This window comes from Pseudomonas sp. PLMAX (assembly GCF_046042685.1).
In the GTDB taxonomy this organism is placed as follows: domain Bacteria; phylum Pseudomonadota; class Gammaproteobacteria; order Pseudomonadales; family Pseudomonadaceae; genus Aquipseudomonas; species Aquipseudomonas putida_AE.
The window spans coordinates 674,215-728,173 of the sequence record NZ_CP064950.1; the positions used below are offsets into that span (position 1 = coordinate 674,215).

66 protein-coding genes and 3 tRNA genes (2 of these 69 running past the window's edge) are annotated in these 53,959 nt (G+C 54.1%); 51 read left to right on the forward strand and 18 right to left on the reverse strand.

Translation table 11 applies throughout. The annotated features are described in order from the left end of the window. From DKB71_RS36090 to DKB71_RS36105, 4 genes are all read right to left on the reverse strand, one after another. On the reverse strand, window positions 1-154 hold the 5' end (the start) of the coding sequence (locus DKB71_RS36090; protein WP_408601395.1) for a hypothetical protein. The gene continues 716 nt to the left of window position 1, outside the view; the window shows 154 of its 870 coding nt (coding positions 1-154); it begins with the start codon at window positions 152-154; the stop codon falls past the left edge of the window. A 299-nt stretch (window positions 155-453) separates the two neighbouring features. Beyond that, entirely contained in the window at window positions 454-585 is a 132-nt protein-coding gene (locus DKB71_RS36095; RefSeq protein ID WP_408601396.1) for a hypothetical protein, read from the reverse strand. Then, a complete protein-coding gene (locus DKB71_RS36100; protein ID WP_408601397.1) occupies window positions 585-851 on the reverse strand; it encodes a hypothetical protein in 267 nt (88 codons plus the stop codon). Before DKB71_RS36100 ends, DKB71_RS36095 begins: the two co-directional genes overlap by 1 nt. A 101-nt stretch (window positions 852-952) precedes the next feature. Beyond that, on the reverse strand, window positions 953-1,300 hold the full coding sequence (locus DKB71_RS36105) for a hypothetical protein (RefSeq protein ID WP_408601398.1): 348 nt from the start codon (window positions 1,298-1,300) through the stop codon (window positions 953-955). 210 nt (window positions 1,301-1,510) lie between these two features. Between DKB71_RS36105 and DKB71_RS36110 the strand changes: the two genes are divergently transcribed. The 8 genes from DKB71_RS36110 (at window position 1,511) to DKB71_RS36145 (ending at window position 3,794) form a co-directional block, all read left to right on the forward strand. Then, on the forward strand, window positions 1,511-1,675 hold the full coding sequence (locus DKB71_RS36110) for a hypothetical protein (RefSeq protein ID WP_408601399.1): 165 nt from the start codon (window positions 1,511-1,513) through the stop codon (window positions 1,673-1,675). 82 nt (window positions 1,676-1,757) lie between these two features. Next, window positions 1,758-1,961 (forward strand): hypothetical protein, encoded by a 204-nt coding sequence (locus DKB71_RS36115; protein WP_408601400.1) that lies wholly within the window; start codon window positions 1,758-1,760, stop codon window positions 1,959-1,961. A 98-nt stretch (window positions 1,962-2,059) separates the two neighbouring features. Further along, window positions 2,060-2,136: transfer RNA gene (locus tag DKB71_RS36120), tRNA-Arg, on the forward strand. A gap of 70 nt (window positions 2,137-2,206) precedes the next feature. Further along, a tRNA-Gly gene (locus DKB71_RS36125) sits at window positions 2,207-2,280 on the forward strand. Window positions 2,281-2,514: 234 nt separating this feature from the next. Next, window positions 2,515-2,591: transfer RNA gene (locus tag DKB71_RS36130), tRNA-Arg, on the forward strand. Window positions 2,592-2,746: 155 nt separating this feature from the next. Further along, a complete protein-coding gene (locus tag DKB71_RS36135) occupies window positions 2,747-2,959 on the forward strand; it encodes a hypothetical protein (protein WP_408601401.1) in 213 nt (70 codons plus the stop codon). A gap of 53 nt (window positions 2,960-3,012) precedes the next feature. Beyond that, window positions 3,013-3,381 (forward strand): hypothetical protein, encoded by a 369-nt coding sequence (locus DKB71_RS36140; protein WP_408601402.1) that lies wholly within the window; start codon window positions 3,013-3,015, stop codon window positions 3,379-3,381. Then, window positions 3,378-3,794: a hypothetical protein gene (locus DKB71_RS36145; protein WP_408601403.1), complete on the forward strand. Its 417-nt coding sequence runs from the start codon at window positions 3,378-3,380 to the stop codon at window positions 3,792-3,794. Before DKB71_RS36140 ends, DKB71_RS36145 begins: the two co-directional genes overlap by 4 nt. A gap of 16 nt (window positions 3,795-3,810) precedes the next feature. Here the strand turns inward: DKB71_RS36145 and DKB71_RS36150 are convergent, their stop codons facing one another. Further along, window positions 3,811-4,224, reverse strand: a complete 414-nt coding sequence (locus tag DKB71_RS36150) for a hypothetical protein (protein ID WP_408601404.1) — start codon at window positions 4,222-4,224, stop codon at window positions 3,811-3,813. A gap of 162 nt (window positions 4,225-4,386) precedes the next feature. On the opposite strand from DKB71_RS36150, the gene DKB71_RS36155 reads away from it, so the two are divergent. The 15 genes from DKB71_RS36155 to DKB71_RS36225 all read left to right on the forward strand — a co-directional run bounded on the left by DKB71_RS36155 (window position 4,387) and on the right by DKB71_RS36225 (window position 12,503). After that, the gene (locus DKB71_RS36155; protein WP_408601405.1) at window positions 4,387-4,755 is read left to right on the forward strand and encodes a hypothetical protein; all 369 of its coding nucleotides are present in this window, start codon (window positions 4,387-4,389) and stop codon (window positions 4,753-4,755) included. A gap of 139 nt (window positions 4,756-4,894) precedes the next feature. After that, window positions 4,895-5,197 (forward strand): hypothetical protein, encoded by a 303-nt coding sequence (locus DKB71_RS36160; protein WP_408601406.1) that lies wholly within the window; start codon window positions 4,895-4,897, stop codon window positions 5,195-5,197. Between the two features lie 5 nt (window positions 5,198-5,202). Then, complete coding sequence (locus tag DKB71_RS36165) at window positions 5,203-5,448, forward strand: hypothetical protein (protein WP_408601407.1); 246 nt, start codon at window positions 5,203-5,205, stop codon at window positions 5,446-5,448. 67 nt (window positions 5,449-5,515) lie between these two features. Continuing rightward, window positions 5,516-6,310, forward strand: coding sequence for a hypothetical protein (locus DKB71_RS36170; RefSeq protein WP_408601408.1), 795 nt, complete (start codon window positions 5,516-5,518; stop codon window positions 6,308-6,310). A gap of 13 nt (window positions 6,311-6,323) precedes the next feature. Beyond that, a complete protein-coding gene (locus DKB71_RS36175; RefSeq protein WP_408601409.1) occupies window positions 6,324-6,545 on the forward strand; it encodes a hypothetical protein in 222 nt (73 codons plus the stop codon). 153 nt (window positions 6,546-6,698) lie between these two features. Continuing rightward, window positions 6,699-6,920, forward strand: a complete 222-nt coding sequence (locus tag DKB71_RS36180; protein ID WP_408601410.1) for a hypothetical protein — start codon at window positions 6,699-6,701, stop codon at window positions 6,918-6,920. A gap of 92 nt (window positions 6,921-7,012) precedes the next feature. Then, a complete protein-coding gene (locus DKB71_RS36185; RefSeq protein WP_408601411.1) occupies window positions 7,013-7,240 on the forward strand; it encodes a hypothetical protein in 228 nt (75 codons plus the stop codon). 310 nt (window positions 7,241-7,550) lie between these two features. Then, window positions 7,551-7,805: a hypothetical protein gene (locus DKB71_RS36190; RefSeq protein WP_408601412.1), complete on the forward strand. Its 255-nt coding sequence runs from the start codon at window positions 7,551-7,553 to the stop codon at window positions 7,803-7,805. A 70-nt stretch (window positions 7,806-7,875) separates the two neighbouring features. Then, window positions 7,876-8,655: a phosphoadenosine phosphosulfate reductase family protein gene (locus DKB71_RS36195; RefSeq protein WP_408601413.1), complete on the forward strand. Its 780-nt coding sequence runs from the start codon at window positions 7,876-7,878 to the stop codon at window positions 8,653-8,655. A gap of 143 nt (window positions 8,656-8,798) precedes the next feature. Next, the gene (locus DKB71_RS36200; protein ID WP_408601414.1) at window positions 8,799-9,200 is read left to right on the forward strand and encodes a hypothetical protein; all 402 of its coding nucleotides are present in this window, start codon (window positions 8,799-8,801) and stop codon (window positions 9,198-9,200) included. A 65-nt stretch (window positions 9,201-9,265) separates the two neighbouring features. Next, window positions 9,266-10,033 (forward strand): hypothetical protein, encoded by a 768-nt coding sequence (locus DKB71_RS36205; RefSeq protein WP_408601415.1) that lies wholly within the window; start codon window positions 9,266-9,268, stop codon window positions 10,031-10,033. Between the two features lie 187 nt (window positions 10,034-10,220). Next, window positions 10,221-10,817 (forward strand): hypothetical protein, encoded by a 597-nt coding sequence (locus tag DKB71_RS36210; RefSeq protein WP_408601416.1) that lies wholly within the window; start codon window positions 10,221-10,223, stop codon window positions 10,815-10,817. Window positions 10,818-10,876: 59 nt separating this feature from the next. Then, window positions 10,877-11,347 (forward strand): hypothetical protein, encoded by a 471-nt coding sequence (locus DKB71_RS36215; RefSeq protein ID WP_408601417.1) that lies wholly within the window; start codon window positions 10,877-10,879, stop codon window positions 11,345-11,347. 65 nt (window positions 11,348-11,412) lie between these two features. Beyond that, window positions 11,413-12,195 carry a hypothetical protein gene (locus DKB71_RS36220; RefSeq protein WP_408601418.1) on the forward strand — a complete coding sequence of 261 codons (783 nt, stop codon included), beginning with the start codon at window positions 11,413-11,415 and terminating at the stop codon, window positions 12,193-12,195. Window positions 12,196-12,248: 53 nt separating this feature from the next. Then, window positions 12,249-12,503 (forward strand): hypothetical protein, encoded by a 255-nt coding sequence (locus DKB71_RS36225; protein WP_408601419.1) that lies wholly within the window; start codon window positions 12,249-12,251, stop codon window positions 12,501-12,503. 84 nt (window positions 12,504-12,587) lie between these two features. Here DKB71_RS36225 and DKB71_RS36230 read toward each other — a convergent pair whose 3' ends face one another. Then, window positions 12,588-12,968 (reverse strand): hypothetical protein, encoded by a 381-nt coding sequence (locus DKB71_RS36230; RefSeq protein ID WP_408601420.1) that lies wholly within the window; start codon window positions 12,966-12,968, stop codon window positions 12,588-12,590. 136 nt (window positions 12,969-13,104) lie between these two features. Here DKB71_RS36230 and DKB71_RS36235 point away from each other — a divergent pair, with 136 nt between their 5' ends. The 6 genes from DKB71_RS36235 (at window position 13,105) to DKB71_RS36260 (ending at window position 20,071) form a co-directional block, all read left to right on the forward strand. Next, complete coding sequence (locus DKB71_RS36235) at window positions 13,105-13,539, forward strand: hypothetical protein (protein WP_408601421.1); 435 nt, start codon at window positions 13,105-13,107, stop codon at window positions 13,537-13,539. Between the two features lie 242 nt (window positions 13,540-13,781). Next, the gene (locus tag DKB71_RS36240; protein WP_408601423.1) at window positions 13,782-15,062 is read left to right on the forward strand and encodes an ATP-binding protein; all 1,281 of its coding nucleotides are present in this window, start codon (window positions 13,782-13,784) and stop codon (window positions 15,060-15,062) included. Window positions 15,063-15,698: 636 nt separating this feature from the next. Beyond that, window positions 15,699-18,317, forward strand: coding sequence for a DUF2201 family putative metallopeptidase (locus DKB71_RS36245; RefSeq protein ID WP_408601425.1), 2,619 nt, complete (start codon window positions 15,699-15,701; stop codon window positions 18,315-18,317). A gap of 118 nt (window positions 18,318-18,435) precedes the next feature. Next, a complete protein-coding gene (locus DKB71_RS36250) occupies window positions 18,436-18,612 on the forward strand; it encodes a hypothetical protein (protein WP_408601426.1) in 177 nt (58 codons plus the stop codon). Between the two features lie 22 nt (window positions 18,613-18,634). Then, window positions 18,635-19,474, forward strand: coding sequence for a hypothetical protein (locus DKB71_RS36255; protein WP_408601428.1), 840 nt, complete (start codon window positions 18,635-18,637; stop codon window positions 19,472-19,474). A gap of 33 nt (window positions 19,475-19,507) precedes the next feature. Continuing rightward, window positions 19,508-20,071, forward strand: coding sequence for a hypothetical protein (locus tag DKB71_RS36260; RefSeq protein ID WP_408601429.1), 564 nt, complete (start codon window positions 19,508-19,510; stop codon window positions 20,069-20,071). Between the two features lie 53 nt (window positions 20,072-20,124). On the opposite strand, the gene DKB71_RS36265 is transcribed toward DKB71_RS36260, so the two are convergent. After that, window positions 20,125-21,396, reverse strand: coding sequence for a hypothetical protein (locus tag DKB71_RS36265; protein WP_408601430.1), 1,272 nt, complete (start codon window positions 21,394-21,396; stop codon window positions 20,125-20,127). A 170-nt stretch (window positions 21,397-21,566) separates the two neighbouring features. Between DKB71_RS36265 and DKB71_RS36270 the strand changes: the two genes are divergently transcribed. Both DKB71_RS36270 and DKB71_RS36275 read left to right on the forward strand, forming a co-directional pair. Next, window positions 21,567-22,115 carry a hypothetical protein gene (locus DKB71_RS36270; protein ID WP_408601431.1) on the forward strand — a complete coding sequence of 183 codons (549 nt, stop codon included), beginning with the start codon at window positions 21,567-21,569 and terminating at the stop codon, window positions 22,113-22,115. Between the two features lie 512 nt (window positions 22,116-22,627). Next, on the forward strand, window positions 22,628-22,924 hold the full coding sequence (locus tag DKB71_RS36275) for a hypothetical protein (protein WP_408601432.1): 297 nt from the start codon (window positions 22,628-22,630) through the stop codon (window positions 22,922-22,924). A 48-nt stretch (window positions 22,925-22,972) separates the two neighbouring features. Here DKB71_RS36275 and DKB71_RS36280 read toward each other — a convergent pair whose 3' ends face one another. From DKB71_RS36280 to DKB71_RS36290, 3 genes are all read right to left on the reverse strand, one after another. Next, complete coding sequence (locus tag DKB71_RS36280) at window positions 22,973-23,842, reverse strand: hypothetical protein (protein ID WP_408601433.1); 870 nt, start codon at window positions 23,840-23,842, stop codon at window positions 22,973-22,975. A gap of 123 nt (window positions 23,843-23,965) precedes the next feature. After that, window positions 23,966-24,364, reverse strand: a complete 399-nt coding sequence (locus DKB71_RS36285; protein ID WP_408601434.1) for a ProQ/FINO family protein — start codon at window positions 24,362-24,364, stop codon at window positions 23,966-23,968. 72 nt (window positions 24,365-24,436) lie between these two features. Beyond that, on the reverse strand, window positions 24,437-25,633 hold the full coding sequence (locus DKB71_RS36290; RefSeq protein WP_408601435.1) for a hypothetical protein: 1,197 nt from the start codon (window positions 25,631-25,633) through the stop codon (window positions 24,437-24,439). Window positions 25,634-25,769: 136 nt separating this feature from the next. Between DKB71_RS36290 and DKB71_RS36295 the strand changes: the two genes are divergently transcribed. From DKB71_RS36295 to DKB71_RS36330, 8 genes are all read left to right on the forward strand, one after another. Beyond that, window positions 25,770-26,132 (forward strand): hypothetical protein, encoded by a 363-nt coding sequence (locus DKB71_RS36295; RefSeq protein ID WP_408601436.1) that lies wholly within the window; start codon window positions 25,770-25,772, stop codon window positions 26,130-26,132. Window position 26,133: 1 nt separating this feature from the next. Beyond that, the gene (locus DKB71_RS36300) at window positions 26,134-26,952 is read left to right on the forward strand and encodes a hypothetical protein (RefSeq protein WP_408601437.1); all 819 of its coding nucleotides are present in this window, start codon (window positions 26,134-26,136) and stop codon (window positions 26,950-26,952) included. 116 nt (window positions 26,953-27,068) lie between these two features. After that, entirely contained in the window at window positions 27,069-27,986 is a 918-nt protein-coding gene (locus DKB71_RS36305) for a radical SAM enzyme, Cfr family protein (protein WP_408601438.1), read from the forward strand. Window positions 27,987-27,996: 10 nt separating this feature from the next. After that, the gene (locus tag DKB71_RS36310) at window positions 27,997-28,575 is read left to right on the forward strand and encodes a hypothetical protein (protein ID WP_408601439.1); all 579 of its coding nucleotides are present in this window, start codon (window positions 27,997-27,999) and stop codon (window positions 28,573-28,575) included. Window positions 28,576-30,196: 1,621 nt separating this feature from the next. After that, window positions 30,197-31,087, forward strand: coding sequence for a replication initiation protein (locus DKB71_RS36315; RefSeq protein WP_408601441.1), 891 nt, complete (start codon window positions 30,197-30,199; stop codon window positions 31,085-31,087). 419 nt (window positions 31,088-31,506) lie between these two features. Next, window positions 31,507-32,490, forward strand: a complete 984-nt coding sequence (locus DKB71_RS36320) for a CNNM domain-containing protein (protein ID WP_408601442.1) — start codon at window positions 31,507-31,509, stop codon at window positions 32,488-32,490. 17 nt (window positions 32,491-32,507) lie between these two features. Then, entirely contained in the window at window positions 32,508-33,701 is a 1,194-nt protein-coding gene (locus tag DKB71_RS36325) for a hypothetical protein (protein WP_408601443.1), read from the forward strand. Window positions 33,702-33,722: 21 nt separating this feature from the next. Continuing rightward, complete coding sequence (locus DKB71_RS36330) at window positions 33,723-35,105, forward strand: hypothetical protein (RefSeq protein WP_408601444.1); 1,383 nt, start codon at window positions 33,723-33,725, stop codon at window positions 35,103-35,105. Window positions 35,106-35,154: 49 nt separating this feature from the next. Here DKB71_RS36330 and DKB71_RS36335 read toward each other — a convergent pair whose 3' ends face one another. The 3 genes from DKB71_RS36335 to DKB71_RS36345 form a co-directional block, all read right to left on the reverse strand. Further along, complete coding sequence (locus DKB71_RS36335) at window positions 35,155-35,445, reverse strand: hypothetical protein (protein ID WP_408601445.1); 291 nt, start codon at window positions 35,443-35,445, stop codon at window positions 35,155-35,157. Between the two features lies 1 nt (window position 35,446). Continuing rightward, entirely contained in the window at window positions 35,447-37,435 is a 1,989-nt protein-coding gene (locus DKB71_RS36340; RefSeq protein WP_408601446.1) for a VacB/RNase II family 3'-5' exoribonuclease, read from the reverse strand. A gap of 577 nt (window positions 37,436-38,012) precedes the next feature. Then, window positions 38,013-38,351, reverse strand: coding sequence for a hypothetical protein (locus tag DKB71_RS36345; protein WP_408601447.1), 339 nt, complete (start codon window positions 38,349-38,351; stop codon window positions 38,013-38,015). 132 nt (window positions 38,352-38,483) lie between these two features. On the opposite strand from DKB71_RS36345, the gene DKB71_RS36350 reads away from it, so the two are divergent. Then, window positions 38,484-40,049 (forward strand): hypothetical protein, encoded by a 1,566-nt coding sequence (locus DKB71_RS36350; RefSeq protein WP_408601448.1) that lies wholly within the window; start codon window positions 38,484-38,486, stop codon window positions 40,047-40,049. A 2-nt stretch (window positions 40,050-40,051) separates the two neighbouring features. Continuing rightward, the gene (locus DKB71_RS36355; protein ID WP_408601449.1) at window positions 40,052-41,617 is read left to right on the forward strand and encodes a hypothetical protein; all 1,566 of its coding nucleotides are present in this window, start codon (window positions 40,052-40,054) and stop codon (window positions 41,615-41,617) included. Window positions 41,618-41,717: 100 nt separating this feature from the next. Here the strand turns inward: DKB71_RS36355 and DKB71_RS36360 are convergent, their stop codons facing one another. Continuing rightward, window positions 41,718-43,118, reverse strand: a complete 1,401-nt coding sequence (locus DKB71_RS36360) for a hemolysin activation/secretion-like protein (RefSeq protein WP_408601450.1) — start codon at window positions 43,116-43,118, stop codon at window positions 41,718-41,720. Window positions 43,119-43,325: 207 nt separating this feature from the next. Between DKB71_RS36360 and DKB71_RS36365 the strand changes: the two genes are divergently transcribed. The 7 genes from DKB71_RS36365 (at window position 43,326) to DKB71_RS36395 (ending at window position 47,377) form a co-directional block, all read left to right on the forward strand. Beyond that, window positions 43,326-44,270 (forward strand): DUF808 domain-containing protein, encoded by a 945-nt coding sequence (locus DKB71_RS36365; protein ID WP_408601451.1) that lies wholly within the window; start codon window positions 43,326-43,328, stop codon window positions 44,268-44,270. Window positions 44,271-44,282: 12 nt separating this feature from the next. Then, entirely contained in the window at window positions 44,283-44,618 is a 336-nt protein-coding gene (locus tag DKB71_RS36370; protein WP_408601452.1) for a hypothetical protein, read from the forward strand. Between the two features lie 189 nt (window positions 44,619-44,807). Then, complete coding sequence (locus DKB71_RS36375) at window positions 44,808-45,071, forward strand: hypothetical protein (protein ID WP_408601453.1); 264 nt, start codon at window positions 44,808-44,810, stop codon at window positions 45,069-45,071. A 61-nt stretch (window positions 45,072-45,132) separates the two neighbouring features. Continuing rightward, a complete protein-coding gene (locus DKB71_RS36380; protein ID WP_408601454.1) occupies window positions 45,133-45,624 on the forward strand; it encodes a DUF4262 domain-containing protein in 492 nt (163 codons plus the stop codon). Window positions 45,625-45,731: 107 nt separating this feature from the next. Then, the gene (locus DKB71_RS36385) at window positions 45,732-46,349 is read left to right on the forward strand and encodes a hypothetical protein (protein ID WP_408601455.1); all 618 of its coding nucleotides are present in this window, start codon (window positions 45,732-45,734) and stop codon (window positions 46,347-46,349) included. Between the two features lie 225 nt (window positions 46,350-46,574). Further along, window positions 46,575-46,826, forward strand: coding sequence for a CFI-box-CTERM domain-containing protein (locus DKB71_RS36390; RefSeq protein WP_408602309.1), 252 nt, complete (start codon window positions 46,575-46,577; stop codon window positions 46,824-46,826). Next, window positions 46,823-47,377, forward strand: coding sequence for a PD-(D/E)XK nuclease family protein (locus DKB71_RS36395; protein WP_408601456.1), 555 nt, complete (start codon window positions 46,823-46,825; stop codon window positions 47,375-47,377). Before DKB71_RS36390 ends, DKB71_RS36395 begins: the two co-directional genes overlap by 4 nt. A 130-nt stretch (window positions 47,378-47,507) precedes the next feature. On the opposite strand, the gene DKB71_RS36400 is transcribed toward DKB71_RS36395, so the two are convergent. The 4 genes from DKB71_RS36400 to DKB71_RS36415 all read right to left on the reverse strand — a co-directional run bounded on the left by DKB71_RS36400 (window position 47,508) and on the right by DKB71_RS36415 (window position 49,222). Continuing rightward, entirely contained in the window at window positions 47,508-47,693 is a 186-nt protein-coding gene (locus DKB71_RS36400; protein ID WP_408601457.1) for a DUF1289 domain-containing protein, read from the reverse strand. 95 nt (window positions 47,694-47,788) lie between these two features. Next, window positions 47,789-48,178: a hypothetical protein gene (locus DKB71_RS36405; protein WP_408601459.1), complete on the reverse strand. Its 390-nt coding sequence runs from the start codon at window positions 48,176-48,178 to the stop codon at window positions 47,789-47,791. A 99-nt stretch (window positions 48,179-48,277) separates the two neighbouring features. Next, entirely contained in the window at window positions 48,278-48,646 is a 369-nt protein-coding gene (locus DKB71_RS36410) for a hypothetical protein (RefSeq protein WP_408601460.1), read from the reverse strand. Between the two features lie 99 nt (window positions 48,647-48,745). Beyond that, window positions 48,746-49,222: a hypothetical protein gene (locus DKB71_RS36415; RefSeq protein ID WP_408601461.1), complete on the reverse strand. Its 477-nt coding sequence runs from the start codon at window positions 49,220-49,222 to the stop codon at window positions 48,746-48,748. 563 nt (window positions 49,223-49,785) lie between these two features. On the opposite strand from DKB71_RS36415, the gene DKB71_RS36420 reads away from it, so the two are divergent. The 3 genes in view from DKB71_RS36420 to DKB71_RS36430 are tightly spaced (at most 20 nt apart) and all read left to right on the forward strand, a layout consistent with a single transcriptional unit that may run on beyond the window. Continuing rightward, a complete protein-coding gene (locus DKB71_RS36420; RefSeq protein WP_408601462.1) occupies window positions 49,786-51,669 on the forward strand; it encodes a type II secretion system protein in 1,884 nt (627 codons plus the stop codon). Between the two features lie 20 nt (window positions 51,670-51,689). Next, window positions 51,690-53,549: a hypothetical protein gene (locus DKB71_RS36425; protein WP_408601463.1), complete on the forward strand. Its 1,860-nt coding sequence runs from the start codon at window positions 51,690-51,692 to the stop codon at window positions 53,547-53,549. Window positions 53,550-53,562: 13 nt separating this feature from the next. Next, on the forward strand, window positions 53,563-53,959 hold the start of the coding sequence (locus DKB71_RS36430; RefSeq protein ID WP_408601464.1) for a prepilin-type N-terminal cleavage/methylation domain-containing protein. It continues 1,484 nt past the right edge of the window; 397 of the gene's 1,881 nt are visible here — the first part of the coding sequence; its start codon is at window positions 53,563-53,565; the stop codon falls past the right edge of the window.

Genomic DNA, 53,959 nt, shown 5'->3' on the forward strand with positions numbered 1-53,959 from the left:
GGGCGCCGGTGCCGGGCACGACTTCAGCATTGGTCTGGCGCAGCTCAGTCGAGAAGTCAGCGGCGGAAGACTTCGGCGGCTGAGGATCATGGGAGTTATCACAACCGGTGAGCAGGGGGGAGGAAATGGCGGCGAACAGGATCGAGCGTTTCATGGGGTGCGGACACCTTGAGTGATTGGAAGTGTTGATGTTACACATCTGGCAATACTAGAGGAACGTTTTCAGGTCATTAAAAAAGGCCACCTGGGTGGCCTTTCTTCAGAGATCTACAAGCGTCCCATCGGAGGTTATTCGCCAGCTATACGTGTTGCCGTGATGGGTGTGATCGGGCGGACAGCTATACGTGACACTGCCGTCCTTGTTGACACTGCGTGGCGCTCGGGTTGTCCCGCAAATGGGGCATTCTAGCGACGGATAGTCGGAAAGCTTGTCGTGACCAATCGCCGGAGTGCTCATTGGGCGGTAACACCGAGGCACTCGGACTTCAGGAATCCGTGCTGACCGAAGATCTCCCAGGCATGGTCGATGTCATCGGCACGGATCAGCAATTGCTGACCCACAGTCACGAAATGGAACCGGCTCATCAGCAGGATGCCCCAGTACGATTTGCGAATGGAATGCGACGAGGAGGGCGGCTGCCGTAGATCCCGGAGTGAAAAGCCAGAAAGTCTTCGTTCGTGAGGTGCTCTTCAGCGCGAAGAGTATGAACAGCGTGCGCTAGGGAGCCGGTGCTCAGCATCTGGGTCAAGGAGCCCTCACCGCGCATTGCGATGGTTTGACGGGGTGCCTTGTTGGCAGTACTGCTGACCTGGGTGTTGTTCACGACGACTTTCAAAGCTGGCTTGTTCATGGGATCTGTCTCCAAACAGTATGGCGTCAGTATACTCATAAAAAATCATCGCGCAATCAGTAAAAACAGGGTTTTTAGCAATTTAATGCCATTAATTCTGCTTATGCTTTCTGCTTGTCCATCCGGGCAACGTAACGACGGGCCTTGATGATTTGATTGCGGATAATTGTCAGGATCTTGCCGTGATTGCGCTTCGTGTCCTCTTCGACGTCCAGGGAGAAGAAAATGTTGTTTCCGAAGTGGCCGTTGTATTCAACCTCGGCGGCGCGAAGTAGTTTGGTGAGCTGGTCGCAAATGCTGTTGTTTGCCAACGGGGCTCCACCCAGGATGTCCTCGGCACGCTCGACAGCTGTGAAATCATCCATGGGGATCTCGACACAGTAAGAGCGGCGGGTGATCTCGGCCTTGAGTTTCAACAGGTCTGGGGTTTTTGGGGATTTCTTGGCCATTTCGATCTCCAGCAGAATACGGGTAAACAGTATGCTGAGAGTATACTTATTAAATAGCGGCATGCAATCAGCAAACACAGGCCTTTCGCTATAAAGTGAACATTGACGAAAAATCCGCGCTCGTCGTTTTGATTGGCCAATATTGTTGATTGAGGGTCGGCGCAGGGTCTATTATTGATCTCTCAACGTTCAATTACTGGAGATACACCAATGAGCGAAGCTCAAGAGAAACCAGCTGAAGTCCAGGCTGCCCCAGCCTTTTCGTGGGATGCCGCTGACGACGCTGAGGGTGGCGACTTCCTGAAAGACGTTACCGGGCAAGCTGCCCCGAAGGCCTGTTCCATCGACGAGCCGGATTGCGACGCTTGTCAATGACAGCCTAAGTCTTTGATTTGTAAGGCTTTTTAGATTTCTTAAACCCGCCATGTGCGGGTTTTTGTTGCCTTAAGGAGGCGCAATGAACGTAATGACTCAGTCGGATTCCGATCTGATCAGCAACTCCCTGGAGCAGTGGGCGAATCGCATCGAAACTGGTGATCCAAACCTGAGTACTGGCGACTGCAAGGCCATGGGTAAACAGGTAAAGGCACTGGGGGAGGATCAAAAGGCCTTTGTTGCTCGCCTCCGGGCGCTGGCCAGCTGCAAATTCGTCAAGCAATGATGTTTTTTATTGTCATGTATTGACAGGTTGGCAACACCTGCGTAGATTGGAACACATCGAGCGGGGTTAACCACCTTCGCTGAAGAATTTAGATTCCAGTGCCCATAGCTCAGCTGGATAGAGCATCCGCCTTCTAAGCGGATGGTCGCAGGTTCGAGTCCTGCTGGGTGCGCCAGCTTTAGTCAGCGCTTCTGTGGTGGGGGTTGGTGACGAAGTTCCTGGGTTAGCTGTTAGAGCCCAGGTCTGCGGGTGTAGTTTAGTGGTAAAACCTCAGCCTTCCAAGCTGATGTTGAGGGTTCGATTCCCTCTACCCGCTCCATATTTTGAAGCATCATGGGCTGGCCAAGCTGCAAATGGCCAGCCGGTGATGGTGGTTTGAGCGATTCACTACCCGTAAGTAGTGTGTATTCGAGAACCTCAACACGTGACGACGTGAAAGGCTAGAACGCGATTGGTATAGCGGGCAGGTTAAGCGGCAGAAATGCTGGCTGGCTGGGCCGAGGCCCTGGTTCGATTCCAGGCTACCCCTTGAGGTTCTCGAATACAGTTTCTTGTTGGGATAGCTCAGCTGGATAGAGCGGTTGCCTCCTAAGCGACAGGCCGCGAGTTCGAATCTCGCTCCTAACACCAGTTTTATCAATGACTTACGTCGTTGAATGCTTCATGAAATTTGTTGTGCCTGCTGTCCCTGCTGTGCTGTTTTTCCCTGCTCTGTTGCTGTATCTCTCTGGTTATTTTTACGCCCCTTCAGGAAACTGGCGGGGCGTTTTTTTTGTGAGCAAACAATGTCGCCTCTTGCCCCTCAAATCAAAACCCTCCTTTCGGTCAACCTCAGCGTCAACATCCACCAACAGCCTCTCGCCGTAGCCCAGGTAGAGAACTCGAAAGTGCCGATCTACTTCAACACCCATGATCCGAAGAAGATCCGCCAGGGTCTGCGGGCGAGGGCAGTGAAGATCGATGAAAAAATACTTCGCGGTATAGTGGCAATTCATTGATATTGCTATTGAATTGACATATATTGACACCCTGATTTTAAGGAGATGACGCCGTGGCGATGAACAAAACTGAGCTTGCCCAAATGGAGCATCTCAAGGCGATGCTGGCGTTGCGGCACACAGCTCCGGTTGAATATGACTTGCCAGCCCCGGCAATTGGAGATTCAGGCGAAATTCGAGGCTACCTGCCGGGCAGTGTCAGCCTTACCTACGCATGGCCAAGAAGTGCTGTCAGTGATGGATCCCGACACGGAACCTCCTTCTCAGAGTCTCAGCCACGCCTCAGTTCCCATGGCTCAAAAGCCATGCACTCTACGCGTCTCGATGCGTTGAGGGCTACACGTCACAACTTAGAACAACGGGCTGCGGAAGCCCTACGACAAATCGATATCTGGATTGCAGAAGAGGAAGCAAAGCAATGAACCCGATGAGCCTGATTACCCTGTTAAAAAACGTCATTGATGTGGCCTGGAGCACTCTGGTCTTTCGTTTCGACGCCAGTCAGCCGGGCCGCTTCTCCCGCAACGATATGGTCTTGCTGACCGGGATTCTGTTTTTGCTGGATGTCTTTACTGCCGGCAAGGGCTATTACATGGGAGTCGGCCTGCTGTTCGGCATTATCGACGTGGCCATCGTTTGGAGCCTGTGGCGTAAACACAGCGCACCGCATGCCGGTGGATTCGTCTGTCTGTTCCTGATCGCCGGCATCCTGCGGGTTGTCCTGAACTTTATGGGCATGTCCTGGGTGAGTTTCTTCCTGGGCGCGTGGACGATCTATGCCGCTTACCGCATGTACGTCGTGCCGGTAGAAGCCCCTCAGCCTGCGAAGGGCTAAAACCCAGGTTAGCTTGTCAGTTGCACGGAGAAGGCCAAGAGATTGGCCTTTTCTGCGTCTGGAGGTCTAACAGGAAGCCGGATCGTTCTTGCTCGGTGCCATGCTCCATCAACTCACCAGGACTGACGTAGCCGCCCTCTCTCGCGAGGGCGAAGGGCCGATCCACTGCTTCAGTCAAGCTGGTCAAGGCGCCAGCGTCATCGCTTCGTAGTTCCTGACACTCCGCAAAGAAGACCTCCCCAGATGAGCTGCGTACCCGTAGGTATGGCAGAGCCTCGTCATCAAAGTCATCGTCCCTCTCGATCTGGGCTCCCAGGATCTCGATAGCGCCATCAAACCGTCTGTAGTCATCCATTCGTGCGGAAAAGGTGAATGCAGTGCTCTGAGCGGCTTCCAGGGCCTTGGTGATGTTGTGCTTCCAGTCAGTCATTTTGGCTCTCCAGTCGAAGTGAGCAGGCAGTCTGCCAGATCCGAAAACATCTCCACAAGCATCTCATTTCACGGTATACGATGAATATAAATTGTCATATGGGTATAGCATCGCTATACTCACTGCAATCGCACCGTTAGCGCACATATCTAAGGAGTTTCCATGTCGAACCCACCAGCAGTATTCGATCACATCACCGCTGGTTTCATCATGAGCGAGCTGGTCGCTTGGGAGCTGCCGCTGGATGAAGATCATCCGTCCCAATCCGATGGCATCGCACGGGATTGGTTGATGGGTGGCTTGTGGCTGCTGGCTGAAGCGATCACCAACGCAATCTCGGCCTCCGGGATGGAGTGGGATGACGGTGTCTTTACTTACGAGCACTGTGAGAACAATGACGCCTCGGTCTGGCTGCCAGTCGTTGAGCGCATGTCCATTGAGGAATGGAATGATTTGGGTGGTAACAACAACCTGCCGGAGTGGCTGGTTGAGCAGGTTACCCAGACCATGAAAACGCTGGGCATCCTGTAAGAGGTATGCCCCGGCCATCGCCCCTAACTGGGGGCTTTGCATGATCCTCTGAAAGTGACTTTATTCATGGTATACAATGAATAAATATTGTCATACCGGTATAGGATCGCTATACTCTCAGAAACAACAGGGGATTCACATGCCGACCGCACTCAAGCTGAGGAACACTGATAACGGCAACAGCCGCGTCTACTACACTTCCGACGACAAGCGTCTCTACTGCTTTCAAGAGTCGTTTCGTGGCCGTTTCGAGTTGTTGGTGTGCTCCCGTGATGGTGAACCTTCGCACACGGTCTGCCATATCAGCGTTCCTCTGGACAAGCTGCCTGCAGAAGAGTGCTCGACCTCCAAGGCTTTCGTCGCCTGGTACGTCGGGCTTCAGCAACAAGCCATCGCAGATGGTGAAGCAATGAAGAATGCCCCTGAGCCCAATGGAGAGTAAGCGAAATGCACCCAACTATCGGTAAGATCAAGGCCTATCTCGAAGTCTGGTACACCAGCAACGCCGGCCTGCCAGTCCACGTTGCATCGTTTCAGATCTACCTGGGCGACAGCGAAGAGGATGCCAGGGAGCGGATCAAGCGCTTCGAAGAGCAGGGCGCAGCGTCCTGCACCGAGCCAGTCCAACATTACATCGAGTCGCTGGAGAAAAACGACTACCAGCTGAACTTCAAGACCCAACTCGCGGCGTAATCAGCGCCAGCTCGCCTAAGCCCCTTTATTGGGGCTTTCGCGGTAACGGACATCAGGGATCAACAGCATGCACACCTACGAATCGGCCATGAAAAGCTATCTCCAGATCTTGGAGCCAAACCCAGGTAAGGCTTTGCTTCTCTTCGGCAAGCTGGAGCACCGTGTGGATCGCGAGGTTCTTTTGCTGGTCAATGGCAAGGTGTGCTGGTCGATGATCAAGGTTGATGGCTCCGTCTCCATGCACGCTGATGATGTGGCCGAGTTGACCAACGATGTTTGGTACGATGGTGGCTGGTTTGGTGAGGCGAGGGCAACCAGTGCAGCCATTGAAGACCCGGTACTGATCGACATTCCACCCGTGGATTCCACAAAGGCAGCCTCTGAGTTAAGGGTTGGTGATCTGGTCGTGCGTCAGTTCGGGATACTGCGCAGGATAGAGCGAATCATTCCTTATCCTGATCGGATTTGCGTCATGTTCACCTGCAACTCGGACGCCGTCTTCTCGCCGACTGACCGCGTGAAAGTAAAGGCCCAGGCTGCTTTGAAGCGCCAGCTGTCGACCCAGGCGCCAGCAACGGCTGTCACTGAGCCGGTAACGAATGTAATCGAGGTGCGCACCAGCTCCTCCTGTAGCTGTGACGACGATTGCGAATGCCCAGGCTATGACAGCCTCACATTCACGATCAACGGCACCAGTGGGCATGGTGGAGGCGAGCTGGTTGCATCTGGCCCGCAGGGTGATGAGTTCTACGCTTGCACCTTCCTGGGCTGGACATTCAAAGCAACCGCCGCCTGTGATGCCCAAAAGCAGATTCAGGCTTACCTCAGGGCCTTCAATGGCATTCAGGTTCAAACCTTTTAACGGAGCAAGAGACATGGCCTACGTCATCAAGCGCAGCTACGGCAAAAGCAACTTCGACTATCTACACGCGTGGTGCGAAGAATGGGGCACCTCCTGCATGTTGTCGATCAAGAAGGCTCTGGTCTTTGAGACCAAACCAGAGGCTGATGCGGCAGCCGACAAGGCCCAGCGTGAGTGCAAGGGCGCTGATGGCCTACCAGCCAAAGGGGTCACCTTCTCCGCCGTCCCTGCGTAAACAGCAATAGCTCACCATAAGCCCCTTCGTTGGGGCTTTTTGGTTCGTCCGCAGGAAAGTATTTCACGGTATACAATGAATAAATATTGTCATACCAGTATAGGAACGCTATACTCACTGCAAGCAAACAAAGCCCCGCAGAGGACACAGAGCATGGCCACAACCAACCGCAACAAAGAGTTTCTTGCCGCGATCAAGCCTGAAGCCAAGGCTGAGATCATCAACAGCATCGCTGAGCATTACGGTAGAACTCCAGAGGTCATGCTTGAAGAGGTCACTGGTGCTGATGCGTATCACCTGCTGGAGTACATGGTGGAACCACAGCGCTCGAAGGCCTCTCTTCTGATGCAGCTTCACGGAATGCGCGGCTACTAGGGCTGCGACGGTTCGCCAGGTGATGACCGGAATGACGGCGTCACCTACGAATCTACGATGTCTTTATCGAATACAGAATGAAGGGGCGCCTCATGAGCCAAACACCGATCAACGTTGGCCATATGTGGTGGCGAGCACACGACCAAGCAGAAGCAGACACCATGAAGGCTGATTTGCTGGCAAAAGGCGTGATTGAGGTCAAGTTGAGCGAGCCCGACGTGACCGGCATGCTCGATGTGTTCTTCTCGCTAGATCGTGACCATGCCAATGAAATCCTTGGCTATGACGTCGGGGAAGAAGAGTGGCTAGATCCTGAATAAGCCCAAGCTGGCATTGTCAGCAACGGAGATTCGTCATTCGCGCCTGCTGGCCGTTGATGAAAGTCCAATGATCACTTTCATTTCCAAGAGGTGCTTATGCTGAATTCTCTACCGTCACTAGAACTCCCCGGTATCGTGTTGGTTGGTTGTATCTGCTTTGTGGTGGGGTTTCTTATTGGCGGTGCCGCCATGTACGCGACCTTTAAAAAGGAACAGCGCAGTCAATTCTAAGCCCTTACCGGCAATTATCCTCTGGCCCCTTCACTGGGGCATTGTCGGTAAAAGACCCAGCGACACGGAGAGCAAGAAGATGGTTAAAAGCGTTGAACAAGCCAAGGAGCAGGTCAAGGAAGCTCAGCGAGTACTGATCGCCGCCGTGCGTTGGGCGTACCCTGAGGGCACCAAAGTGCTGGTGAAACGTGGCGAATCCAAGCTACGCATCAAAGTCACTGGGCACCATTCACAGACCGGAGAGAATGCCGGCGTGATCAACGGTGTCGACATGGATTCGGGTAAAAGTCGAACGTTCCATGACTCGAACGTTATTGAATTATTGCCCGAATAACCCAGGCATCAACCTCAAGCCCCTTCAATGGGGCTGAGTCAGTACAGAACACCGCCAGAGAGCTACCGATATGAGCGCCAGCCAGACCGTTTCAGACCAGATCGATCAACAGATCGACCAACTAGTTGCAGAGAATGCTCTGTTTGTAGGAAATCATTCTGGCGGGAAGGATTCGCACGCGATGTTGATTCGCCTGATCAAGCGAGTGCCAGCAAAGCAGCTGATTATTGTGCATGCTTCGCTGGGTGAAATGGAATGGCCTGGGGCGATGGAGCTGGCTCGGGATCAAGCAGCGGCAGCCGGTCTGCCGTTCATCGTGGCCACAGCAACCAAAACGTTGCTGGAAATGGTTGAACGTCGCTTTGAAAGTCGTCCAGAAGTCCCGAGCTGGCCATCGGCATCGACTCGTCAATGCACCAGCGACCTGAAGCGTGGCCCGATCCAGCGCGAAGTGCGCCGCTACGCCAAGGCCAACGGTTTTAAGGTGATCGTGAACTGCCTAGGCCTGCGGGCCCAGGAATCCCCAGGTCGTGCCAAGCGTGTGCCGTTCCGCCTCAATGAGCGCGACTCCAACAGCGTCAACACGTGGTATGAGTGGCTGCCGATTCACAACCTTTCGACGCCTGAGGTATTCGGCATCATCGAGGACGCCGGGCAAAAGCCGCACTGGGCTTATGCTGAGGGCAATGACCGCCTGAGCTGCCTGTTCTGCATCATGGCCAACAAGCACGACCTGAAGAACGGACGTAAGCAAAACCCGGAGCTGTTCGACAAGTACGTGGCCCTTGAGCAGCGCACCGGGTACACCATGCACATGAGTCGTATCTCGCTCTTAGAGCTGACGGCTTAAAGCCCAGCCCCTTCATTGGGGCTCTGGTACTAATTCATGGTATACAATGAATATATATTGCCGATAGGGTATAGCATTGCTATACTCTTTAAAACGGCAGCCACTTCTAGGCTTGCCCAGGTAAGCGTCAAGGAGTGGTACACATGAAAGCAGCCATCCGCATCGAAAGCCGTCTGACCACTCGCTACGTCCTGGGCTATGCCCACTTGGACGACTGGGCCCAGGTGTGCGATGCGCGTAAAACCGCACCACGCGTGGTTGCTGCCCCTGCTGAGGAAGAGGCATCGGATGGCGGCTCGTCAGCACACCTTGTCGTGTTGAGCCCTGCTGGACTGGTTGCCGCTCGCAAGAGCTATCGTCGCGTAACTGGTCGTAACGGTGTGAGCTTCACCAACTGGATGAATCGTGCCATCGCCAACAGCTTCTCCGGTGGCGGCTGCGGTCATGAGTACGATTGCTGCGGATGCGCCAGCTACTACGCTGAAGCCCATCGAACCAAACGCCGGGAGTTCTCCGTGGTCGTGCGTCAATCGTTCAACTACTGATCGATCTCAAGCCCCTATACTGGGGGCTTTCCCGCTATCAAAACCCAGTAAGCAAGGAGTGCCCGATGACTACTTCGAACAAGCAGGAATTGTTGATAAGGCCCGCGCCAGCAGGATCCCCAGCAGGCCTAATGCGTGTTGACGGTGACTGGTCTGGCGAAATGCTGCGTGGAATGCGCGTAGCTGAGTGGCGCTGGCGTGATCAGAATAACCATTGGGATCATGCCACCCACTGGAGCACCGGCCCGCAGGATCGCCAGGAGCGTCTTTACACCGAGGCTGACATGCTGGCCGTACTCGCTAGCCGGGACTCTGCATTTGCTGCTCTGGTCAGCCTGGAGGCCGAAAGCGTTTTCGAGGAGAGCGGTTGTGAGGTGGAGTCCTTTTTGGAGGCAAAAAACAACGCTCTCGCTGTGCTCAAGGCTGCACGGGAATCCAGTTTGGGCGCCCCGGATGCTGATGATGAGCTGCCCCAGGTAGTCCAGGCACCGAAAGCGCCAGCACCTGCCCCGACCAAAGCAGCGCGTCGAGGCCAGTCCGTAGGCTACGAATGGGACGTTGAAATCGTCGCTGACGGTGACACCGCAGAGCACGAGGATGGCGAGGTGCTGGAGCATGATCACTGCGGCTCCTACGCCGAAGCCAAGCGCAAGGCTGCCGAAACCCCACCTGAAGGGTGTCGCTACGTGATCGTCCTTGTGCGCGATGACGAAAACCGCAGGGCCTGGGCCTACCTTGAAGGTGGAAAGCTGCCTGAGACCTTCACGGACGGGCTGGGCCGTGATTACAAGCAAGTGCCTAAGCGGTTTGTCGACGAGGTCGCCAAGGGATAAGCGGTGCCATTCGACCCAGTCTCCGGGCTGGGTCAATTCATGAAATTAAATTCGCGGTATAGTGTGAAAATACATTGCCCATGTATTGTCTAATGAGTACATCAACAGTATACTCATAGCACGACTCGGGATTCACCCGAGCACCTGTACCAACGCGGATTCGACCATGACTATGAAGCACCGAGACATGATGTTCACCCTGGGCCAGCTGTCCTCCAGCACAATCCTGGGTGAGGCACAAACCAAGGCTCTGAAAGAGGCTGAATTCATCCTGGCCGACCTGAGCAAGCGTTTCGAAATGGTTGGCCTGGACGCCCACGTCCTCCTGCACTCCGTCGTGAAAGAACTCGAAGCTCCGCGTCTGACTACCCGTATCGTCGAACAGCTCAGCGCTTTCCGCCACTTCGCCGAAGAAGTCCCTGCGTTGCTGGACACTGCGCTGGCGTGCGATATCCACGACGCTGAACGGATCAAATCTCTGTACCGCACTCTGGATTTGTCTGACATCGCAGAGGCTCGGCACGCTGAATCTGGCAAGAACGTATTTCTTGTGAGTGGCCGTGAGAGCGGGGACGACGATGATGCAGTGGCCATTATCTTCGCCAAGGACGAGGAAGAGGCAAAAAACATCTTCCTGCGGGATGAACTCCATCTTGATCTGGACTCCCACGCCGATGATGAGGAAGAGGAGGAGGAAGAGGAGAGCGAGGATCCTAAGTACTTCATCATCACCAATGATCACATCGGCATTGTCGATCATCGTGGCCGCATCGCCCTCATCTGACTACCATGGCCCGGTACGCCGGGCCAGACTCCCCAGAATTCAGGAAGGAAAGTAACTTTATGGGCACTCGCATTAGCTTTCAGATCGGCCAGCCAGCGGCAATCGTCCTGTACGGTGTGGACGATCATCCAAATCAGCTCAAAAACCCTGTCGAACTGTTCGAGTGGTTTGCTCAAACCGTGGATGGGACTGAACTCCTGCTTGATCACCTGCTGACCACCAAGTATCGCTGCGATGGTGGCTCCCACAAAAAGGGTGACCCGATTTTCCGCCTGGATTTCGATCAAAGCCAAAGTGAATACAAGTTGATCCTCGACCCGGTCACCCGCGAGATCGTGAAGGTCGACACCAACACCCCAGCGAGCAAGGTTGAACAGGTCGTAGCAGATGTTACCAAGCTGCTGGCTGAAGTCGATGACGCCGACACAGCCTTGAACGAGGCTGAAGAGTGTCCAACCGGCGACACCTACAATGACCTCCACAGCACCGTGAAACATGGCCTGGGGCAGATCCTCGCCACGTTGCGGTAAGTCGACAGGAAGCCTCTGGTGGTTTGGGAAACCGAGCCACCCCATTCAATTACAAGGATGTCTGAATGTCTTTTTCTTGGGATCTCGCTTTCCACTCTGGCATGTCAGCCAAGTCGGATATTCGCGCCGCTGTTGATGAAGGCGTGCCGGTCGGTGTCGTCGCCACCCTGCTAGATCTGTCGAAGACGTATCTGGTGCTGCCTCGCCACCTCGATAACGGTGGCTCCGCCTTTGTAGACTCTGGGGCCTTCGCGGCATTCCAGAAGGGCGAAACCGTCGTGTGGGAGCGTGTGTTCCGCGTCTACGAGAGCATCCTACTGATGACCTCTCGCCCTGAGGGCTTGAGTATCGTCGCACCGGATGTCATCGGGAATCAGGCCGCAACCCTCGAACTCTGGACTGAGCACCGTGACCGCGTGAGCCAGTGGATTGCCGCTGGTGCTCGCGTCATCGTTCCTCTTCAGTGCGGTGAATTGAGCGCTGGCCAGCTTCTTGATAAAGCCAAAGCCATTTTCGGCACGGAACGCCTGTGCGCAGGCATACCCTCAAATCTGGCAGCCATGGGGGCTGAGGATGCTGCCACCCTCAACCACACGGATTTCCACATCCTTGGGCGTGTCATCCTGACGGCAGATCTGATGAAGAAGCTGTCGGTACTGCTGGCCAACAACCCAGGCGCCACCTACACCGCCGACGCCAACTGGATGCGCAGCCGCATTCGTGAGATCAGCCAAGCTCGCACCGTGGCCACTCCAGACCCGCTGGGTAGGCCGGTTGATTCATCGCGCACCCGTGCTGTTCGAGAAGTCCTACGACAGGACGCCTACCAGTACAAAAAACGAGCCTGAGGGGCCGGCAAACCATTTGAGAGGGCCTAGCTGGGCCCTACTGGAGCAGTATCGTGAGCACGACGTTTGTTATCGCAGTGGTGAACATGGGGTCGCGTGAGCACGTCTTGACGACGTTCTGCACAAGCCTGGAGGAGACCCGTACACGGGTGGCCGAAATGGAAGCGGCTTACCCCGGCAGCGGCTACCGCCTACTGGTGAGCCCGACCATCGCTGAGGCTGAAGCGCAAAAGGATCAGGCCTTGGATGCCATCCTCAGGGAGTCATGGGTACAGAGTCTGTTCATGAGCGGTAATCGCCCGGCGTGAGTGACCATGCCCACCGCCCGAGTGGTTGTCCTCATGCATGGGGTAATCGTCTATTCCGTAAGGCCTATAGAACCTACCGGCAACTCAGTGTCGGGTTCTCTTCACCAGTTTCTCATCCTGCTCAGCCAGGGCCGTTGCCAGGCTGATCATCATGGTCAGTCTGTTCTCGTCGATAACCTTTCCGGTTTTGAGTGCCAGGTCGTTTACGAACGCCTGAGCGTCCTCCTGGTCAACCTGGGAGGGTTTTTCCCCATCTTCTGCATCTGGGAGGTAGGCTTCCATTGTGAGGCCCTTGCCGGCGCTCATGAAGGCCTTCCGGAGGAGGGGAAGAACTCGCTTGATCCCATCCTGGTCGAGCGTGCATTCCGTGTACAGGTGGTCAATGAGCTTAGGGGCGATACGCTCTTCGAAAGCGTCAGCGACAAAGCCAGGATGAACATCCACAAGTGACAGATTGATCTGCATGAGAGCCCGCTCTGATGTTTGTCAATTGATGTCGAAAATAGTCGATTGGTCAGATACGTTCAACCTCTCTTAATTTGACCAAAAGAAGGCTTTTTGCCACAATCCCCGTGTGCAATATTTCAATCAGGGATTTCTTTTGAACAAGCGGCTGCCATCAGCACACCTTTACGCAAAGGATGAATTCTCGCCAAGCTGGGGAGAACACCAGGTGTGGCGTCTTCAAAAGCTGATGGAGTTAGAGTCATCCCGCACCGGGGTTCCGGTGGCAAAGTTGAGGCTCGCGTACCAGGACAAGACTCGTATCGAGCTGATGGGACGTCTGGGCGAGCGGGTTATCTACCGGCCCCAGGGCTTGATCAACGGCATGAACGTCCCAGAGAGTGATGCGGAGACCATGAGCTTTGAAGTGAGCTGGATCGACCCCTGGGGTTTCTTCCACCAGCGCACCGCTCAGTTCACTGAGATTCGCTTCGAGGTGCTCGATGAGTTCAGTTTCATGAGGCGTCAAAAACTGGTGAATGACGCCCGTGCAGCCATGATGGCTAAGTCCAAGGACACCCCACCAGAGTAAGCCCCCACACAAATCCACTTCGGCGCTTTGCGCGGCTGCCTTTGCCTTTGATTTTTTTCGGCGCAGAGCGCGGCTTGCTGTGCTTTTGACGTGCATTTCGACACCGACCAGCTTAAGCTCGCGCAGATTTTTGCGGAAATACGTGCACGAGGTATTTCTCCATTGATATGTTAAGTGAAAGAGTGCTTATCCGCTGCAAAGAAGTGACAGCAAGCACGGCATGCAATTGGTGAGGTAGTTTCATGGAATTGGACATTCAGTACGACATGCTGGCGAGGCAGGAAGACACTGGCCGCTATTTTGGCCTGATTCTTACCGGTGGCCCCGGCATCGGGAAAACCTACGCCGCAATGGGCATGAAGCGTCCTGGCGACCCGTTCCTGCGATTTGCTGTTCCTGGCAGGTCGAAAGAAGACATGGTGACCTACCCGGTTCCAGAGCTGATCAAGGCGGGTGAGAATGGTCAAAGAAGCAAGTGGACTATCAACCAGGTAATCACCGAGCCTGGCTTTGAGCAGCTGCTCGAAGAGAACTGCGGCGATAAGCCTGGCCTGCTGCTGATCGATGACGTGACGGGTGCCGACCAAAGCGTACAAAACGCCATGCTTGAGCTGGTGCAGTTCGGTCGCGTTGGCGAACACCAACTCGGCCCGAACATCGTGATCGCGATGACGGGTAACAACACCACTGACGGCGCCTACGCCATCGAGTGGAGCAACGCGTTGATGGGCCGAAGCCACTTCATCCAGTACAAGGCTAACTTCGAGCGCTGGATGGAGCTGCCGGTTAACAAGAACCTCGACCCAATCGTCGCTGGTTTCTTAAGCCAGAACTCCGATTTCTTCGCTCCAGACCGCGCCAACCAGGAAATGGACAATAAGTGCTTCGACGAGAACGGAGCAGGCGGTTGCCCTCGACTCTGGACGACCCTTGGTACCAGCACCATGAAGAAATGGGGCGGTCTGAAGCACTTCCAGGGCAACATCCTGTTCCCAACGCAAACCGACTACGTCAATTCCCTGGTCGGTACGAAAACTGGCTCGGCTTTTGAAACTTTCGCCAAGACCATGTACGACTACCCGACTGCGAAAGAGCTGTTCAACGATCCCGACATGTGGACAAGGCTGTCGCTCGAGAAGAAAAACGACAAGGCCTGTGTTTACGCGACTGCTCACTCAGTGCGCCAATACTGCCTGGCGTTGAACGAGAAGATCAACGAGACCAGCGGCAATAAGTACGGCAAGAAAGAAATCGCCGAAAAAGAAGCGCTCGTTATGAAGTTCTGTAACGTGGTTGCTCGCCTGATGCAGCAAGACCACGAAATGGGCGCATTCTGCATCCGTTATCTGGCGATGAAGCTGGCGCACGATCCAAAAGAAACGCTGGTCGGCCAGCTGGCCGGTTACGGCTGGGGTCTGCCAGGTGTTGACCCTGTCCTTGTCAGCGCGAACTTCCCAGGTGTGATGAAAAACATCAAGGAAGTAAGCGAACTGATGGACAAAGGCGATTCACCTTCCAGGTAAGAATCGAAGCCCCCGAAAGGGGGCTTTTCTTTTGGCCGAAAGTATTGGCTTTTGATCTTCTCACTACAAGGCTTTGCCTCGGCTTTTGATCTTGACCTTGGTCATAACTCTTTGCTCTTGCTTTTGACGTTAAGCCATCATGTTTTTGCTTTGGCTTTTGATGTCAAATCATCTGGCTTTTGCTTTTAATCAACTTCGCTTTGCTCTAATAGCCTGGAAAGGCATTAAGGCTTTTGTTTGAGGCCAAACAGCTGGGCAGATCAAAAGCGGACGAGCATTGAATGGTTTCTATATTTTAGGGTTGGAATAGGGATTGTATGTTTTTGATCTTAAGATTAAGACATCATCTGTTTTTAAAGGCTGTCTTCAGGGCAAAAGCGAAATCAAAAGCTGTCTGGTGGGGTGCGGGGGACGGCGAAGGAGGAACACGTCAAACCCATGAATGCGGTTAAATCATAGATTGATGTCGAACAACATCTAGAGGGCGTAAGCCAGGTCTCCAAGGGCTCTAGGGCAGGGGTCAAGCGATTTGAAATCGATGGGCAAAAATTGCCGGGATCGTGACGGCTTTTGTGGTGCCGCTCTGTGCTCCCATGCCAGAATTGATCTATTAGAGTTTTAGGTTGGAGTCTTGGGATGGGCGCGCAGGCGACTGAGCTACTGAAATACAAACCGAAAATGGACGAGGAGTTCGACCAGGCGCTGTTCCAACGGATCAAGTTCCTTGCGATGGAGCTGAGAACGCACAACCCGTTCTTTGGTGTTCTGGCCACTGAGCTGTGGATCGCCGGCCCCTCCAAGAGCGTCCCTACCATCGGCGTGTCGGAGAAGGGGTCTATCGTTTACAACGAAGACTTCATGCGTTCCCTTGAGCCAGGCGAGATCATCGCCGTACTGGTTCATGAGGCGCTCCACATGGCCTTGGACTTCTGGAAGCGCTTCAAGGGGCTTAAGCTCCAGGTCGCAAACTGGGCGCACGACTTCGTCATCAACGACATCATCGTCAAGTCGTTGGCCGAAATCTCGTTCACGAAATCCAATGGTAAGCACGTGAAGCTGAACATCAAGCTTCCGCCGAACGTTCTTCACGACTTGAAATACCGCGACAAATCGGGTGAAGAGGTTTACCTCATCCTGAACAAAGGCATCCAGGAAAAAGCAGAAGCTGCCAAAGCTCGCTTCAAAGAGATGATGACCGATCCAGCTCAAAAGGCTGAATGGGAACGCAAAGAGGCAATCAATAAAGCGCTTCGCGAGTCTCTAGTGAAGGGCTTCGAAAAACTGGGTAACGCGCAGAGTCTGGCAAACGCCAAGACTCGTACCGCCAATCCAGAACTGGAAAAGCGAATCGCCGAGTTCGACGATATCCTCTCTGACTTGGAGAGCATCTCCTGGGTCAATACGGGCGTCGAGGTAGATCAAGCGACGAACAACCCTCACGAGAAGGAAGACAAGCCGGAGGAACCATCTCAGCCATCACCAGAGCCAGGTGAAGGTAATGAGCCAGGTGAGCCTGGTCAGGAACCGCAGGACTCTCAGAAGCCTGAGGAGCCGAGTCAGCCACAAGATCAGACCAATCCTCAGCCTGGCCAACCTCAAGATCAAAACAGCCCTGAGGCTGGTGACCAAGGCCAACAGCCAGAAGCTGATCAGTCTGCTCGTCCTCAGGATCCTAAGGACAAGCTGAAAGAGGACATGAACCAGTCCATTCTCGACTACGCCGAGAAGGAACAGCAGCGGATCAGCGACGAGTACGACGACATTACTCCGGAGACCTCCCAGGAGCAGAACCTTGAAGACCTCCAGAAGGATCTCGATAAGGCTGCCGATGAGTACGTCGACAAGGTGACCAAGCATCCTGAGGATCGTCCAGCTGAAAATAAGCAGGCGCCAGAGCCTGGTGAGCCAGAGCAGGGTAACGAGAAAGGTGATGACCAAGGCCCGTCCCAAGAAGGTGGGGAGCCTGGTCAGGAAGGTGATCAATCTGAAAACGGCAATGAGCCGGGTAATTCAGGCGAGCCAGGTGAAAGCGGCCCAGGCCAGGAAGCTGGTAAGCAAGGTCAGCCTCAACCGGGCGGTGAGGGTGGCGAACCTTCTGCAGAAGACGGTTCGGGCGATATGACTAATGGTGGTGGCAGCCCAGGTCAGCCAGGCGGATCCCAGGGCGGGAGCCCGTCTCAGGGTGCTGGCTCTCCGAGTGGCTCAGGATCTCAGGGTGCTCAAAGCGGTCAGTCACCACAAGGTCAGTCTCAGCCGGGCAATGAAGGCGGTTACAACGGCCCTCAGAAGTCTGAGGCAAACGCCCGTAAAGACGTCGAGGATGTTCTCTCTGACGTCAAGCAGGAGCTCGCCAACTCGTTGAGCGGGCAAAAGGGCGGAACAAATGGTCTTGACCAAAGGATGGCCTCCGGCGAGGACATGATGGATCAGGGTGCCTATGATGAAGCCATGAAGGAGATGGCCAAGGAACTGGGCGTCAATCACCTGGAAAATGACATTGCTATCGATTGCGATGACATCCCCGGTAATCCTTACAAAAACGAAACGCCTGAGCAGACGGATGCCCGTAAGCGCCAGTCGTTCAACCGGGCTATTCAGGAAGATATGCTGGCCCCAAACAAGATGATGGGTACGCTCCCTTCATGGCTGCAAAAGGACATCAACGACATTCTGTATCCGCCGTTGGGGTTCACCAGGAAGATGAAGAAGTACTTCGGTAACTACGGTCGTGAGACCAAGAAGACCTTCTCAAAGCCGAACAATCGCAACACCTTTATGCCTGGCCACATGATGCGTAAGGGGCTCGTCAGAAACGAAGCGAAGATGTTCGTGATCCAGGACACCAGCTATTCGATGATGCAAGGCAAGGATCTGGATAACCTCAAGAAGTCCATGGGCTTGATCGAGCGTCTGGCTAACAACCAGGGTATGGAGATCGTGGTCATCCAGTGCGACGTTGGTGTAACGGCAAGGATGAACACCAGAGAAGCCATGGAAATGATCAACAAGAAGCAGTTCAAGCTCAATGGCTTGGGCGGATCGGACTTTACTCCGGCCTTCGAAATGATCTGGCAGGAGATGGCTAAAGAGAACACCGGCAAGGGTCATATGATCTGCGCGTTCACTGACGGTGCGATCAGAGTGCCTGAGAAGCCGCCTCGTGGCCTGCGCCAGCATGTTCTCTGGTTGACGAACCCAGGCCAGACGGCTCCAACCAAGGAATGGGGTGAGCACGTCATCATGGATGACATCTAGCCAAGGTTGGCTTTGGGGGATGATGCCGCTATATTCCCCAGAGCTTTACTGAGTCCCTTAAGGGGCATTCAAAGACCCCGGCAATGCCGGGGTTTTTAACTTTTGGATGGTTCTGGTAATGAAGTTTGATATTGAAAAGCAATCATCTGAGAGACCAGTGCCTGCCGTCTTAAATGACATGCAACAGCAACTTAAGAAGACAACACGTCGTTTGCAGTGGGTCTCCTTTAGCTGTCTGGCGCTGATTACTTTCGCTCCGTTTGCCGGAGTTTGGTTGGCCAATAGTGGCCACTGAAAACAACAACTAGAGGTCAACAATGAATCCCTCCACGCCAGCAAAACCTACCACCGAATCACTCCACGAGGATTACCGCTCTGCCATGAAGGCCGGTGATCATCAGGCAGCGATGGCCAGCCTCAGTGAGCTGCTCACCAGCAAAGACATCAAGCGCTTCCCGAGCTTCTCGCACCAGTATTTTGTAAGGCCGGTGCTCGATGACGGGCTGATGGAAATCAAAGCCTGCGCCGACGTCGTCAAAGGTCTGGAGCTTCACGCTCTCAAGCACATGGCGCAAAGCTACGGCACCGGGATCGCTTACTCACAGAAGGAAGCCAAAGCGCTCGGTGTTCTGGACTTAAGAACCATTGGGCAATTTATGTTCATTCATTCGCCAGAAGCGGGCTCTTCGGACGAAGACCTGGTCGAAGCTGAGCAGCTCTTCAAGAAAGGCTTCTCGCTGGGCCAACTGGTGACGCTGCATGCCAAGCAAGCAGTCCCGCGCCCCATTGCGGCCTTCTGCAATGTCTACCTGGCCAGACACGACGCGTGCCTCCCTCTCAACTGTCCCACAACAGTGAAGGTCGACCGCGATTTGCTTTATTTTGGTGACAAACTAACGTCGCTTTCGAGCTTTGATGGCGTTGCCGAGGTCTTGGTACGACACCAGGATGCTCCACAGGAACGCAAGGTGGCCATGGCTGTCGACCTGATCCAGAGCGTTGATGAGAATTCCAGTCCTACGCTGCTCAGGGAGCTGAAGCGCCAGCTTGGCACTTCGCTTGTGGCTGAAGCAGAGGCTGCCATTGGGCAGGTAACGCTTGGAAGTGCAGTAAAAACAGGGCAAAATCGTTTAATTATTGATGGCCCGAGTCTGTAACGAAGCGGGAATATTGACCTCAGGATGGAAACGATGATCACAATTGGCTCTTACACCAGTCGCAATGCTGTATCCAGGGCATTCAGGATCAAACTGATTGACCCACGGCTGCCACGACAAGAGCTGAGGCTGATGTTTCAGTATGACGCTGAAGGTCTGCTGCTGATCGTTAGCCAGAGTCATGGGGTTCGTCAGGTGTTCTTCCCGGCGCATGAGGTTGGCCAGGATATCGTGAGCTTCCTCGCCAGCAAGTGCTCAGACTCGATTGCGGCCCGCTGCCAGTCGAGCATCGACAACCAGGAGATCGATCTGCCTATCTTCTTCTGGAACGTCGAAGACAATCTGTGCCGGCTCCGGAGCAGGGGTGTCTTGAGCAATGATGCGTGCGCGGATGCTTTCGAAACCCTGGAGCATTACCGGGCGGAACTGAACGCTGAAGCCCTTCAATCATTCCTCCACCTGGAAAACCTCTCTGATGTCGTCGAGGCAAGCCTTGCCTACAAGGCTACAGATGAGGAGCTGGTGTTCTGGAAGGTGGTCTGGAAGGCAGTTGTGGCGAAGGCCAGGGTGCTGGATCAGGAACTGACCACCGCTTAAGGAACACACCAAAAGAAAAGGCCGCTTTCGCGGCCTTCTTTGTTACTCGACGATCAGAAGTTCTTCGTCGGGGCCACGGTTGGCGCTGCAACCGGTGCCGGCTCTGCCGCTGGATCTGCAGCTTCATCAGGTGCCTGGATCTTACCGAACTCAGGCGCGGAGTCATCAGTCTTGACCTCTTCCTGCGCTGGCGCTGACGCCAACTCGGCTTTGGTAGCCGCTTTGACTTCAGTCTCAGGCAGAAGCACTGGAGCAGGCTCTACAGCAGCCGGTGCCGCTTCCAGGGCCTCAACCTCTTCAATGGTTGCTACCGGCTCATCAGCTGCCGTTTCAGGCGCTTGATCGCCTACAGCAGCCTCAGGGGCCGCTTCAGCTTCGGCTTGTTCAGTTACGGATACTGGAGCCGCTTCAGTCTTTGCGGCTTCCACAGCAGACAGAACGACGCCAGCGGCGTTCACAGGGACGGACTTGATCGAATCAACCTGAGCTTTGAAGCCATCTGGATCCAGCGCCATCAGTTGCTGCATCAGTTCCTTGAACTGCAGGCCATCCTCTTCGGTGAAGGACAGACCATTGACCAGGCTTTCACCGGTCTTGTCTTTGATGTCCTTGACCTTGAGGGTCAATACAGAGCCTTCAGGGGCGGTAACCGAGCGCCATTCGCTGATCAGGGTAGGCTTGATCTGCAGATTCTGGCTTTCACCAGCCTTCAGGCCTTCCTCAACTTCCAGCTCCAGCGGGCCGGCGTAGACCGGGGTCGCTACGTTCGGGGCAACCAGGGAACCGTCCAGCGTGACGGAGTAGAGCACGCGGTCGCCGTTGTTGGTCACGGCCAGGGAGATGATCGGATCGAATTCGCCGGTGACTTCGTTCTTCACGGTGGTGAACTTGGCGTTGTCGACCTTGATCAGCTTCTTGTAGTTCTCGGCATTCAGCTTTTCGCCCAGCTCTTTCAGCTCGGACTGGATGCTGGCGATGGCGCTGGCCTTGGCTTGTTCAGCGATCAGAGCCTGCTGGGCAGCTTCTGCGTCAGCCTTCTGCTGTTGCTCGGCCTCGAGCTTGCTGCGCAGATCTGCAGCCACCTGCATGATCTGTTCGGCATTTTTGCCATTCAGGTCGGTCTGCAGCTGATCCATCGTGAAGTTTTTCTGAAGCAGCGAAACATCATCAGCGAATTGTGTTTGTTTCTCTTGGATAGGGATCTTGGTGGTCATCTTGCCGAGCGACTCGGTCAAGGCCGCTTGGCTGGTGCCGTCAGCGGTACCGTCATTACAGCCGGAGAGGGCTGCAACAATGAACAGGGGGAGGAGTGCTTTTTTGAACATGAGTGCCTCGAAAGTGGAGCAATCGTTTGTGGGAGAAAATACCCGCGCATCTTACTGGTGATTCATCGCCGCTGACAATTGATGCATATCGTTTGACCAGCCTTTCTTTGCCCAGTGCGGCATTGATATCCTGTAGGAATAGGTGAAACGGAACAGCCGGGGATTCTGACATGGCCAAAGCAAGGGAAATCGACCACAAACTTGATGGGACGGAGCACCTGAACATCTACAGCAGGGCACAGACGGATCTTGGGAAAGCCCTTTCCCATTTCGCCCATACGCCTTTCTGCCACAAGGAGTTCGGGAACTTCGCGTCCATGGAGGGTTTCTGGTACTGGCTGACCCGCCAAGACGAATCCTTACGCCACCTGCATGGCTGGGAAGCCAAAGAGCGTGGCCGTGATTTGCCAGAAGTGAAGAAATGGCACCCGGAGCGTTTCCGCCAGGTGATCATGGAAGGGAATGACGCCAAGTTCCAGCGCCACCCAGAAATCCTCCAAGCCCTGGGCAAGACCTCAATGCGCCTTGAGCACTACTACGTGCAGCGCTACGGTAAGGACACGAAGGTTCAGCATGCTAAAGACTCTGAATGGCTGCTGGCGTACTTTGAGGGCGTTCGCAAGAAGCTGAACCCTGAAGCAGACATGTTCCATTCCGAGAAAATCGAGCGCCGCCTCAAGGCAGCCCAGGTAGAGCCTGATCAGCTCTCGATGTTCTAACAACACAGGGCGCCCACCGGGCGCTCTTTTCATTCCTGGCATCACCAAGTAACCACGCCTGGCCGCAGCCGAAAGAGCAAAGGCGGACAAGCTTTGTTTGGGCACAAAAATCCGCTGTCGCGTTCCTCCAGGTAGCCCTGGTCGTCTGGCCGATCCGAGATCGGAAAGGCGCAGAAGCTTTTCCCCCGAAAGCTTTTAAAGAAAAAGGCTTTGCTGTTGCTCTTCAGCATTCTCGCTTTTGACCTTCAACGCTCAGGCTTTTGATCTTAAGCGCAGCAAGGCTGTTGCTGTTGCTGTTTGCTTCTAGCCGAAAGTCTTTTGCTTTTGCTTTTATCCACCAAGCTTTTGACTTTGCTTGAAACTATCTTGCGCATTTGATGCTGGCGCCAGCACAAGCGTGAAGCGGGGCGGACGACGCCAGGCAATGACAAGGTGAACACGGATGAGGCGTTGAGGTAAGGGCAGGGTGGTTGTGCAGTACAAGGATGCCGGCAAGGGCGGATTGGTCAGTAATGAGAAAAGCAAAGGCTGGCGGAAAATCAAGATCAAAACCTGTCTGGTGGGGTGCGGGGGCCGGCGCCAGCGGAGCAGGCGACTCCCCTATGAATGCGGTTAAATCATGGATTGATGTCGAACAACACCTGGATGACTGCGTCTGGAAGGCAACAAAGCCGGTTAAATCATGGATTGATGTCGAACAACACCTGGATGACTGCGTCTGGAAGGCAACAAAGCCGGTTAAATCATGGATTGATGTCGAACAACACCTGGATGACTGCGTCTGGAAGGCAACAAAGCCGGTCAATTGACGGATCGATTTCGAACAACGGGGTTGGCGGGCATTGACCCGCCTTTGATCAGCCTTGCTCGGCGTTACGCTTCTTCAGCTCAGCGTGCCGGGAGAGGATGAGATCGACTTCGTACTTGCGCAGGATGATCTCAAGGGTAAGGCCTCGAAGGCGCCAGCGTAGAGCTCGCTGAAGGTCAGGGACTGACTTGATGACTCTCTGGATGTGCGGCACCTCAGGATCGCCCTCAAGGGCATCCAGAAGGGCAGGTAGCTTCATCGTCGAGTAGGAGTCTCGTCCGCTTCGCAGCTTTACCAGGTCATCGAACGTGGTTTCCTGGGAGCCCTTGCGGTTGAGGCGCTGGGCCTTCTTACCAACCTTACGCTGGTGCTCTTGAAGCTCCTGGTCGTTGACCGGGGGAAACTCAGGAATCGGCGGTACCGGAGATCGGGTGAGGGCATAGCGCCGGCCACTCTCATCAAGGTCATTGTTCAACCAGTCATCCAGGATGAGGAAGAACATCTGAGAGAAGGCCTCCGTGTGGCCACGGATTGGCAGGGGCGTAACCGTCCTATCCAAGTTCACCCAGCCCAAGGCCATCCAGACGCGCTCAAGGGCCTCCGGCATCGCATCCACGAATCTGATGTAGGGCGCACGCCCCATGGGGTGCCTATCACCCTCACAGCTCTTCAGCGTTGGGAAGCCCTGGTCATTGAGCGCTTGGACAAAGGGCTTGAGCCTCACGTCGACACAGCCAACCTTACCAGTCTTGTAAACCAGCTCAGTGGCGGCGTGCTCATGCGTGAACAGCCTGAAGTTCTCGCGCCAGGGCGGATTGAAGCGAAAGGCGCTGAGTACTTTGTCGACAAAACCAGGGCTGTAAAGCTCAGGGGCGATATGCGCTTCGAACCGATCCCCGTTATCACACTCGATACGCATGACATTCGAGGCCTTTCTATACGATGTCTTGTCGGCCCTTTGAAGGGTCGCAATCGCACTCAGACCGTTGGTGCCTTTGATTTTACGAGGATGATCGGGAGTCACGGAAAAGGCCCAGGTTGGTCAGGACAAAGGTGGTGTGAAGGGCGGATCCATCATGGCCCGCTGGAGATCAATCGCATCCCGGCGCTTCTGGGCGTATTCACGGTCGGTATCGGTCACCAGCTCGAAAGGCTCGCCGGCGAGATCAATGCGGTGGGAGGAAGTCTTAAACGCTTTCAGGTAGAAACGCCTGGAGCACCAGAACTGCAGGACTTTGTGCACCTGGTTGAGCGAGAGCTCCAGTTCGCTGCCTTTCAGGGCGTCGACCATGTCTTGCGCAATGTTGATTTTGAGTGGGGAGACCACCAGCTCAGAGTCTTTCACCGGAAAAGCTTTCGGGAAGCGCTGTTGCAGCTCATGGAGATTGCCGAGCATCTGCTCGAACTGACGTTGTCTGCGAATAGCAGTGATCGTGGCCATTGGGAACTCAGGGGTGTGTGAAATCAGGCTCGCAGAATACCACGCCACACCCCCAAAATCATGCTGGAAGGCTCAAACGCCGAGGTCTTGGGTGAAGTACTTGGTAGCGTGCTGGTACTTACCAAGCTGCTTGTCCACCTGGAGAATCAGGGAGACAAGATCCTCATTCTTGATGAAGAAATCACACGCTCTGATGGCTTCTTTGTTGCTCTTGATCCGAGCGGAAAGCGTCTGATCGAAGGTGTCACCACGAACGTTTTCGCTCCAGCGATGCTGATCCTTTTCGATCTCAGCCTCCAGATGAGGGATCTTCTCCCTATCGATCCGCCGTTCCCAGGTGTTGGTGGTCATGAGCATTTTGTGGTGCAGATGGTCAGGGGATCGCTCATCGGCATCAACGAAGTCTTCTTTCAATTTTCCCTGCACGATCACGTCTTTATTGACGAGAATCTGGATGGATACAGGCGTTGGGTCGCTAGCATCATCAAGAATGGAGTGCCTGTAATCCATCGATGACTTGAAGTACTTCCTCAGGTTGTCGATGTACAGGCTGCTCAAGAGCAATGCGTCCTCCATCGAACCAGCTCGAGCAATTTCCTTGGATCTCGTGGAGTAGGCGGCGGTTTCCAGATTCCAGAACTGCTCATCCATGAGGATGGTGAGCTTTGAGGCAAGGATGTCCTCGCGAGTCCAGGTCTGTTTCACCGGATCGAGGACGAAAACGCTGCCTGAAAATTCTTGCTTGTGCAGGCTATCGCCTTTTGGCTCAGGCAGATCAAATCCCAGCTGGCCGGCAGCAAGCACTGCATCGAAATCAATATCCAGGAACTGGAACAGGCCACGAACGTCATCCACGTCCTTTGCATCAAGACCGTTTAAGACGCTGGCGAAGCTTCCCCAGTTGATATCAAGATGGCGCGAGGAATGGTACAACGCATGAACGCGGGCCATCTCAGGGGAGAGGTAGTAGGTGGGTTCGCTTTTAGCGTCTTCACCGGAATGCTCTTTGGCGATGAGCTTATCCAGGTTCGTAAGGTTTTTGATCTCCTCACCTGCATACCAAAGCCTGAGGTTGGCCAAAACGTCGGAAAGGAGGTCGGGCCTGAGCGCGTAGATCAGATGCGCTTTTTTACCAATGCTCTCGAATACCTGGGTCTCGTTACCGTAGTAGCCATCGTCAACATCATCGGGCTTTTTGCGAAACAGCGCAGACATCACACCGTAGCGATGAGGGCTTGGATGTGGGAAATGAGGAGTCGTGGTCATCATGGTTTTCCATGTTTTTTCTCATTATCCAGGGTGCGGTCGAAGAGGCACAATCAAACAGCCAGAACATTGTCCAAGAATTGGATGAAGGCTATGATGTTTGCCTCTTAAAAGCGCAGCATTAGAGCAAAATTGCCAAATGAATATCGATGACTTTCAGCGCTTGGGTCAGTGGATGGCAAAAGCGCCGAGATCGGCCAGCAGCATGACGATGGTTTCCATCGCAATGGGTGCCAGGTCAGGCAGTTTTGTCGGCCCGAGCGGCAGCAAAGGCTTTGCCGGCTGCGCAGATCTGATCGACGCGTTCCCGGACATGGCCAAAGAGCTTCCAACGATAGCAACGCTTGTCCCAGGATTTGCGGCTTTGCTCCCTCACTGGGAGGAGCTGATGGAAATTCACAGAGAGTCGCGCACTGAAAACAGCGGGCTTATCGGCGGGCATGCGTCCCGGCTTAACCGGCGTATTCAAGAGCTGCTGCGCCCGTTGCGCCGAGGGGAATGACATGCGGCGCCGGGGATTGTTCGAGGCGTTGTGCTTCACCGACCTCGACGGATCGCTTTTCCAGCAGAAATGGGCAAACGCTGCGGGCATTTACCCCATGGTCGAGACGCCTACCGGCGACGTTATTGGCTGGGCCACAGCAGAACAAGCAGAGCTCTGGGATGAAATCCGGTACCAGGCCTTCTGTGTGGGCGTGACATCTCGATCAGCAGGGCAGGTGGCCCAGGTCTCAGGTTGGGATCCTCTCCACGACCACCAACTCATCCTGGCCGACCATGGCCTTACGCTCCTGTACCGCAACTATCGGAAGAGCAGGGCGTGGGACGTCATCAAACCCTGGTCGACCCCTTACCTAGAAATGGCCAGGGCAAATGCCAAGCAGCTGCAGGCGGATGGCGCAGCGCTCTGTTTCTCGGCGATGCAGGCGCTTCCTGATCTGGTCAGGTTTAATGCCAGGATGGTCTTCCCGAAGAGTGCCGCAGGCTCTGTCGAACCTATCTACGCCGCCATGGAGGCGCCAGCACTCCTCAGACATGCGTTAGAGCGAAAGGAGCCTGAGCTTTTCCTCAAGCTCAGGGCATTCGTTCAAGACTTTGTTGCTGGGCACGGTGGCCGGTACCACTACCACGAAACAGAGTCATCGCTGGCGCTTATCCCTGCACAGTGGTCGAGGACGGCGGTAGTGGAACGCTTTACGGCAATGATCATGCAAGGTGATGCATTGGGAGATGAGCGGCTTGGCTTGGCGCTGGCAGATATTGGCCGGCCAAAGGCACTTCTGGCTGCCCGTCAGCCATCAATCGCGGGCGTAATCCTCTAGGAACAATAGCGAGAAATTGTCAGCAGGTAAGCATAGAATGGCCCCTCTCAACTGCATCTTGGGGCTTTTCCGTTCCGCTGACCTGATTCCGCTGATTTCTTAAAGGATTTACCTGCATGACTGACCCTATCGTCCTGACGAGCGCCCTGGATGCGTCCGTCAATTTTATCGAAAAAACCGACATCGGATTCCTGGAACACCGCTATGTAAGGCGGGATCTGGACAAGGTTCTGGTGTATCTCTCCTCGCAAACTGGCTGTGCCCAGGCGTGCCGGTTTTGCCATTTGACTGCAAATGGAGAGGTGGCGCTTACCAATGCGACTCTCGCAGACTTTCTACGGCAGGCGTCGACGGTGTTGGCGCACTATGACAACCAGGCGCCCGGTAAAACCGTGCATTTCAACTTCATGGCCCGAGGTGAGCCGCTGGCCAACCATGTGATCATGGGAAACAGTGGCCTATTATTGTCAGAGCTTGGAAAGCTGGCCGAGCAGCGGGGGTTGGTGAGCAAATACCTCATCTCAACCATCATGCCGTCAGAGATGGGCGGGGCGGAGTTGCGCGACATTTTCTCTGAGGTTCATCCAGAGATTTATTATTCGCTATATAGCATGAATTCATCTTTCCGTAGGCGCTGGTTAAATAAGGCTCATTCGGCAGAAGTTGGTCTTGATAAGTTAAAGGCATGGGCTGATTACAGCGGAAAAGTGCCAAAGATCCACTTCGCGTTTATTGAAGGACAAAACGACTCGGAAGCCGACATAGTTGATATCGTTAATGCCCTGAAAACACGGGAGTTAACGGCTAATTTCAACATCGTCAGATACAATCCAGCATCTGAAAAATATGGGAGAGAATCCAGCGAAGATGTAATTCAAAGGAACGTCGACATACTGAAAGAGTTGCTGAGACCACCCAAGGTTAGGGTCGTTCCTAAAGTCGGTTTTGATGTTAAAGCATCTTGTGGAATGTTCATAAATTCCAAAGACCACGCATCCCTGATTAACTCGCCTTTGATCTTAACTGCCAACTAAGGAGCCATTGATGAGCACTTTCTTTTCGCATTCTCCTGTCGTCAAAAGGACGCTTGAATTGATTGCGAATCCGTCCTTGAACGGTGCGAACGCTCATATCGGAGTCGAAGTGCTCTGGTTGCAGTCGGTTGTGCTTCACCTGGAGCTGATGCACGAAGACGTCCTGGTGCAGAGGATCGACAGCGTGAGTGATTCGGCGGGATATCTGTCTTGCCTGGAGAGTATGCGGCCCCAGATGCATGCCGATCACTACAAAATCTGGGAGGGGAGTACGTTGCGGCTTGAGGTTCGTGCTGTGGTATCCCTGTTTCCCTGCATGTCAGAGGTGCCTGACGAGGTGATTCTTGCCAGCAATGGCCTGAAAAATCAGATGTACCAGTTCAACGTCCTTGATTTTGTGTCCGGTTCAGCGGATCCCGAGGTCATTTCTGACTCTGTGATATGGGTGAGCAATGTCGGGAAGACTGTAAACGCGTTGACGGTACGGGCTTTCCGGGAGAAGTGGGATCTGGATCTGCCGTATCAAGCCGACCTGAAGGCGCGTACTCGAGCCATCGAAGCGTCAGATCTGGAAGAGTGCGTACTTTAGATCTATTTCTAACTTACCCTTTCCGCTTTAAGTGCCCTGGAGCCCGCGTAATTCAAGGGCTCCTGCATTCTAATGTGGACGGCTGTCTTGAGTCTTGTGGACAGCCGGCTTGAGTTCTGTGGACGCCTACCTTGTGTCATGTGGACGGGTGCCTTGTATTGATGTGGACGCCTTCCTTGTGGATAACCCGACTTGTGTGGACGGATGCCTTGTAAACCCTTGTAAATGTGGACAAATGCCTTGTTTCATTGGGGTTAAGCATTACTCAGCGAGATCATTCGACGCGTCCTGGAGAGAAAAATCAAGCACGAAACAGGATCAACTGGCTGAAAAGGGGTATCCGGCTCGTCTGGTGGCGATTCCGGCCAGGGAGACACTGCAAGGGCAGGGCAAAAGCGGGCCAAAAGCTGTTTTGGTGTCAAAAACAAGCGCTCTTGCTGTGGCTTCTAGCTTTATATGGACGGATGCCTTGTGTCGGCAGTGGGAAAAGAGCCTTTGTCTGTCGAGAATAACCCCGTAAGCCATTCAAATATGGACAGATTCCTTGTTTAAAGGGGCAAATGTGGACGGATGCCGTGTAATAGGGGGCGATTAAGCTGTCCCGGCCATTCTGGAGGGTGTTTTAACCCCTCAAAACCCGTCCTGGGCATCAAATGTGGACGGATTCCTTGTGTTTCTGGGGCCAGTCCCTTCCTTAATATGGACAGATGCCGTGTTCAAGACCCCCGTAATCACTGGGTTCAGCCTCAATTGTGGACGGATGCCTTGTATCCGGAGGGGTGCCAGGCCCAAATGTGGACGGATTCCGTGAGTTGACCCCCTTAGTTCCTCTTTAATATGGACGGATGGCTTGAGAAATAGCCTCTCGGTGCGCCAAATGTGGACGGATAGCATGTTTTTCTTCTCCAACTACTTCACTAAGATGCTCTAAGTAACTGATTTATGGAGTTAAAGACGCTTAATGTGGACGGATGCCTTAACCGTTCATCCTTAATGTGGTCGGATGGCATGTGTTTTAAGTAGTGGGCGGGCGATCCGAACCCTCAAATGTGGACGGATGCCGTGACTCTCGAGCTGCCTAGGAGGCCAAATGTGGACGGATACCGTGCTCCAGGGCTCTGCAGCGGGCCTTTATATGGACAGATGGCTTGTATCGAGCGGGTGGTTGCAGTGCCAGGTGTCGAATAATGTGGACGGATGCCTTGTATCAGTCCGACAAAAGGCAGAAATCCTTAATGTGGACGGATGCCTTGTATAAAAGAGGCCTTTTGCGCATCAAATGTGGACGGATGGCATGTATTTTTCCGGAGGGATTTGCCGAATCTGGATCGTTTATATGGACAAATGGCTTGTATGCTTAAGGTAGGCTGAGTTTGTGTAAGTCATTGAGACAAAAGGACTTTATTGCCTGTTTGATTTGGCGGAAGGTCAGTCAGATTGGCTGATTGGTGGGTTTTGACAAGATGTCACTTGTGGTTTTGGTTGGCTTATATCTTAATGTGGACAAATGGCTAGCCCGTTCGTCGGATCACAAAGCCAGATCTTAAAAAAGGGTGGCAATGAGCATTTCAGTCCCTAACCTACACGCCAAAGCGCAATGCAAATCAAGGACTGGCATGCCATGACTGCCCAAAATCTCCAGGTCTACAAGTCGAACGACTTGATGGCTGCCAACTACAAGCTCTCGGTGGCTGAAACCAGGATTATCTTGACCTGTATCGCCAAGATCAGCCGCGATCCGACTATGGTCGTGACTGACAGCGAGATGTATGGATTCACCGCAAAGGAATACGCGGAGCTGTGCGAAATCAGCCTTATGGCAGCGTATTCTGACCTCAAGGAAGCCGTGGATCAGTTGTTTGACCGCCATATCCTGTTCAGTATGAGCGACCGTGAGCGCAAGACGCGCTGGATTCAAACGGCGGACTACATCGTGGGAGAGGGGCGTGTGATGATTCGCTTCTCGAAAGACGTGCTCCCCTACCTGGTCAACCTCAAAGCGAACTTCACCAAGTACAGCCTCCGCGCTGTGGTCAGGCTCTCGAGCCCGCACGCGTTCCGTATGTATGACCTCATCATCAAGCACCGGTTTAAGCTTTCGCCGACCGTTCTGATCAAGATCGAAGACATCCGCTTTGGCCTGGCATTGGATAACGCTTACCCACTGTATGCAGACCTTCGAAAGCGAGTGATTGAGCCAGCTCTGGAGATGATCAGTGATGAGACTGACATCGAAATCCTCGGATTCGAGCCCAAGCGTGAGGGTCGAAAGATCGTTGCCATCGAGATCTCCTACCGAGAGCGCAAGGACTTCAACCCTAACCCTGTTCAAGAGGACATCTTTGAGAGGGATGTAACGCCCAAGGTGGAAGAACCAAAGGCTGCGAAAAGGAAGGTTCGCTCAAAGACCATCACCCAGGAAGAGATCCGAAAGGCAGCTCGACCAGGTGAGACGACGGAGCAGGTTGTGGCCAGACTCAAGATGGAGCAACGGAAAGCAGATTACGCCTGACGCGAAATGTGGACAGATGCCGTGTTTAAAGGGGCCCGCCAGAAATGGAGGGCCTTTTTTATTGGGGCGAGAAAAGCACAAATGTGGACGGATGCCTTGTTCACTCGGCAAGCCCAAGGACTCAGGGGGTTGCTGGCCTTTTAATGTGGACGGATGCCTTGATGCCCTTGAAACAGCGCTGCAGGCCCCGGTTTCCGGGGCTTTCATCATGGCCTTAATGTGGTCAGATGTGTTTCAGGCCTCTTTTTGGTGCTCGCTGCCCGGCGCTGGCGCCCCAAATGTGGACAGATTCCGTGTATTGATGGCCAATTAGTTGCTTATGAAGTTGGCGCCACAAGCAATTTAATATGTATCTTCTCTTTGCCGATTCTAATACAATCTCAGGTTGTTTAAGACCTTTCTGAGTTACCCGAAAAGACATGATTATTGAACTTGCCATGCTCGTCATGGCATCGCTGCTTGTTATCATTTTGTCAGCACTCTTCAGCAGCGTTGATACTGCATTGCTCATCGCCGATGATATCAAAATGAGCATGATTATTGAGCAACCAAATCTCAAGGCACGGACTAAGAGGTGGCTGACGAAGATCGCTGCGAAGCGCGATAAGCACATGGCCGCTTCAATGGTGTTCATGACCTTCCAAGGCGTTGCAACTAACTCACTGCTCGGCGTGATGGCTTATAAGGCACTCACCGGAAGCCAGGTGGTTATTTTCATGTTCGTGCTCACCTACGCGAACCTGGTATTTGCCCGGACACTTCCAAAGACCATCGCCAGCAATCATTACGAAGCAATCCTGACTCGCTTTGCCTGGCTGGCGCGGATCATCTACTACGTCAGCATGCCGATGGTTCTGCTGACCATGGTGTGGGTGAAGCTCTTCAGGTTGTCCAAGAGGAAGATGAACCTCAACGAGCTCAAGAGCACGATCAACTACTACCACAGCCAGGGCCTGATCGAGAACGTGGAGCGGCGCATGCTGCAGAACGTGTTCCGCATCAAGCAGCACAGCATCCAAGAGGTTCTGGAGCCTGCGACATTGCCCACGGTTCAGTATGACAGCACGCTAGATGACTGCCGTGAGCTGGCGCAGCACTTCTTCGGCAAGCGGATGATCGTGAAGCGCGGTGACGACATCGTCGGGATCATGTACTACCACGACCTCGCGACCAAGCTGATCTCGGAGCAGGGCGGGAACGTTGCTGACATTTGTAGGCAAATCATTTTAGTACAGGCAGACGAGAAGCTCATCGACGTCATGGTGAAAATGAAGGCTAGCAAGGTCTCCCTCGTCGTTGTGCTGGACGGCGACGGCCAGGTGGCCGGCGTGAGCTCTGCCCGTAAAATTTATAGCTATGTATTGACCGCGAACGAAGGGAACCCTGGCGGGATCCTCGACTGACTACAGGAAAAGCCTCGATGACCCATCAAGATTTCAGCAATATTGTCATGTCAGCTACGAAAGCTTCCCTTGCTGACTTTTTTTGCGGCAGCTTTCATATGCTCGGCAGCTTCGCCTACACAGATGATTTTCCCGTCATCTTGGCCATGCACAAGCTTGATTACAGCTTTGATGACATTGCCAGAATCATGAGCACCTCGTATCACATAGAGGTCGCGGCTGGGATGATAAAAAATCTGGCTTGTGAGGAGTGGAGAAAGCCCAAAGAGCCGTATTCGCTGGCTGATATTCAGGAAAGCCTGCATTACAAGCTGAACAGAATGCTGCATGAGGATAGTCAGCACGCTGATTGTGTGTTCTCCCTCATTCGTCAGGGTGGCAGTGCCATTAATCTGAAGCGGATTCTGGATGGGTTTGCCCTACGAGGGTATTTCAGGCATCACCATGACGTTAACCTTTGTAGAGATCAGCACGGCGCACTCAGGCCCGTGTCTGACCTTTTGCTGCTTCCCAAAACAGCGACAATAGCAAAGGTTCTCTGCGAGTCGGCAATGGTGGCGGAGGATGCCGAAGCTGTTCGATACATAGCAGCGATCCCAGAGTACAAGAAGCTTCTTGGTGAAAGATTCGTTCCCGATAATATCAAGGTAGTTAACAACTACCTGCGGTCTAAGCAGAAAAGAGATACTGATCTTTCGATTATCAACGAACTGTCTGGGTATAACCTCCAGGACTACGCAAACCTTCTCATAAGCTACGAAAACTACAAGCAACAAAAAGATTCTGTGACCGTCGATGCAATTTATGATGCGGAAATTCTGCGTCAGGCACCGGATCACTTTATTGAGCTGATCATGAACCACAAAGAAGTGTCGGTCGGTACTGCCAACATCTTCATTGCCAGGATGGCGCGTGACGGCATGCCAACGAAAGGCGGTTTTTTGATGGCAAACAAAGGTCGCTTCTTCGTTATCCAATACCCCACAGCCGAAATGTCTGAAACGGAAATCGTGGAACTGTGTTTTGAGAACAAAGCGAAGCGCGGTTACCTCGGCATTCTGATTGGGATGTCCCCGGAGGTTGTTGCCGCCCACAAGGCAGGTCAGAAGCTGCTCAACCTCATGTATGAGTTGAGCCCATCCAATGAAATCGCCCAGTGCCTGGATACCAAAGGTCGGGCCAAGCAATTCAAAAATGATTTGGGTGTCTGAGCTGGCGTTTAAGGATAGGAAATGACCGCAAACACGTCGTTCAAGAGCGTTATCGCAAACGCCTCCACGGAAGGCTACGCCATCACCCTGGAGGAGAGCGCAAAGGCGCTCGTCTACGATCCAGAGAGCTTCATGCCGGCTGCCATTGAGGATCTGGCGCTGGCGCCTGGTCACGCTAAATTCCAGTTTGCTCAAGCCATTGAGGTTGTTAGGCACGCCCTGACGTTTCCAACGATTGATGCGTACATCGATAGAAGCCTCAGCATTATGGAAAAAGAGGGGGCATCATATGAGACCTCTCTGTTTAGCAAGTTTGAACCAAGGCTACGCCATATTTATATGTTTCAAAGGCATCTGGGCTTGGCCCTGGCTTTAGAGCATGAATGGATTGATGACATCTTAAGTGGACTTGAGTGTGCTCTAACCCGTAAGGATCAAGCACTTGAGATCAATGTGCGTACACTCCAGGATTCGAGAACGTCATTCCAGATTGATTATTTGGCATGGATGTTTCAATCGGCAAGTAGTCAGTGGGATCGTCTAAAGTTGAACTCTAGCATGGTCGGGATGTACCGCCCTGATGGTTCAATGAGATCTTTGCCATTGATGGGGTTGCTATTCTGGCCTCACCTTTCCGGCATGCTTGAGAATGAGATTGCTGCAGGAAACCATGTGGTTGTTCGAGCAATCTATGACCTATCCTCAGGGGGAAGTCATTATCACGAGTGGGCCATTCAAAAAATTAAGAGTTTCTTGTCCTTGAAGTTTGTTTACATGCAACTTCAGGATGTCAAATCAGTTAGGTCGAGGGCCGGCGTTGATCCAGCACCTGATGCTTTTGAGATCCGCGCCAGGCTGGAACGGTACCTTCAACTTTTTGTGCGGGGTGAAGAGTCCGCAGCAGATCTCATTGGCTACATCCTTTCTGGCAACCACGACGTTCATGAGATCCTTCATGAGGTGCTGCAATTCAATCATATGAAGCTGTGGCAGCCTCAGATTGAGACTCAGATCGCAACGGCCACGTTAGATTTTGCCCGTGGATTGCGGCCCATACTGCTCCAGGAAGAAAGCGCCCCTCTTAAGCTTGGCCAGGTTGCATTGGGCTGCTTCTTTGACAAAGGAGGGGAGGAGTATCAAGAGCTGCTGCGCACGGCAGACGACAAGCTTCTTGACGCTTTAGCGCAACGCTTTACGCCTGCCCAGTGCGTTGCAAGCCCGGCTTTGCTGGCGCTCTGTGGATCTCGACCTTTTGCTGAGTATGAAGACTGGTGCCAGGGCTTTGATGAGCTCGGCCTGGTTGCCGAGGCTTTGTACAAGATCACTGATGATCAGGCGTACAGGCTCACCGTAAACAACCTCAACACCAGGGCGAGGATGTTTTATGGGGATCTGGGGGTTTAAGCGGGAGGAGAGTCCCCTCAAGCACCGGGCAGTGCTTGAGGGTAGAGCATCACTTGCCGAGCAGGGAACGAGCAGACACCAGCTTACGCCGGCGAGCCAGCTTGCGGATGGTGTAGAGCTTCATCAACGGCAGGGTGAGAACAACGCCCACCACTGGCCAGAACACAAAGCCCAGCACCAGGAAGGCTGCCATGCTTTGATCCGCGTCGAGCATTACGGAAGGGTGCAGGATGTTCGGGAACTTCAGATCCAGTCCATAAGTCGCGTAAGCAGCAGCGCCGGCCACCACCGGCAGGCTGCCAAAGACAAGCGGTACAATTTTCATCATTCGTTTGAGCATATCAACCTTCCTGTTGTTGAACTTCAGTGCTGGCAACCGACCCACTGAGTGAACGGCCCGGTATGTCGACGAAACCAATGACCACATTCACGTCCTGGCCAACCTGGAAGAGTCCGCGACCGTTCTTGAGCAGGGTCAGGCCATCCTGACTAACCTCGAAGAGGTCGGACTTCTTACCCAGCGAACGGGTGGCCATGAAGACAGAAGCGCCTGTGTCGAGGATCTCTGCACGAGCGCCAGCAGCCATTACGCCGGTGATCTTGGCAGCGTGAGTGCTACCGATCATTGTCGAGTACATCTGGGCGTAGAGGTCGTTCTGGACGTCTCTGGAGGCTCGCTCAGTGGTCACCGCCTTCTCATCCATCAGCGCCAGCAGATCCTCAGAGATCGGCTGTACCGTAGATGCTTCTCCACGCAGCAGCGCTTTTAAGAATCTGTGGTTGATCAGGTCGCAGTACTTGCGGATAGGGGAGGTGAAGGTCGCATAACCCTCCAGACCCATCGCAAAGTGATCACCGTACTCTGTCGAGTGCCAGCTCTTGTCGTGGTAGCCGATCAGGATCTGCTCCAGTGGCTGGTTGTCACGACCCAGGATCAGGCGCATGACGCGAGCGTATCCTTTGGCGGTGGCCAGCTCCACGGCGCTGGTGTCGATCCCGTGGTGAGACAGCAGGGCAACAACCTGGTCGAGCTTTTCCGCTTTAAAGCCCGAGTGCCGGCGATAGATGCACGGAACACCTTGGCTGTGCATGTACTGGCCGAAGCTCAGGTTGGCGGAAATCATGCACTCTTCGATGATTCGCTGTGCCTGGTTGTTCTCCGTGCGCTCGATGGACTTAAGTTCAAAGCCTTCGACCACAAAGGTCTTGTCCGTGTACCGGCGAGATACCAGAGCGTTGGAGACGCGCCACAGGTTACGCCTTCTCCGGGCCTCATCGAGGGCGGCTAGCACTTCCTTCACAGGTTCCGAGTACTCGGTAGGCTTACCGTCCAGAAACGCCTGTACGCCGTCGTAGGAGAGCTTGGCCTTAGAGTTGATCACTGCCCTGAAGAAGAACGAGTCGGTGATCTCGCCCATCTTGTTGATGTTCATGCTGCAGCACAGGCTCATGCGATCTTCACCCTCGACCAGGGAGGCGCCTTGTTCCGAGATGACTTTCGACAGCATCGGAATGGTGAGCCCAGGGAAGTAGGTGGTGAAGCAGCGCGAACGCGCTTCCATGTCCATGTTGCCGCCCTCGGTGATGAACCGATCCGGGTCAGCGATGGCCACAACCAGCACGATGTCGGTACCGGACTCCGTTTGCACGTACTTGGCGCCCACGGCGTCATCCATATCCCGGCAGTTGTCGCCGTCGATGGTGACAAGGCACTCGTTGCGCCAGTCGAAGCCCTGGGTGTCATCGGCTTCAGCAAGGTTCAGCGCCGCAACCTCATCATGGTCGAAGGCTGGAGCCTCATGCTTGAGGTTGTGTCGTGCGCTGGCGACTTTCCAGAAGGCTTGTCGGTCACGGGCACCGCAGATCGTTTCCTGGATCTCGGCGTGGCAGCCGCCATCCTCGAAAGGGTGCTTCAGGATCTTGGCGATGACGTAGTCACCCTCGCGCTCTTTGTCACGCTTGAGGCGAGGAATCAGGAAGTCATTGTTGAAGGACAGGCTTTCTGGGGTGATGTACGGGTTGTGACCCTTCTTGCGGACGACGCCGATGAAGGTGGTGCAGGAGGATTCGATGATCTTTTCGATCACGCATTCCGTCTTGCCGTCACCTTTCTGGTTCGAAACAACCTGCGCCTCGACGATATCGCCTGGCAGGCAGCGATTCATTTGGGGTGGTGGGATGAAATGCGACGAGCCATCCTCACACGCCAGGAAGCCGAAACCATTGCGAGCGCCCCGCACGGTGCCGGTTACGCGATTCTGTGAAACTGTGGTGACTTGAGCGGTAAGCCCGCCCTTGAGCTGCATCAGCACAGCATTATTCTTGAACATGTTGACCCTTTGGCTGGGGTAAGACGCCAGCATCAATAACTAGACGGTCATGATCCCGTCAAATGGGCCAAAAATCAATTAATGACGATAAATTGACACGCCATCAGTCGGGCCAATCAGTGCCAGCATGTGATCCTTGGCGAGTAATAGCTGACGTTTGCGCGAAGGCTTAGGATGGAGCGCTCGATGTCATGTGGAAGCTGTGATTCACCCCGCTGCGCTGCGAGCGTGAAACTTTCTATCAAGCATTGCTGGTGCCGGGGGAGATGACTCTGGTCGTAGAGTAGGGCCCAGTCCTTGATGAGCTGCCCCACCGCCAGCACGGTAGAGGCGTCCCCGCCGCCAAGCGCAATGACCATGGCCACGTCGTCAACGAGGCTCTTGATTGAGGAAAGGCTGGCAGGGAGGTGCAAGGTAAGCGCTCAACATCAAGATGAGAATCTGCTATTGCCAATATACCGCTAACGTTTCGTGCCGAGAATACGGGTCTCAGGGATTATTTTGCGCCGGGCCTGCGTGCGCGGATGGGAGCAATAGCGAAGATCAAAAGCCATTTGGTTTGGGGACAAAAAAGCTTTTAAAAGCGGGGGGAGCTTTGCTCTTGGGCTTCTTTCTCTGCTCTGGCTTTTAAGATTGCGGTTTTGAACACGACCAGGGACATGCGCAGCTCGGCCAAGGCGTTTTCAGCATCCATCACCTTTCCTGTCAGACCTTTGCTGGCGATGGTCATCATTCTGCTCAGCATTGAACGGCCCGAGTCGGGTAGACGCTCCAAATCAACTTTGTCGGTGCCGCCAACGATCTGCCTGGATACCAGGGACAGATGGGCGGTTGGTGAGAAGCTCTGAGTGGATAGGGTTTTTTCAACGGTGTTGATCAGTGGAAGTAGCGCTGTCGCCGAGCCTCTGGTGCCCATCTTTACCGCCCTCTGCAAAAGGATCGATGGTACTCAGGAGAGGTGGCGCTGTCACGCCTCTGGAGCCGGCGTTTGCGTTGTGGCAGCCAGGCCGCAGGGAATACACTGTTTGAAAATGGGGGCGGGGTACCAATGATCGATTTTCACAACAAAAACCTGGAGCAACACGAGCAATTCTCCAAGTTCTCGAAAGCCTGTAGAGCATTGCGCACCTCAAATGGTGATCCGCTGCTGGTCGATATGCTCATTGAGTCGTTCCCGCCTGAGCTTCGCGGCCCGGCGCTTCTGCACGCTCACTGGCTCGCCGCCAACTTCAATAGCAAGAAGCTGCTCGCGTACACTGAGGGGCATGGCATTCACCAGAAGCACCCAGCTCTCCAGCAAAGCGTTGAAATCGCGAACCTGATTCTGAGGAACTTTTTCCGGCAGGGCGCCATTCCCCACCCTGAATTCCTTGAGATTCTGCAAAACACCACTCAGCGCCTGGGCGCCGGGTTTGCCATGGATATCATCGACCAGGCGTTTTCAACGGATAATGACAAAGTTGCCGAAAGGCTTGAGCTGGCCAAGACCATTATCTCAAGTGAGGTGTTCCGCTCTTTGGAGGTCGGTAACCACACTGCCTGCCGATTGGCCGTCTGCTGTGAAGAGCAAGACCTGAAAGATCACAACAAGCAGGTTCTTAAGATCCTCGACGTAGTGCGTGATTGCGCCTTTGATGACATCGGCAGCATCAACATCATCCTGGTAGAGGACACGGTCGCCAGGACAGACAAAATCTTCCCTCAGATTGAAGCCAGCTACTTGCCGGCGTTGAGGAACGGCTTGAATTACGAAAGACTGTCTATGCTCCCGACTGCCTTGAAGATCATGCCAAAGGCATTGCTGAGTGAAGTCATGTCCTTTGATGATGCCGACTTCAAACGACTCGTCAGAGGTCAGTTCCTGGACACTTACCTCTCCAGCGGCTGGATGGAACCCATCGGTTCCCTTGACCGCAGGTACAAGGAACAGGAGTTTTCTGAGATCGTGCGCGGCTTCAATGCTCGCTTGATGCTGGATGAAAGCATCCGGGCAAAAGTGGAGCACCACCCAAGTGTGATGGAGGGTGAGTTCGAAGGCATGGAGCTGCTGTACCTTCTCCCTGAACTGCAGAAAATTGGCATTCACCCGGCTATCGAAGACCAAGACACCACCTTCGCCCAGTTGGTCGACTTCGCCAAGCCCTATGAGCACATGCAGGACTTGTATGAGGCCGGGATCGAGGTGATCAGGTGCACTTATCAGCGTAAGGCTGAAAAGCTCTACGAAGACGTTTTCAATAGCCCTGAACTGAAGGTGAAGCTGAAGAATCCTGACTCGGTCACGGGCGAGTACAAGCTGGGCCAGATGGCAGTCATCCTGATGTGCGAGCTGCATCTCAGAGACAGAGCGGCATCCGATGACAAGCAGCTTAAGCTCGCCCCGATTGACTACATGATCTCCAAGAGCCAGCGCAGAGATTTGGACTGGGTCACCAGCGATGTTTTGCATACCTACGCCAGGAGCATGCCAGAGGAGGAGGTGGTGCAAGCGGCGGGCAAGCGCAAAGCCTGCATCAAGCTCCTGGTTGACCAAGAGGTTCTGGGCAAAGAGCACTACGCCAAGCTGTCACTCAAAGACCGTAGCGCCGCGTTCATCAAAGAAATGGGGGTTTAAGCGTGAATTTTTCTGAGATGAACCTGTTTGAGCTTGAGGCTGTGATGATTCACGAAATCAAGCACAGCTTCATTGGCGGCGAGCCCTGCCTGGACTGGATCTTTTCCCAGATCCCGGACAGCTTTCGTGAGCAAGCGCTGAGGCTGACGTTTGAGTTCTCAGTCGAGAAAATGTCTGATCAGATCCTGAGCGAGGCAATCAATGCCGGCCTGCTCAATGTGCCTGGGTTCATGGATGACGTCGAAGCCGCGTTGCTGATACGGGATAAGCTGTTCAGCTCCGCCAGCCCTGATCTGGGCACAGGCCATACTGACCTTCTGAGAAGCTTCGCCACCAAGCTTGGCCGAGATTTCCAGCTGAGCTCTGTACGCGCTGCTTTCAGCCCATTCCATGCAGATAAAATCGGCGCGTATCTGCATAACGACCTGGACGAAACCCGCCGCCTGGAAATCGCAACGGTAAACCTGAAAAGCTGTCTGGCTTTCTGCCCGAAAGAGTTCACGGCAGACCCAGCCATTGGCAACGCCGTAGCCGGTGCTTTCATTCATCACGGGTATCACTCTGTTGCGGGCTTTGAAATCTCCGACGAAGCTATGGATGGCAGTATCGAGGTCATGTCCAAATTCAATATCACCGACTTCTCGGCTCTGGAATTAATAATCAGGGGGGATCAGCTGGCGACGATGCATGCGCTTTTTGATCAATTTCTCGGGGTGCTGGATGATCGTATCAAGGCAGGATTCGGTGCCACAGAGCAATGCGCCATAAATTGGGGGTTCAAATATGCCGCGAAACCCTTCATTGAGAAAATGGGGGAGCTTTCAGATTCGCAGCTACGTACCCTGGTGACAGCAGATTTCCTTGAGGAGTACCTTAAGACCGACTGGATATCTGATACCAACATGCACCTCATCAAGGATCCGGATTTCTACAGCCAGCTCCTGGCACTCAACGAAAGGTTCATGGCCGATCCGTACATCAAGGTAGCGCTGAGGGACTGTGGAGACGGAGAAATTCTGCTTCCCCAACTGATTTCAGCTGATGACTTTGAGCAAAGAGTGGGCGTGAAGTACAAGCCCAAATACAATCACTCCGCGCTTGTGGTTTTTTGCGACATGCTGGAAAAGATCGCCGAGATCCCGCACCTCTCTGGAGTGCACCAGAGCGCCTGCACCATGGCCATGCGGTCATTTGAGACAGCTCCTGCCTTTTACAAGGCGTTCCACGCCGAAGGCAAAGACCTCAAAGACCCTGAAACGATGAGCGAGGCTGAGCTGGTTAGAGCCTCAGTCTGCTTGATTGGCGCAGTGTTCAACTACCCTAAGATCGGCCAGCTCTACAAGCTGGTTGGCCTGCAGAGGGAGTTTCAGTTCAAGCAGCCTGGCCGAGAGGTACCTCTCAACTACCTGATCAAGCAGATCCCATCGGCAGAGGTTATTGATTACCTCCAGGAAGTGGACGGACTGATCGAAGCACTCATGGCGGCCAATGTACTGGGTAGAGAGTGCATTCCAGAGCTGGGCTTCAACCGCAGGGGTAAAATCTTCCGGGACGAGCTCAACATCTGAGGCAAAAGCGCTTTGAAGCGTTTGGTTTGTGGTCAAAAACAAGCTTAAAAGCAAAAGCCCGAGGTTGTTCAGGCCTCGGGCTTTGTGGTTCTTGCGACAATCAGAACGTGTAATTTACGTCCACATTCAGGCGTGAGTCATGGTCAAGGTTCACGTCCTTCACCGACTTGGCGTAGCTGATGGTGCTGCTTACGTCGCTCCACCGGCCAATGATCCCAACCTCGGATGACACAACCTCATACTCACCGCCAGTAGGGTGGGTGGTACGTGAGCCGTTCACCGACACATAAGGCTTCAGGGAGAAGTCAGAAAGCCCAGGGACTTTCATGCCATACAGCCGGGCCTCAGCAAACCCGCCCTTGTAGCCAGAGACAACTCCCGGCTCATGGGAGGAGCCGCGCCCGCTGCCACCAATGGTCATGCGCTCTGCTGAAGGCATGTCATCAGAGCCCCTGAAGTAGGAGCCCGAGACGCCATAACCAAGCTGATCGCCTAGAGCGAGCCCTTGGATGCCGTAACCCAGCTGGGCTGCGTAGAAGTGCGGGTTGAAGCTGCCCATCAGCGGTACGTAATCGAATGATCTGCTACCTGACAAACCTTTGGTCACCGATGCGCTGATCTGGCTGGCGCCGAACTGGCCTTTGTAGGTGGTATTCCAGGTCTGGTAGTCCTGATTTTCAGAAATGCCGTACTTGTCGTAGGTCTGCTCGCGATGAGTCCAGCCAAAGGTGTTCGCCAGGGTGCCAATGCCTTCGAAGCTATAACGGTGCCCGATGGCAGCCCTATGCGTTTCACCGGACAGCTCTTCCTGGTACCGGGAAACCTTCTTGCTTCTACCGACATCAGCCCCGGACATCTCGCCGGCGAGGGAGAACTCACCGTATTGGGTGTTTTGAGCCAGGCGAACACGGCCAGCGTCGTAACGGCCTTCCTTCGACAGCGTGCGCAAGCCTTCGAGGCCGTGAAGGTATTGCCCCTCGGCGCTGAACCCATTGCTGGCGTGGATGGAGCCGTTGATGCCCACAACGTCACGTCCGTTGGCATCCTGGCCTTGCGAGCTGTAGGAGATGCCCAGGTTCGCAATGTCTTTCTTGCTCGACAGGCCCCGCCCGGATTGGCTGGTGCCCTGCAGGTTGCCCAGGAGGTTGTCGATCACCTGGAAGCGCGGGGTGACGTCTGCCATCCGCATGGAGCTTTGGATGTCCTCGACCACTGCAAAGCCGTCGTCTTTGGGAAACCATGCGCCGCCCCTGGCGCCAGCGTACTCGTCGATGACGATGGTGTTGTCTTGCACCGTGATCTTGGCATCCGGCAGCCCGTATTGGGCATATACGCCGGCGATGATCCTGGCGGCATCTTCGATGGATTGCGGATTGCCGTATCCCAGGTGCCGGTCGATGACGTGGTTGGAAATGCTGTTATTGCCTTCGATGATAGGTGCAGCAAGGGTATTGACTGAATAGGCCAGCGCAACGCCGGCAAACAACAGGTGAAGTTTCAAGGGTATGGCTCTCGAGTGGCGAGGGGCTGCTGCCCCTCTTAAATGACACAGACAATACATGCATTATGATTTTCATAGTAATGATGTTTCGTCATCTCAAAAGGACAATTCCTCCAAAAAACATATCGCAACAATTGACAGGCTGATAGTTTTTGGCCATGATTCACTTCCCGTGGCGATATGCCACTTTCTAGAAGGATTGTTTTAATGGCCGGCAGTAGCCTGCTTACTCTGTTCGATGACATCGCGACCATCCTGGATGACGTTGCTGTGATGAGCAAAACGGCAGCCACGAAAACCGCTGGTGTCCTGGGCGACGACTTGGCTTTGAGCGCTGAGCAAGTGAATGGCGTAAAAGCTGACCGTGAACTCCCAGTCGTATGGGCTGTAGCTAAAGGCTCCATGGTCAACAAAATGATTCTGGTGCCCGGTGCGTTGCTGGTCAGCGCCTTTGCCCCTTGGGTTATCACCCCCATGCTGATGGTCGGCGGTGCCTACCTGTGCTTTGAGGGCTTTGAGAAGATCGCCCACAAGCTGTTCCACGGTAAAGATGATGCTGCTGATGCAGCTGCTGAGTTGAAGAGGGCGGTTGCCAATCCGGTCATCGACCTGGTCGCTTTCGAGAAGCAGAAGATCAAGGGGGCTATCCGGACTGACGCAATTTTGGGACTCGAAATCACTGTGATAGCGCTGGGCACCGTTGCTGGCGCTTCGCTGCTGAACCAGTTCTTGGTACTGAGTTTGATCGCGGTGGGTGTCACGGTGGTTACGTACGGAGCCGTGGGTGCAATAGTCCGCATGGATGACGTTGGCTTCTACCTGAAAAAGCAGAAATCGACCTTCAAGCAGGCCTTCGGTGGCTGGTTGATCAGCTTTGCACCGAAGCTTATGAAAACGTTGTCTGTTGTTGGTCTAATAGCCATGTTTTTAGTAGGGGGATCGATCCTACTCCATTCCGTACCGGTCATTGGTCATGCGTTTGAATTGCCTTCGGCTGTGGTTGAGATTCCGGTGGCAGGCAAGGTGATTGACGCGGTGGCGCCGACCCTGATCAACGGCCTGTTCGGTGTTGTGGCGGGTGGTGTAGTGCTTGGCGTTGTTTCCCTCGCCAGCAAGTTCAAATCCATTTTCTTCAAGCCCAAAGCGGCCTAAAGGAGTACGCAGATGCGTGAAGTTGAAGCCCATAAAGGCGTTGTTGCTGAGGCCGTCGTCGAGTGGCGCCGGTTGAGCGCAGGCCAGAAGAAATACGTCATGGTGATGTCTCTGCCTGTGTCAATGATGGTCATGGTGGTGGCAACCCTGGGCTTCATCTTGTCCTTTTGTGCCGCAGAGATGGCCTTTGATTCCATGTGGGGCAACCCATCGGATGGCTTTCTGACGCTGGCTTACTGGGGTCTCCGTGGCGCACTGAATTACTGGTGGATGCTTTTTGTCCCTCTGGTGACCACGCCATCGGTTCTTGGATACCTCGAGTACAAGTCGCGCTCTCAGGTGCTGTAACCATCCAAAATGTTACGCCTGCATAACATTCCGTGTCTGGTGTTATGTATACGTGACACGAAACACCTAAGCCCAGCTCTCCGGCGCGAGTCAGAAGCTGGGCTTTTCTTATGCTGGAAAAGGTCTGTCGGGTTGGGTCAGACTGGGTAGAGGGCGCATAGCGCCAAGCCTAATCAATCTGGTGGTGTCATGAGCACGTACGAATCCAAATTCCCTGATCTGTCATCTAAGGTCGAGCGCTACGTTGGCGCACGAGTAGAGGCGGACATTTCGTTGAGCCTGAGCATCGAGCAGGAAATCAACACGTACCTGGCGTCGGACACTTCGCCCGAAGCCCATCACGAGCAGCAGCACATGCGAGGTCTGTTTGCTGGCGTTGTGGAGAATTGCGATGCTCAGCTTGGCCCGCTGGGCGCCCTGGATCTGTACGTGCTGGATCCAGTTCAGTCGTAGTTGGTTTGCTCGGAAGGCTTGATTTTGCTATACAATTTGCAGGTCAACAGGAGGTTCAATCATGCATCAAGCCACGCCCGCAGAAATCTACCAACTCATCCAGCGATATGGCGTTGCGGTGCTGCGTGATTGTGGCGGACAAGATGGTTATGTCAGAACCTTCACCTGCGGCTTCACCGAGCATGGACTGCCTGAGCTTATCTGCCTTGGTCTACCAACAGGCCACGTCATCGCGCCGATGAATCAGACCTTCCACGACATGGTCATCAGCAAGACGCGCAAGCCAGGCCCATTCGAGACCGATGATTGGTTCTCGATGACCATGAAGGTGGTGAACGCTGATCGCGAAGAAGCTGCCAAGTATGCCTTCGGTACCGAGCACTACTACCGGCTGCGCGGGCTGAAACCGGAGTACATGCAAATGGCCTGGTCTGATGCCGAGGGCAATTTCCCTTGGGAAGAAGGCTTTGCTGAAAAGTACCGGGAACAGCAGCCAAACCTACGCCCAAAAGTGTACCTCGCCGTCAGCAACAACAACGTCAGCGCCGCCTGACAATCGCATAAAATCCTCGTGGTATGATCCCCGGACAATTTCGGGGTTTTGCCGTGCCTGCCGTTTGGTAAACACGATAGGCGGTATGCCATCAATGAGGGAAAGTCATGACGTTTGATGAGCTCAGGGAGCGAGGGATACTCGATAAGCGACCGGCTGCCTTGGGGCCGAAGTTCGGTGGTGAGTGCGAGCCAGAGCTGGAGGCTGCGTACAAGCGTCTATGGCTTGGTATGGAAATAGTCAGCTGGCCAAACCCACCAGGCTTTATGGGATGGTTCCTCAAGAAGATTGGTCGACTAACTCGTCAAGATGGCATCGATTTATTGATGAGAGCCCCTAAACCAGGGTACGTGGATCGACTCTGGAAAAGCTTCGGCCCAAAACCTACTGAGCTACGTTTCTTCTACTGGCGTACCGCACTCATTGGTCAGTACATTGTCGCCAGGAACATGTCCTACATCCAGCTCAAGGGCATGGACTGGCTGGCGGAGCAGGATCCGCTTCTGTTCAACTTCCTAACGAATTTTGGTCGGATCACGGATGGCGAGGATCTGCTCGCCCTGGGGCTTCACTTCGACGTCGAGTGTCGCCTAGGTGAGCCGACTTCGTTCATCGAGGTACTGCAAGACATGCCGATGAAAGAGCTGGAGGAGTACATCAACTTTCCTGGGCATTGGGATGGGGAAATTCAGGCCTTGAAGCTTAGGGAGAAGGTTGATGCCTGAAATTGACTTTCTTGATTACCCGGCCCGGCCTGGAGCCCACGGTCTAAAGCGGTTGGAGCATTTGTTGTGAGCAAAAAAAGAGCCCTCGTTTCGGCCTCTGACATCGGCAAGGCGGCGTACTGCCCGCACTCACTCTCGTTGAGCAAGAGGTCGGCCAGGGAAAGCGATGAAAGTGTCAGGGCAAAGGATCGAGGTGTTGAGCTTCATGAGGATTTGACGAGCAAGGTGCTTGGGAGCGATGACAGGCGCTGCTACGTCGCAACCTACGCCTTCGGTGCTGATCACCCGGTTACGAGCGACCTGAGAGCCTGGAGGGATCGGGTGCTGATGACTTCGTGGGCGGGCCGTGGCTTGGTGGGCGTCTATTACGCAATCTCGCCATGGCTGGTGGGTGCATGTAAGCGCTGGCCGGCGCTGGGGCGCCTTACAAAGAGGGGAGTGCAGTGCTTTAGCCGCATGACGGGTGGGCGCTCATGACTATTGCGGGAATCATGATCCCTGAACAGGTGCTGATGGTCGTCGGCCTGCTGATCTTTGGCCTGATGATTCTCGTCATCGCTTCGGGGATCAGTCGGCGCAGGCGAGCGGCTCTCAGGGCTCACCTGGGCTTCGATGGTGAAGTGGTCTACGCAGATGCTGGCCGGCACACGAAGTCATTCGTGAGCGACACCTACGGCATCGTGGCCAAGCCTGATTTTGTCCTGAAGCTGGATGGCGGAGTCATGGCTGTCGTCGAGTACAAGAGCAGGGTCAACGGTCGACTGTATGACTCCGATATCGCCCAGGTAAAAGCAACCGTCATCGCTGCCCGTGAAACCTATGACGTGACTAAAGCCTACGTGATCGCCGGCGAGACCCGGCACGAGATCAACGTCAACAAGACCAGTGCCGCGCTGTACCGGGATATTGAGACCCTGGCCAAGCACGCTCGGGCGGCAAGCGCCGGTGAGATCGTCGAGGTGTATGCAGCGCATCCAAGCCTGTGCAGGGGCTGCGCTGTGAGGGCCAGCTGCAAGAAGCCTGGCTGAGATGGACAGGAAGTCTAAATTGATTGTTCATGAAGTCCAGAAATCAGCTCGTATTCTGGACTTCATCTCTAACGGATTTAGACAATCTCGTTGACCCGAGAAGCCGCAGGTTGGCCAGGAAGGAAAATTCTTATCTGCCAAGGCGCTTGCGGGCCTCATCCTTGACTTCGATCTTCTGCTCGCTCGAATACGCGTTCCAATCCCTTACCTCAGGGATCGTGCGCCCACAGCCCTTGCAAATGTCGTCACCCACGTTGTGTGAACAACGCCCTACGCACGGGCTTGAATCTGGGCGGTTTGGCCGCATAACGCTCATAGAAATCCTCCACAATAGGCATCAATTGTCACTTTGTTGGAGGCAAAAGAAAAGGCCAACATCTTGCGACATTGGCCTTGGGTCAACCCGGTCTGTTACTGCCCGTTGGCAGCGTCCAGCAGAGCGTTGCCGGTCTTGCCTGCAGCGCCGCCAGCTTTGTAGAAGTTCAGCAGCACGCCTTTGGAGCTCCACTCGAACACCGTGGTTTCCTGCTTGTTCGGCTGGAAAGGCAGGGCGGCGATCAGGGAGTACGGATAGCTCCAGACTTCTTTGCCGGTCACTTCAGCTTTGCTGGCCGGATAACCGATGGCAGCTACCACTTGATCCTGGGTGGTTTTGCCTTTCTTGAAGCTTTGCATCTGCTGATCGGTAACCGGGGTGCCGGTGGTGTAGTCCAGCTTCTTGGTGATGCTACCGACTTGCGCACAACCGCCCAGCATTGCCAGGGACAGGACTGCGGCGGACAGCAGGATATTCTTTTTCATGCGGGGCTTTCCTTAAACACATGTTGGTGATGTATCCGGATGATGCCTATGAATTGACATGATGTCAACAAGCCACAAACAGGTTGTCCAGGAAGAGAACTATGTGGCTGGCTCCTCGTCGACAAGCACCCTCTTGCGTGTGCGCTGTAACAAGCCGGATTTATCAAACTCGAACACCACAACCTGCTCGTATTGCTGGCGCCCGGTGAAGGGAATGACAGGGGATCTAACGTAGCGATAAGACCAGTAGGTTCGATTACCAATCCGGGTGGACTTATCTGGCTGGCCAAAGGCTGTCGACACATCTTTCGAAGAGCTGGCCTGAGGTTTGAAAAGCCCCATCTGCTGATCAGTCAGCATGGTTCCACGCTGATAGTCGGTAGAGGCAGTCCAGGCCCCGATTTGGGAGCAACCGGCAAGGGACGCAATGGCTGTAAGGGAAACGGCTTTAAGAAGCTGTCTGGACATGTGTCACCTCACGGAAAAGCTGGTAGGCCCTGCGCATTATCGACATCAGGGCTTACTACCATTCTAACTGAGTTCCGGGAGAGAAGAGAGGGGGTGAATTCAGCTCGATCCAAGAATAAGCAGACCGACAACCAAGGCACCGCCAGCAACAAGTTTTGAGCGCTCTTTCCAGTCCATTTCTCCCCAGCTAGACCACGATTTGCCGGTCTTCTTGCCCTCTTGTTGGCTTGCCTTGGGGCCCTGGTAGGAGGACTGCTGACTGTTATGGTGCTGCTGGCTGCTCTGACGTTGCTGTCTGTAAAAGCTTCGTTTGGCCGCAATCTTCGATTCCAGGCAATCAATAACCTCATCGGCAACACGGTGGAACGAGACCATGTCGGTGTCAAAGTCAATTTCATGGGCTGCTTTGTTCCGGATGCTGGCGACCCGGCGAATCTTTTTGACCATGCTCACTTCAAACTCATGCTCGATGCAGGTGAGCTTGTCGTGAATACCTCGACCTTCACCACCTAGGTCAGCCAGAAGGGATTCTACTTGGATGGCTTTTTCCAGGATTGCTGCTCGATCTGTACTCATAGGTGTCCTTGCCGACATGATGTCAATTGGCCTCAGAGTACTCAGCCAAATAGTCAGAGTCAACGTGTCGGGCTGAATATAATATCAAAAAGCCTTAATCTTGAATTGTGTCTGACGGTGAGAAACGAGTGATGAAAAGCTGGCTGATTTTTGTCTGCAAACCAACAACGAAAACCATCACTTTTAAACTAACAAACAACCCTGAATTTACAGTGTTTAGACCTATAAAAGCGTGGTAGGGAAGGGCGATTCTAGAGGCAGTTTAACAGCATGGTAGAGCATGGTAGGGCGTTGTAAAAAGCAAGATCAACAGCGAGGTTGTACAGGATGGTAGGCATTGTAGGCTTTCTTCGAAAGCCAATATGAGGACGCCTGCGGCGCGGATTGTAAGAATTGAAGGGCTGTCACAATGTTAGAAATTAACAGCAATCATTAACGGCGCCAACTTGATTTTACCCGGATATAACGTGGTTTCGACACGAAACCATATTTTGCCTATGGGCTATCTCCAGGACAGATATAAGCGGTACACTGTCATCATAATAAGAGTGAGATCAATCACCGTGGATATGATCAAAGAATCGCAGAAAGGGGCGACCCTACTTGAGCTTATATTCGTTGTAGCAATATTGGCCGTTGGTTCCATCCTGACCTTTGAGAGCCAGACCGCAGATCTGCAGTCAAACGCCGCCAAAGACGCGGGTGTCCATCTTCGCACCTACGGAAAAGCTGTCCAGAAGTGGGTCAACGACCACCCTGGCGCCAGCGGCACGTACAACGGCACGAAGTGGCTGAAGTCGGTCAGCTGCGGAGGCCTGGCGCCAGCGCCAGGATATATCGATTGCGCGTTCTTCGCTGCCGACGCCACCAACGTGGCCAACCCAGACGCGATCCGTCCCGGTGGATTGACGCTTTCCACAGTTGTTTCGACCTCGGCAACCGCTACGCAAAAGGAAACTCGCGCCGTTACCACGACGTCCTCCTATTTCGCTAACAACCAGGAAAGGGCGGATCTGGCCGGCATCGCTGCTATTTCTGCGGCAGTGGGCAACTCCTTTGATCGATCGTCTTTCGGCACCGTCACCTCGAACCCGCAACAGGCGCGCATTATTCTCACAACGTTGCGCACCGACAATGCGGATATCTGGCTGAAGCTCGATGGCTCTAACGCCTTGCACGCAACCCTCTCTTTCGACGGCGTGAACCCGCTGACGCGGCGTATTCTGGGCGCTTCAAGCATCCAAGCCGCTTCTGGCCAACCTCTGGTTTTGGGTCGTGAAACAGGGATTCCGTACGCGATCAGCCCTGGTCTGGTGGTCGACTCGGACACCGAAGTACTTGGTCGTTTGCTGGCGGACGGCGGCATCGACTCCAACACGTCGGTCGTGATCCAGAGCGGTAGCGTCAGCATTCCGCAGGGTGATTTGCTGACAAAGCAAGGCTTTGCCTCTACTGCTGCGAGCCCTTACGTGGCCAACCCGGCAGGCGTCAGCCAGCTCAAGAATCTGACGGCTGAGGGGCTGGTGCGTCTAAGTGCTGACACGGCCATCCCGGCTGCATCGCGACCTGATTCATTCCTCCACATCAAGCAGACCTATGTTGAGTTGGCTGGTTGCCTGCAAGATGGCCAGGCCGGTACTGACAACGAAGGCAACTTAATGTCATGCCAGGCCGGCACCTGGAAAAAAGTTGGGCAGAACCCGTTGCTGCACCGGTATGTGTTCACCTCGAACACCACATGGAAAGTGCCGGATAACGTGACTGGTGCATTCGTCACTCTGGCTGGTGGTGGTGGATCTGGTTACGGCTGGCGCGTTGAGAGTCATACGCAGGGAGGTGCCTCTGGCGGATTCTTGTTCAACGAGAACATCAACGTGACGCCAGGTGAGACCCTGCAGATAATTGTTGGTAAGGGCGGGAAGGGGTATTCACCCATCAATACTGGCGCACTTTCGAACGCGGGATATCCCTATTACATTTATGCCGGCAACCCAGCAGATCCAGGATTTGTTGGTTTGAATGGAACTTCGAGCAAGATCCTGTCTGGTACGGGCGTGAACCTTGTTGAATGCTCCGGCGCATCAGGCTCCGCTGGGGCATACGCTGAGCCTAACGGCAAGCCTGCAGGCGCCCCTTCGTCGGTTGGCCTCGTACCGTTTGCGCCAGCGACTTACGTTCTATCCAAAAACTATGGAAATCACTCTATCTATGGGAATGTCTGGAGTGCAGGGATCTGCGGCCCGAACAACTACGGTCTGGGCATCGAGGGTACCTACAGCTGGACTAACACAGGCTCGATTCTGTTCGGCGGCAGAACACCATTCTCATACGGCTCTGGGGGTGATGTGACGGTTACCAGGTGCTATGTATCGAATACCGTTGAGGCTGCCTGCAAGTTCCCTCAAGACGGCAAGGACGGCGTTGTCATCATCGACGTTTTCTACTGACTCGGGAGGGCAGTGACATCATGAAAAAAGTTTTCAAGCGTAAGGAGTCAGGCGCCACACTTCTCGAGGTGATTTTCCTAACCTCAGCGGTCGCCCTGGCTACAGTCATGACGATGCAAACCCAAAAAATGGAAAGCGACAATGCACAGGCCCGCATGGCGGGGACTTACCTGAGCCAGTACAACAACGCTGTGCGCTCGTATGTGGCCCGAAATATCGGAACTACGGGTGACTTCAGCGGTACCGAGTGGCTAAAAAGCACCTCGTGTGGTGGCGATTCAGCGTTTGCGTATCTGCCCTGTGACTTCCCATCGATGAGTGCGGGCGTTCCCTTCTACCGTGGACAGATGGTCGTAGCCACGCATATCAGATCGGTCTCAAAGCCCATTACGGCTGAGACCCGTGCGATTACCATCGTGAGCCCGTTCAAGCTCGCCGGGAAGGCAAGATCAGATCTCTCAAGCATTGCTGCCATGGTTGTCGCCAGCACAAAGGCCAATAGCAAGGATGCGACGTCAACGGACGGGAAGGTTACGTCCGACCCGAAAAGTGGCGAGATCACCATGGAGGCCAGTAACGTGGCCGGTGGCGATGCTTGGCTGAGGGTGGATGGCGGCAATCAGATGAAGAACAACCTCGTGCTCGACAATTCATCAGAATTGTTGCGTAACGTTGTGGGTGTTTCAGCCCTTGAAAGCTTCGCCGGCGAAGTGATGTACCTTGGCCCGATCAGCGCCATCCTTCCATCGATCACCGAGGGTGTGGTGGTGGGGATGAATACCGACGTGCTCGGCAAACTCCAGGCACGCGATCAGATCATTGCTGGCGCCGACGTGAACGTACTGAGCGGTAACCTGACGGCTCAATCAGGCACTATCGCCGCAAAGTCCTTGAAAAGCGTGGACAACACCAGTCTTAAGATCGACCCGAACGGGGTGAGTAACACCAAGTCGATCAATTTGGATGGTCGGCTGCTGGTCAATAACTCCCTTCACCCTGGCATCCAGCTCGATCAAGCTTGCGATACCATCGGTGCGATCTCATCTGATTCGGGAGGTCGGATTTTGACCTGTGTGGAATACAAATGGACGCGGGTCAGTAAATCACCAAAGATTTATCGCTACCCGTTCTATACCGATCAGGATTGGGTGGTGCCAGAAGGTGTGCTCAGTGCTTATGTGTCGATGGCTGGTGGCGGTAGCTCTGGCCTAGGCTGGCGCTCTTCGAACTACACTGCCGCAGGCCACTCAGGCGGATTTGTACTCAATCATCCACTCAACTTGACCCCAGGCGAGACGCTTCGCATCAAGATCGGTCTTGGCGGTGAAGGCTATGGCCCAAAGAGTACGGGTGGATGGGCAGACCCAGGCCCTCCCTATTACCTCTACTACAACCCTGATGCTGCGACACACGATGGATTGTCTGGCTACCCAGGCACATCGACGATTGTGAGTTCTGTCACTCGAAACACCCAGTTGATTGAATGCTCTGGTGGTAGTGGGGCGGTCATGAACGGGTATTCCGTTATGGCAGGTAGTGCAATGATGCCTGGCCCCATCCCAGGTGTTCCGATGGTGGGTGTTCTGAAGGAATACGCCCCGGCCAACTACGCAACTCCATCTCGACCTGCGACAGGGGCTAATGCGCTGGAAGCTGGCCCTGGTGCCTGTGGTGTGGGTGAGTACGGAAGAGGGCAGTACGGGGAGTCAATCTACGAGGTTTCTGCCGGTACCAAGCTTGGAGGACTTACACCTCTGGGCTATGGCTCCGGAGGAATCGTTTACTCCTCCGGTTGCTACGTGGAACACAACAGGGTTGGGACGTGTATCAATGCGAATAACGGCACGAAAGGTGTCGTCTACATCGATGTTCTTTACTGAGGATGCAGTGCACATGCGTGGTAAAAATAAAGGCTTCACACTTATCGAGGTGACCCTTGCGCTGGCACTGCTGTCGTTCGGGTTGATTTTGTCCTTCCAATCCAAGACTGCAGATCTCCAGATTGAGAACGCAAGGGTTGGCGGGCAAACATTGCTCCAATATTCCAACGCCGTGCGTAAGTGGATCCTGATGAATCCTGGTCAGGAAACGGATCAGGTTGGCGCTCAGTGGCTCAAGCCGACCTCTTGCGGTGGCTTGTCGACCGTTGAGTTCCTGCCTTGCTCGTTCCCCACGGTGACGCTCACCACGCCGCTCAATACGGGTGCAATGAGTTTCTCGACGTCCATCAGGTCGGCAGGCACCGGATCTGAACAAAGCACGACGGCCACGATCACGGCCTCGCCGTTCA

What these genes read in the sequence shown, in the direction of transcription:
- DKB71_RS36095 (WP_408601396.1), bottom strand. Translation starts at nt 585, where the DNA reads ATGAGCCGGTTCCATTTCGTGACTGTGGGTCAGCAATTGCTGATCCGT.
- DKB71_RS36100 (WP_408601397.1), bottom strand. Translation starts at nt 851, where the DNA reads ATGAACAAGCCAGCTTTGAAAGTCGTCGTGAACAACACCCAGGTCAGC.
- DKB71_RS36105 (WP_408601398.1), bottom strand. Translation starts at nt 1,300, where the DNA reads ATGGCCAAGAAATCCCCAAAAACCCCAGACCTGTTGAAACTCAAGGCC.
- DKB71_RS36110 (WP_408601399.1), top strand. Translation starts at nt 1,511, where the DNA reads ATGAGCGAAGCTCAAGAGAAACCAGCTGAAGTCCAGGCTGCCCCAGCC.
- DKB71_RS36115 (WP_408601400.1), top strand. Translation starts at nt 1,758, where the DNA reads ATGAACGTAATGACTCAGTCGGATTCCGATCTGATCAGCAACTCCCTG.
- DKB71_RS36135 (WP_408601401.1), top strand. Translation starts at nt 2,747, where the DNA reads ATGTCGCCTCTTGCCCCTCAAATCAAAACCCTCCTTTCGGTCAACCTC.
- DKB71_RS36145 (WP_408601403.1), top strand. Translation starts at nt 3,378, where the DNA reads ATGAACCCGATGAGCCTGATTACCCTGTTAAAAAACGTCATTGATGTG.
- DKB71_RS36150 (WP_408601404.1), bottom strand. Translation starts at nt 4,224, where the DNA reads ATGACTGACTGGAAGCACAACATCACCAAGGCCCTGGAAGCCGCTCAG.
- DKB71_RS36155 (WP_408601405.1), top strand. Translation starts at nt 4,387, where the DNA reads ATGTCGAACCCACCAGCAGTATTCGATCACATCACCGCTGGTTTCATC.
- DKB71_RS36160 (WP_408601406.1), top strand. Translation starts at nt 4,895, where the DNA reads ATGCCGACCGCACTCAAGCTGAGGAACACTGATAACGGCAACAGCCGC.
- DKB71_RS36165 (WP_408601407.1), top strand. Translation starts at nt 5,203, where the DNA reads ATGCACCCAACTATCGGTAAGATCAAGGCCTATCTCGAAGTCTGGTAC.
- DKB71_RS36170 (WP_408601408.1), top strand. Translation starts at nt 5,516, where the DNA reads ATGCACACCTACGAATCGGCCATGAAAAGCTATCTCCAGATCTTGGAG.
- DKB71_RS36175 (WP_408601409.1), top strand. Translation starts at nt 6,324, where the DNA reads ATGGCCTACGTCATCAAGCGCAGCTACGGCAAAAGCAACTTCGACTAT.
- DKB71_RS36180 (WP_408601410.1), top strand. Translation starts at nt 6,699, where the DNA reads ATGGCCACAACCAACCGCAACAAAGAGTTTCTTGCCGCGATCAAGCCT.
- DKB71_RS36185 (WP_408601411.1), top strand. Translation starts at nt 7,013, where the DNA reads ATGAGCCAAACACCGATCAACGTTGGCCATATGTGGTGGCGAGCACAC.
- DKB71_RS36190 (WP_408601412.1), top strand. Translation starts at nt 7,551, where the DNA reads ATGGTTAAAAGCGTTGAACAAGCCAAGGAGCAGGTCAAGGAAGCTCAG.
- DKB71_RS36195 (WP_408601413.1), top strand. Translation starts at nt 7,876, where the DNA reads ATGAGCGCCAGCCAGACCGTTTCAGACCAGATCGATCAACAGATCGAC.
- DKB71_RS36200 (WP_408601414.1), top strand. Translation starts at nt 8,799, where the DNA reads ATGAAAGCAGCCATCCGCATCGAAAGCCGTCTGACCACTCGCTACGTC.
- DKB71_RS36205 (WP_408601415.1), top strand. Translation starts at nt 9,266, where the DNA reads ATGACTACTTCGAACAAGCAGGAATTGTTGATAAGGCCCGCGCCAGCA.
- DKB71_RS36210 (WP_408601416.1), top strand. Translation starts at nt 10,221, where the DNA reads ATGATGTTCACCCTGGGCCAGCTGTCCTCCAGCACAATCCTGGGTGAG.
- DKB71_RS36215 (WP_408601417.1), top strand. Translation starts at nt 10,877, where the DNA reads ATGGGCACTCGCATTAGCTTTCAGATCGGCCAGCCAGCGGCAATCGTC.
- DKB71_RS36220 (WP_408601418.1), top strand. Translation starts at nt 11,413, where the DNA reads ATGTCTTTTTCTTGGGATCTCGCTTTCCACTCTGGCATGTCAGCCAAG.
- DKB71_RS36230 (WP_408601420.1), bottom strand. Translation starts at nt 12,968, where the DNA reads ATGCAGATCAATCTGTCACTTGTGGATGTTCATCCTGGCTTTGTCGCT.
- DKB71_RS36240 (WP_408601423.1), top strand. Translation starts at nt 13,782, where the DNA reads ATGGAATTGGACATTCAGTACGACATGCTGGCGAGGCAGGAAGACACT.
- DKB71_RS36245 (WP_408601425.1), top strand. Translation starts at nt 15,699, where the DNA reads ATGGGCGCGCAGGCGACTGAGCTACTGAAATACAAACCGAAAATGGAC.
- DKB71_RS36250 (WP_408601426.1), top strand. Translation starts at nt 18,436, where the DNA reads ATGAAGTTTGATATTGAAAAGCAATCATCTGAGAGACCAGTGCCTGCC.
- DKB71_RS36255 (WP_408601428.1), top strand. Translation starts at nt 18,635, where the DNA reads ATGAATCCCTCCACGCCAGCAAAACCTACCACCGAATCACTCCACGAG.
- DKB71_RS36260 (WP_408601429.1), top strand. Translation starts at nt 19,508, where the DNA reads ATGATCACAATTGGCTCTTACACCAGTCGCAATGCTGTATCCAGGGCA.
- DKB71_RS36265 (WP_408601430.1), bottom strand. Translation starts at nt 21,396, where the DNA reads ATGTTCAAAAAAGCACTCCTCCCCCTGTTCATTGTTGCAGCCCTCTCC.
- DKB71_RS36270 (WP_408601431.1), top strand. Translation starts at nt 21,567, where the DNA reads ATGGCCAAAGCAAGGGAAATCGACCACAAACTTGATGGGACGGAGCAC.
- DKB71_RS36275 (WP_408601432.1), top strand. Translation starts at nt 22,628, where the DNA reads ATGAGAAAAGCAAAGGCTGGCGGAAAATCAAGATCAAAACCTGTCTGG.
- DKB71_RS36280 (WP_408601433.1), bottom strand. Translation starts at nt 23,842, where the DNA reads ATGCGTATCGAGTGTGATAACGGGGATCGGTTCGAAGCGCATATCGCC.
- DKB71_RS36285 (WP_408601434.1), bottom strand. Translation starts at nt 24,364, where the DNA reads ATGGCCACGATCACTGCTATTCGCAGACAACGTCAGTTCGAGCAGATG.
- DKB71_RS36290 (WP_408601435.1), bottom strand. Translation starts at nt 25,633, where the DNA reads ATGATGACCACGACTCCTCATTTCCCACATCCAAGCCCTCATCGCTAC.
- DKB71_RS36295 (WP_408601436.1), top strand. Translation starts at nt 25,770, where the DNA reads ATGAATATCGATGACTTTCAGCGCTTGGGTCAGTGGATGGCAAAAGCG.
- DKB71_RS36300 (WP_408601437.1), top strand. Translation starts at nt 26,134, where the DNA reads ATGCGGCGCCGGGGATTGTTCGAGGCGTTGTGCTTCACCGACCTCGAC.
- DKB71_RS36305 (WP_408601438.1), top strand. Translation starts at nt 27,069, where the DNA reads ATGACTGACCCTATCGTCCTGACGAGCGCCCTGGATGCGTCCGTCAAT.
- DKB71_RS36310 (WP_408601439.1), top strand. Translation starts at nt 27,997, where the DNA reads ATGAGCACTTTCTTTTCGCATTCTCCTGTCGTCAAAAGGACGCTTGAA.
- DKB71_RS36315 (WP_408601441.1), top strand. Translation starts at nt 30,197, where the DNA reads ATGACTGCCCAAAATCTCCAGGTCTACAAGTCGAACGACTTGATGGCT.
- DKB71_RS36320 (WP_408601442.1), top strand. Translation starts at nt 31,507, where the DNA reads ATGATTATTGAACTTGCCATGCTCGTCATGGCATCGCTGCTTGTTATC.
- DKB71_RS36325 (WP_408601443.1), top strand. Translation starts at nt 32,508, where the DNA reads ATGACCCATCAAGATTTCAGCAATATTGTCATGTCAGCTACGAAAGCT.
- DKB71_RS36330 (WP_408601444.1), top strand. Translation starts at nt 33,723, where the DNA reads ATGACCGCAAACACGTCGTTCAAGAGCGTTATCGCAAACGCCTCCACG.
- DKB71_RS36335 (WP_408601445.1), bottom strand. Translation starts at nt 35,445, where the DNA reads ATGCTCAAACGAATGATGAAAATTGTACCGCTTGTCTTTGGCAGCCTG.
- DKB71_RS36340 (WP_408601446.1), bottom strand. Translation starts at nt 37,435, where the DNA reads ATGTTCAAGAATAATGCTGTGCTGATGCAGCTCAAGGGCGGGCTTACC.
- DKB71_RS36345 (WP_408601447.1), bottom strand. Translation starts at nt 38,351, where the DNA reads ATGGGCACCAGAGGCTCGGCGACAGCGCTACTTCCACTGATCAACACC.
- DKB71_RS36350 (WP_408601448.1), top strand. Translation starts at nt 38,484, where the DNA reads ATGATCGATTTTCACAACAAAAACCTGGAGCAACACGAGCAATTCTCC.
- DKB71_RS36365 (WP_408601451.1), top strand. Translation starts at nt 43,326, where the DNA reads ATGGCCGGCAGTAGCCTGCTTACTCTGTTCGATGACATCGCGACCATC.
- DKB71_RS36370 (WP_408601452.1), top strand. Translation starts at nt 44,283, where the DNA reads ATGCGTGAAGTTGAAGCCCATAAAGGCGTTGTTGCTGAGGCCGTCGTC.
- DKB71_RS36375 (WP_408601453.1), top strand. Translation starts at nt 44,808, where the DNA reads ATGAGCACGTACGAATCCAAATTCCCTGATCTGTCATCTAAGGTCGAG.
- DKB71_RS36380 (WP_408601454.1), top strand. Translation starts at nt 45,133, where the DNA reads ATGCATCAAGCCACGCCCGCAGAAATCTACCAACTCATCCAGCGATAT.
- DKB71_RS36385 (WP_408601455.1), top strand. Translation starts at nt 45,732, where the DNA reads ATGACGTTTGATGAGCTCAGGGAGCGAGGGATACTCGATAAGCGACCG.
- DKB71_RS36395 (WP_408601456.1), top strand. Translation starts at nt 46,823, where the DNA reads ATGACTATTGCGGGAATCATGATCCCTGAACAGGTGCTGATGGTCGTC.
- DKB71_RS36400 (WP_408601457.1), bottom strand. Translation starts at nt 47,693, where the DNA reads ATGAGCGTTATGCGGCCAAACCGCCCAGATTCAAGCCCGTGCGTAGGG.
- DKB71_RS36405 (WP_408601459.1), bottom strand. Translation starts at nt 48,178, where the DNA reads ATGAAAAAGAATATCCTGCTGTCCGCCGCAGTCCTGTCCCTGGCAATG.
- DKB71_RS36410 (WP_408601460.1), bottom strand. Translation starts at nt 48,646, where the DNA reads ATGTCCAGACAGCTTCTTAAAGCCGTTTCCCTTACAGCCATTGCGTCC.
- DKB71_RS36415 (WP_408601461.1), bottom strand. Translation starts at nt 49,222, where the DNA reads ATGAGTACAGATCGAGCAGCAATCCTGGAAAAAGCCATCCAAGTAGAA.
- DKB71_RS36425 (WP_408601463.1), top strand. Translation starts at nt 51,690, where the DNA reads ATGAAAAAAGTTTTCAAGCGTAAGGAGTCAGGCGCCACACTTCTCGAG.